The sequence below is a fragment of the Pseudomonas sp. NPDC089741 genome (genome assembly GCF_044748825.1).
GTDB classification, from domain to species: Bacteria; Pseudomonadota; Gammaproteobacteria; order Pseudomonadales; family Pseudomonadaceae; genus Aquipseudomonas; species Aquipseudomonas helmanticensis.
In genome coordinates this window covers 1-45,812 of the sequence record NZ_JBIVGT010000032.1, presented here as the reverse complement: position 1 = coordinate 45,812, position 45,812 = coordinate 1, and the positions used below count along the sequence as shown (strand labels likewise).

Annotated in this window: 44 protein-coding genes; 21 read left to right on the top strand and 23 right to left on the bottom strand. The window is 60.4% G+C overall.

Features of this window, described 5'->3' with window-relative positions:
* Positions 1–52 precede the first annotated feature (52 nt).
* The 3 genes from tag to ACIPZE_RS23510 all read left to right on the top strand — a co-directional run bounded on the left by tag (position 53) and on the right by ACIPZE_RS23510 (position 1,853).
* Positions 53–577, top strand: coding sequence for a DNA-3-methyladenine glycosylase I (gene tag / locus ACIPZE_RS23520; RefSeq protein WP_400775624.1), 525 nt, complete (start codon positions 53–55; stop codon positions 575–577).
* A 40-nt stretch (positions 578–617) separates the two neighbouring features.
* Positions 618–1,505, top strand: coding sequence for a lysophospholipid acyltransferase (locus tag ACIPZE_RS23515; protein ID WP_400775602.1), 888 nt, complete (start codon positions 618–620; stop codon positions 1,503–1,505).
* Between the two features lie 108 nt (positions 1,506–1,613).
* Positions 1,614–1,853: a PilZ domain-containing protein gene (locus tag ACIPZE_RS23510; RefSeq protein WP_201229523.1), complete on the top strand. Its 240-nt coding sequence runs from the start codon at positions 1,614–1,616 to the stop codon at positions 1,851–1,853.
* 4 nt (positions 1,854–1,857) lie between these two features.
* On the opposite strand, the gene ACIPZE_RS23505 is transcribed toward ACIPZE_RS23510, so the two are convergent.
* The 5 genes from ACIPZE_RS23505 to def all read right to left on the bottom strand — a co-directional run bounded on the left by ACIPZE_RS23505 (position 1,858) and on the right by def (position 6,550).
* Entirely contained in the window at positions 1,858–2,172 is a 315-nt protein-coding gene (locus ACIPZE_RS23505) for a tetratricopeptide repeat protein (protein WP_283438223.1), read from the bottom strand.
* A gap of 148 nt (positions 2,173–2,320) precedes the next feature.
* Positions 2,321–3,697 carry a Trk system potassium transporter TrkA gene (gene trkA, locus ACIPZE_RS23500; RefSeq protein WP_064389689.1) on the bottom strand — a complete coding sequence of 459 codons (1,377 nt, stop codon included), beginning with the start codon at positions 3,695–3,697 and terminating at the stop codon, positions 2,321–2,323.
* A gap of 22 nt (positions 3,698–3,719) precedes the next feature.
* On the bottom strand, positions 3,720–5,030 hold the full coding sequence (rsmB, locus tag ACIPZE_RS23495; RefSeq protein ID WP_400775599.1) for a 16S rRNA (cytosine(967)-C(5))-methyltransferase RsmB: 1,311 nt from the start codon (positions 5,028–5,030) through the stop codon (positions 3,720–3,722).
* Positions 5,027–5,986, bottom strand: coding sequence for a methionyl-tRNA formyltransferase (gene fmt, locus ACIPZE_RS23490; protein ID WP_283438221.1), 960 nt, complete (start codon positions 5,984–5,986; stop codon positions 5,027–5,029). The genes rsmB and fmt overlap by 4 nt, the downstream gene beginning before the upstream one ends.
* Before the next feature lie 57 nt (positions 5,987–6,043).
* On the bottom strand, positions 6,044–6,550 hold the full coding sequence (def, locus tag ACIPZE_RS23485) for a peptide deformylase (protein ID WP_129386974.1): 507 nt from the start codon (positions 6,548–6,550) through the stop codon (positions 6,044–6,046).
* A gap of 160 nt (positions 6,551–6,710) precedes the next feature.
* Here def and ACIPZE_RS23480 point away from each other — a divergent pair, with 160 nt between their 5' ends.
* From ACIPZE_RS23480 to ACIPZE_RS23470, 3 genes are all read left to right on the top strand, one after another.
* Positions 6,711–7,736: a LysM peptidoglycan-binding domain-containing protein gene (locus ACIPZE_RS23480; RefSeq protein ID WP_400775596.1), complete on the top strand. Its 1,026-nt coding sequence runs from the start codon at positions 6,711–6,713 to the stop codon at positions 7,734–7,736.
* An 83-nt stretch (positions 7,737–7,819) separates the two neighbouring features.
* The gene (dprA, locus tag ACIPZE_RS23475; RefSeq protein WP_400775594.1) at positions 7,820–8,917 is read left to right on the top strand and encodes a DNA-processing protein DprA; all 1,098 of its coding nucleotides are present in this window, start codon (positions 7,820–7,822) and stop codon (positions 8,915–8,917) included.
* 55 nt (positions 8,918–8,972) lie between these two features.
* Positions 8,973–9,530 carry an L-threonylcarbamoyladenylate synthase gene (locus tag ACIPZE_RS23470; RefSeq protein ID WP_129386983.1) on the top strand — a complete coding sequence of 186 codons (558 nt, stop codon included), beginning with the start codon at positions 8,973–8,975 and terminating at the stop codon, positions 9,528–9,530.
* Between the two features lie 88 nt (positions 9,531–9,618).
* Here the strand turns inward: ACIPZE_RS23470 and ACIPZE_RS23465 are convergent, their stop codons facing one another.
* Entirely contained in the window at positions 9,619–10,596 is a 978-nt protein-coding gene (locus ACIPZE_RS23465; RefSeq protein ID WP_129386986.1) for an NADPH:quinone reductase, read from the bottom strand.
* A gap of 149 nt (positions 10,597–10,745) precedes the next feature.
* Here ACIPZE_RS23465 and hemF point away from each other — a divergent pair, with 149 nt between their 5' ends.
* A complete protein-coding gene (hemF, locus tag ACIPZE_RS23460; RefSeq protein WP_400775591.1) occupies positions 10,746–11,660 on the top strand; it encodes an oxygen-dependent coproporphyrinogen oxidase in 915 nt (304 codons plus the stop codon).
* 9 nt (positions 11,661–11,669) lie between these two features.
* Positions 11,670–12,491: a shikimate dehydrogenase gene (gene aroE, locus ACIPZE_RS23455; protein WP_400775590.1), complete on the top strand. Its 822-nt coding sequence runs from the start codon at positions 11,670–11,672 to the stop codon at positions 12,489–12,491.
* A 114-nt stretch (positions 12,492–12,605) separates the two neighbouring features.
* Here the strand turns inward: aroE and ACIPZE_RS23450 are convergent, their stop codons facing one another.
* The 3 genes from ACIPZE_RS23450 to betC form a co-directional block, all read right to left on the bottom strand.
* Positions 12,606–14,174 (bottom strand): SulP family inorganic anion transporter, encoded by a 1,569-nt coding sequence (locus tag ACIPZE_RS23450; protein ID WP_400775588.1) that lies wholly within the window; start codon positions 14,172–14,174, stop codon positions 12,606–12,608.
* Between the two features lie 171 nt (positions 14,175–14,345).
* A complete protein-coding gene (gene choX, locus ACIPZE_RS23445; RefSeq protein WP_283438214.1) occupies positions 14,346–15,266 on the bottom strand; it encodes a choline ABC transporter substrate-binding protein in 921 nt (306 codons plus the stop codon).
* A gap of 16 nt (positions 15,267–15,282) precedes the next feature.
* A complete protein-coding gene (gene betC, locus ACIPZE_RS23440; protein WP_400775585.1) occupies positions 15,283–16,797 on the bottom strand; it encodes a choline-sulfatase in 1,515 nt (504 codons plus the stop codon).
* 114 nt (positions 16,798–16,911) lie between these two features.
* Between betC and ACIPZE_RS23435 the strand changes: the two genes are divergently transcribed.
* The gene (locus ACIPZE_RS23435) at positions 16,912–17,862 is read left to right on the top strand and encodes a choline sulfate utilization transcriptional regulator (RefSeq protein ID WP_400775584.1); all 951 of its coding nucleotides are present in this window, start codon (positions 16,912–16,914) and stop codon (positions 17,860–17,862) included.
* A gap of 30 nt (positions 17,863–17,892) precedes the next feature.
* Here ACIPZE_RS23435 and ACIPZE_RS23430 read toward each other — a convergent pair whose 3' ends face one another.
* Positions 17,893–18,561 carry an NAD(P)-dependent oxidoreductase gene (locus ACIPZE_RS23430; RefSeq protein ID WP_129387008.1) on the bottom strand — a complete coding sequence of 223 codons (669 nt, stop codon included), beginning with the start codon at positions 18,559–18,561 and terminating at the stop codon, positions 17,893–17,895.
* A gap of 80 nt (positions 18,562–18,641) precedes the next feature.
* Between ACIPZE_RS23430 and ACIPZE_RS23425 the strand changes: the two genes are divergently transcribed.
* Positions 18,642–18,968, top strand: a complete 327-nt coding sequence (locus tag ACIPZE_RS23425; RefSeq protein WP_283438210.1) for a DOPA 4,5-dioxygenase family protein — start codon at positions 18,642–18,644, stop codon at positions 18,966–18,968.
* On the opposite strand, the gene ACIPZE_RS23420 is transcribed toward ACIPZE_RS23425, so the two are convergent.
* Positions 18,969–19,370 (bottom strand): GFA family protein, encoded by a 402-nt coding sequence (locus ACIPZE_RS23420; protein ID WP_283438209.1) that lies wholly within the window; start codon positions 19,368–19,370, stop codon positions 18,969–18,971. It abuts the gene before it with no gap.
* Positions 19,371–19,692: 322 nt separating this feature from the next.
* Between ACIPZE_RS23420 and ACIPZE_RS23415 the strand changes: the two genes are divergently transcribed.
* The 9 genes from ACIPZE_RS23415 (at position 19,693) to ACIPZE_RS23375 (ending at position 30,280) form a co-directional block, all read left to right on the top strand.
* Entirely contained in the window at positions 19,693–21,000 is a 1,308-nt protein-coding gene (locus ACIPZE_RS23415; RefSeq protein WP_007954069.1) for a CitMHS family transporter, read from the top strand.
* Between the two features lie 70 nt (positions 21,001–21,070).
* A complete protein-coding gene (locus ACIPZE_RS23410; protein WP_283438208.1) occupies positions 21,071–21,838 on the top strand; it encodes a TerC family protein in 768 nt (255 codons plus the stop codon).
* A 455-nt stretch (positions 21,839–22,293) separates the two neighbouring features.
* The gene (locus tag ACIPZE_RS23405) at positions 22,294–23,952 is read left to right on the top strand and encodes a Na/Pi cotransporter family protein (RefSeq protein ID WP_283438207.1); all 1,659 of its coding nucleotides are present in this window, start codon (positions 22,294–22,296) and stop codon (positions 23,950–23,952) included.
* A 168-nt stretch (positions 23,953–24,120) separates the two neighbouring features.
* On the top strand, positions 24,121–25,500 hold the full coding sequence (locus ACIPZE_RS23400) for a M16 family metallopeptidase (protein ID WP_400775579.1): 1,380 nt from the start codon (positions 24,121–24,123) through the stop codon (positions 25,498–25,500).
* A 185-nt stretch (positions 25,501–25,685) separates the two neighbouring features.
* Positions 25,686–26,714, top strand: coding sequence for a DUF5924 family protein (locus ACIPZE_RS23395; RefSeq protein ID WP_400775576.1), 1,029 nt, complete (start codon positions 25,686–25,688; stop codon positions 26,712–26,714).
* A 54-nt stretch (positions 26,715–26,768) separates the two neighbouring features.
* Entirely contained in the window at positions 26,769–27,917 is a 1,149-nt protein-coding gene (locus ACIPZE_RS23390) for an MlaE family lipid ABC transporter permease subunit (RefSeq protein ID WP_400775573.1), read from the top strand.
* Positions 27,914–28,717, top strand: a complete 804-nt coding sequence (locus ACIPZE_RS23385) for an ABC transporter ATP-binding protein (protein WP_116254167.1) — start codon at positions 27,914–27,916, stop codon at positions 28,715–28,717. Before ACIPZE_RS23390 ends, ACIPZE_RS23385 begins: the two co-directional genes overlap by 4 nt.
* A 1-nt stretch (position 28,718) precedes the next feature.
* Positions 28,719–29,657 carry an MlaD family protein gene (locus ACIPZE_RS23380; RefSeq protein WP_283438203.1) on the top strand — a complete coding sequence of 313 codons (939 nt, stop codon included), beginning with the start codon at positions 28,719–28,721 and terminating at the stop codon, positions 29,655–29,657.
* Positions 29,654–30,280, top strand: coding sequence for an ABC-type transport auxiliary lipoprotein family protein (locus ACIPZE_RS23375; protein ID WP_283438202.1), 627 nt, complete (start codon positions 29,654–29,656; stop codon positions 30,278–30,280). Before ACIPZE_RS23380 ends, ACIPZE_RS23375 begins: the two co-directional genes overlap by 4 nt.
* 121 nt (positions 30,281–30,401) lie before the next feature.
* On the opposite strand, the gene ACIPZE_RS23370 is transcribed toward ACIPZE_RS23375, so the two are convergent.
* From ACIPZE_RS23370 to ACIPZE_RS23350, 5 genes are all read right to left on the bottom strand, one after another.
* Positions 30,402–31,631: a nucleoside recognition domain-containing protein gene (locus ACIPZE_RS23370; RefSeq protein WP_400775570.1), complete on the bottom strand. Its 1,230-nt coding sequence runs from the start codon at positions 31,629–31,631 to the stop codon at positions 30,402–30,404.
* 214 nt (positions 31,632–31,845) lie between these two features.
* Entirely contained in the window at positions 31,846–33,177 is a 1,332-nt protein-coding gene (gene gltP / locus ACIPZE_RS23365) for a glutamate/aspartate:proton symporter GltP (RefSeq protein WP_129387055.1), read from the bottom strand.
* A 706-nt stretch (positions 33,178–33,883) separates the two neighbouring features.
* The gene (locus ACIPZE_RS23360) at positions 33,884–34,348 is read right to left on the bottom strand and encodes an inhibitor of vertebrate lysozyme family protein (RefSeq protein ID WP_283438200.1); all 465 of its coding nucleotides are present in this window, start codon (positions 34,346–34,348) and stop codon (positions 33,884–33,886) included.
* A gap of 2 nt (positions 34,349–34,350) precedes the next feature.
* On the bottom strand, positions 34,351–34,515 hold the full coding sequence (locus tag ACIPZE_RS23355) for a DUF1328 domain-containing protein (RefSeq protein WP_003177151.1): 165 nt from the start codon (positions 34,513–34,515) through the stop codon (positions 34,351–34,353).
* Positions 34,516–34,591: 76 nt separating this feature from the next.
* Positions 34,592–34,879, bottom strand: a complete 288-nt coding sequence (locus tag ACIPZE_RS23350; protein WP_283438199.1) for a hypothetical protein — start codon at positions 34,877–34,879, stop codon at positions 34,592–34,594.
* A gap of 427 nt (positions 34,880–35,306) precedes the next feature.
* On the opposite strand from ACIPZE_RS23350, the gene algB reads away from it, so the two are divergent.
* On the top strand, positions 35,307–36,653 hold the full coding sequence (gene algB, locus ACIPZE_RS23345) for a sigma-54-dependent response regulator transcription factor AlgB (protein ID WP_129387064.1): 1,347 nt from the start codon (positions 35,307–35,309) through the stop codon (positions 36,651–36,653).
* Positions 36,654–36,663: 10 nt separating this feature from the next.
* The gene (locus ACIPZE_RS23340; RefSeq protein WP_283438198.1) at positions 36,664–38,454 is read left to right on the top strand and encodes a KinB sensor domain-containing domain; all 1,791 of its coding nucleotides are present in this window, start codon (positions 36,664–36,666) and stop codon (positions 38,452–38,454) included.
* Here the strand turns inward: ACIPZE_RS23340 and ACIPZE_RS23335 are convergent.
* The 7 genes from ACIPZE_RS23335 to ACIPZE_RS23305 all read right to left on the bottom strand — a co-directional run.
* On the bottom strand, positions 38,451–40,064 hold the full coding sequence (locus ACIPZE_RS23335; RefSeq protein WP_400775566.1) for an EAL domain-containing protein: 1,614 nt from the start codon (positions 40,062–40,064) through the stop codon (positions 38,451–38,453). The genes ACIPZE_RS23340 and ACIPZE_RS23335 overlap by 4 nt on opposite strands.
* A 76-nt stretch (positions 40,065–40,140) precedes the next feature.
* A complete protein-coding gene (locus tag ACIPZE_RS23330) occupies positions 40,141–40,923 on the bottom strand; it encodes an N-acetylmuramoyl-L-alanine amidase (protein ID WP_400775565.1) in 783 nt (260 codons plus the stop codon).
* 101 nt (positions 40,924–41,024) lie between these two features.
* Complete coding sequence (locus tag ACIPZE_RS23325; protein WP_400775562.1) at positions 41,025–43,112, bottom strand: diguanylate cyclase; 2,088 nt, start codon at positions 43,110–43,112, stop codon at positions 41,025–41,027.
* The gene (locus ACIPZE_RS23320; RefSeq protein ID WP_129387080.1) at positions 43,109–43,987 is read right to left on the bottom strand and encodes an endonuclease/exonuclease/phosphatase family protein; all 879 of its coding nucleotides are present in this window, start codon (positions 43,985–43,987) and stop codon (positions 43,109–43,111) included. The genes ACIPZE_RS23325 and ACIPZE_RS23320 overlap by 4 nt, the downstream gene beginning before the upstream one ends.
* Positions 43,988–44,001: 14 nt before the next feature.
* A complete protein-coding gene (locus tag ACIPZE_RS23315; protein WP_283438195.1) occupies positions 44,002–44,643 on the bottom strand; it encodes a thiol:disulfide interchange protein DsbA/DsbL in 642 nt (213 codons plus the stop codon).
* A 256-nt stretch (positions 44,644–44,899) separates the two neighbouring features.
* A complete protein-coding gene (locus tag ACIPZE_RS23310) occupies positions 44,900–45,511 on the bottom strand; it encodes a cytochrome c (RefSeq protein WP_283438194.1) in 612 nt (203 codons plus the stop codon).
* A gap of 30 nt (positions 45,512–45,541) precedes the next feature.
* A partial coding sequence (locus ACIPZE_RS23305; RefSeq protein WP_400775558.1) for a c-type cytochrome occupies positions 45,542–45,812 on the bottom strand: 271 nt, incomplete at its 5' end.

The window sequence follows — 45,812 nt, the reverse complement described above, 5'->3', positions numbered from 1 at the left end:
CTCCACCCCCTGGAGCCTTCCGCCCCGCTGCGATTGGTGTACCGACGCTCCGCTGTACAGGGCTTATCACGATCAGGAGTGGGGCACGCCGCTACGCGATGCGCAGGGTTTGTTCGAGTTGCTTTTGCTCGAAGGGTTCCAGGCCGGGCTGTCGTGGATCACCGTGTTGCGCAAACGCGAGCGTTATCGCGAGGTGTTGTTCGGCTTCGACGTACAGCGCGTGGCGCAAATGAGCGACGCTGAAATCGACGAGTTGATGCTCGATCCGGGGATCATCCGCAACCGCCTCAAACTCAATGCCGCCCGCCGCAATGCCCAGGCCTGGCTGGCGCTGGAGGATCCAGTGGGGTTCCTCTGGTCGTTCGTCGGCGACCAACCGATCATCAATCATTTCAAGGATCGCAGCGAAGTCCCGGCGATCACCCCCGAAGCGCTGGCGATGAGCAAAGGCCTGAAAAAGGCCGGGTTCACGTTCGTCGGCCCGACCATTTGCTACGCACTGATGCAGGCCTCGGGCATGGTCATGGACCACACCCAAGACTGCGACCGCTACGCGCAGCTCGCCAACGGCGGTTAGAATGGCCGCCTCGCGCACCGCACAAGATCAGGAGTGACCTGTGGAAAAGTTTAAAGGCGCCTTGCTGGTAGGCGCTCTGCGGCTGTTTGCCCTGCTGCCATGGCGGGCCGTACAGGCCGTGGGTTCGGCGATCGGCTGGATCATGTGGAAAACCCCCAACCGCTCCCGCGACGTGGTGCGGATCAACCTCGCCAAATGTTTTCCACAGATGGATGCGACCGAACGTGAGCGTCTGGTCGGCCAAAGCCTGAAAGACATCGGCAAGTCGCTGACTGAAAGCGCCTGCGCGTGGATTTGGCCGGCGCAGCGTTCGATTGATCTGGTGCGCGAAGTCGAAGGCCTCGACGTGCTGAAAGACGCCTTGGCCTCGGGCAAAGGCGTGGTCGGCATCACCAGCCACCTGGGCAACTGGGAAGTGCTCAATCACTTCTATTGCAGCCAGTGCAAACCAATCATTTTCTACCGCCCGCCAAAGCTCAAGGCTGTGGACGATTTGCTACGCAAACAGCGCGTGCAACTGGGCAACAAAGTCGCCGCCTCCACCAAGGAAGGCATCCTCAGCGTCATCAAAGAAGTGCGCAAAGGTGGTGCAGTGGGCATCCCCGCTGACCCGGAACCAGCCGAATCCGCCGGGATCTTCGTGCCGTTCTTCGCCACTCAAGCGCTGACCAGCAAATTCGTGCCGAACATGTTGGCCGGTGGCAAAGCCGTCGGCGTATTCCTGCATGCGCTGCGCTTGCCCGACGGTTCTGGCTACAAAGTGATCCTCGAAGCCGCGCCCGAAGCCATGTACAGCACCGACATCGCCGAGTCTTGCGCAGCGATGAGCAAAGTGGTTGAGCGTTACGTGGCGGCGTATCCGAGCCAGTACATGTGGAGCATGAAACGCTTCAAAAAGCGCCCACCCGGCGAAGAGCGCTGGTATTAACGAAGTTGGCACACTCTGTGGATAACTTGTAGGAGCTGCCGCAGGCTGCGATCTTTTGATCTTGCTCCTTCAGTTATCCACAACTCGTTCAAAAAAGGGCGCACCAAGATGTCCGAACACCGCAAATCCTTCCGCATCAAAATCACCCACGACAGCTTCGGCGAATGCCTCGGGCAAACCCGCAACCTGTCCCCGACTGGCGTGTACGTCCAGCACCCGCGCCTGGCTTCATTGCCCAAAGGCGCGGTGGTTTATGGCCAGGTGCAGGACTTACCCACAGGCGCGCCGCGAGTGCGGATGGAAGTGGTGACGGTCGACGCCGAAGGCATCGGCCTGCGGTATTTGTAAAACCCTACTGCGCCTGTCGATCGAGCTTCTTGAGAAACACGGTCATTTCTTTCTCGGCCTGTTTGTCGCCATGGGCGCGGGCCGCTTCCAGACCTTGCTCCCACGCCTGACGCGCAGCGGCGTGATCGTCCAGCGCGAGTTGCGCCTTTCCTAACAGTTTCCAAGCGGCGGAATACTTCGGATCAAAGCCGACACAACGCTGGAAATGCTCGGCGGCTTTGGCATTTTCGCCCAGATCCAGATAGCCCTTGCCCAAGCCGAAGCGCAGCAGAGAGTTATCCACACCCTTGGCGAGCATTTTTTCCAGGGATTCGAGCATGGGTGGATTCCTTATCGGCGGAGTGTCAGGTATTGATCTTGTTTAGTGAGGCCGCTTTCGCGAGCAGGCTCGCTCCCACATTTTGGAATGCGTTTCCCCTGTGGGAGCGAGCCTGCTCGCGAAGGCGCCAGTGCCGTCAGCGCAAGCCTCAGAAAAAGCTCAACCCCACATGAAACAGCTTCTCCACATCGCGAATATGCTTTTTATCCACAAGGAACAGAATCACATGGTCGCCCGCTTCGATCACCGTGTCGTCGTGGGCGATGATCACTTGTTCGTTGCGGATCACCGCACCGATCGTGGTGCCCGGCGGCAGGCCGATTTTCTCGATCGGCTTGCCAATCACCTTGCTCGATTTCGCATCACCGTGGGCAATCGCCTCGATCGCCTCCGCCGCGCCGCGCCGCAATGAGTGCACGCTGACGATATCGCCACGGCGCACGTGGGCCAGCAAGGTGCCGATGGTCGCCAGTTGCGGGCTGATGGCGATGTCGATGTCGCCGCCCTGAATCAAATCGACGTAGGCCGGGTTGTTGATGATCGTCATGACCTTCTTCGCCCCCAGCCGTTTCGCCAGCAGCGACGACATGATGTTGGCTTCGTCATCGTTGGTCAGCGCGAGGAAGATGTCGGCGTCGGCAATGTTCTCTTCCAGCAGCAAATCGCGGTCGGACGCACTGCCCTGCAACACCACGGTGCTGTCGAGGGTGTCGGAGAGATAACGGCAACGCGCCGGATTCATCTCGATGATCTTCACCTGATAACGGCTTTCGATGGCCTCGGCCAGACGCTCGCCGATCTGCCCGCCGCCCGCAATGACGATGCGTTTGTAGGTTTCATCGAGACGGCGCATTTCACTCATCACCGCGCGAATATTCTCACGCGCGGCGATGAAGAAGACTTCATCGTCGGCCTCGATCACCGTATCGCCCTGCGGCAGGATCGGCCGGTCACGGCGGAAAATCGCCGCGACGCGGGTTTCGACGTTCGGCATGTGCTCGCGCAACTGGCGCAGTTGCTGACCCACCAACGGCCCGCCGTAATAGGCACGCACCGCCACCAGTTGCGCCGCACCTTCGGCGAAATCGATGACCTGCAAGGCACCCGGATGCTGGATCAGGCGCTTGATGTAGTTGGTCACCACTTGCTCGGGGCTGATCAGCACGTCGACCGGGATCGCTTCGTTCTGGAACAGTTGTTCCTCGCGATTGAGGTAGGACGCTTCACGCACCCGGGCGATCTTGGTCGGGGTGTGGAACAGCGTGTGGGCGACCTGGCAGGCGACCATGTTGGTTTCGTCGCTGTTGGTCACCGCCACCAGCATGTCGGCGTCATCGGCACCGGCCTGACGCAACACCGACGGCAGCGAGCCACGGCCCTGCACGGTACGGATGTCGAGGCGATCGCCGAGGTCGCGCAGGCGTTCGCCGTCGGTATCGACCACGGTAATGTCGTTGGCCTCGCTGGCCAGGTGTTCCGCCAGCGAACCGCCGACCTGTCCCGCACCGAGAATGATGATTTTCATCCAGTCACTCCGTTGAATCCGTTTAGCCGCGCGCGGCAGCGATCTTGATCAGCTTGGCGTAGTAGAAACCGTCATGGCCACCCTGCTGGGCCAGCAATTGGCGGCCGTGGGGCTGTTTTATCCCTGCCGTGGTGGCCAGATCCAGTTCGCGGGCGCCAGGCGTGCGCTCAAGGAACGCGGCGATGACTTCGGTGTTTTCGGTCGGCAAGGTCGAGCAGGTCGCGTAGAGCAGGATGCCGCCGACTTCGAGGGTTTTCCACATCGCCTCGAGCAGCTCGCCTTGCAGTTGCGCGAGGGCGACGATGTCGTCGGGCTGACGGGTCAACTTGATGTCCGGATGGCGACGGATCACGCCGGTGGCCGAGCATGGTGCATCGAGGAGGATGCGCTGGAACGGTTTGCCGTCCCACCATTTGTCGATGTCACGGCCATCGGCAGCGATCAGTTCGGCGTCCAGACCCAGGCGTTCAAGGTTTTCTTTGACTCGCACCAGACGCTTGGCTTCCAGATCCACCGCCACCACGCCGGCCAGTGCCGGTTCGGCTTCGAGGATGTGGCAGGTCTTGCCGCCCGGCGCGCAGCAGGCGTCGAGCACGCGTTGGCCCGGCGCCAGGTCGAGCAGGTCAGCGGCCAGTTGCGCGGCTTCGTCCTGCACGCTGATCCAGCCTTCGGCGAAACCCGGCAGGCTGCGCACGTCGGCGGCGGCTTCGAGGATGATGCCGTCGCGGCTGTACAAGCACGGCGTCGCAGCAATGCCGGCCTCAGTCAGCAGACCGAGGTAAGCGTCGCGGCTGTGATGGCGGCGATTGACCCGCAGGATCATCGGCGGATGCGCGTTGTTCGCCTCACAGATGGCTTCCCACTGTTCCGGCCAGAAGGCTTTCAGGGACTTTTGCAACCAGCGCGGGTGAGCAGTGCGCACCACTGGATCGCGCTCCAGTTCGGCGAAAATCGTCTCGCTTTCGCGCTGGGCATTGCGCAGCACGGCGTTGAGCAGGCCCTTCGCCCAAGGCTTTTTCAGCTTGTCGGCGCAACCGACGGTTTCGCCGATGGCGGCGTGGGCCGGCACGCGGGTGTAGAGCAACTGATAGAGACCGACCAGCAGCAGCGCTTCGACATCGGCATCCGCAGCTTTGAACGGTTTCTGCAGCAGCTTCTCGGCCAGCGCCGACAGACGTGGCTGCCAGCGCGCGGTGCCAAAGGCCAGATCCTGAGTGAAACCGCGATCGCGATCCTCGACCTTGTCCAGTTGCGTCGGCAGTGAGCTGTTCAACGAAGCTTTGCCACTGAGGACGGCGGCGAGTGCCTTGGCGGCGGCCAGACGCGGATTCATTGCGCGTCCACCACTGCGCCGAGCACGGTGCCGACGGCGAATTTCTCGCGACGGCTGTTGAACAGATCGCTGAAGTTCAGCGCCTTGCCGCCGGGCAATTGCAGGCGGGTCAGGCTCAGCGCCTGTTCACCGCAGGCGATGATCAGTCCGTCCTTGCTGGCGCTGAGGATTTCACCCGGCGCGCCTTTGCCGTCGGCAATGGTTGCCGCCAGTACTTTCAGCGCTTCACCGTTGAGGGTGCTGTGGGTAATCGGCCATGGATTGAAGGCGCGCACCAAGCGCTCCAACTCAACCGCCGGACGGCTCCAGTCGATGCGTGCTTCGTCTTTGTTGAGTTTGTGCGCGTAAGTGGCGAGTTCATCGTTCTGCACTTCGCCTTCAAGGGTGCCAGCAGCCAGACCGGCAATCGCCTGCACCACGGCCGGCGGGCCCATCTCGGCGAGACGGTCGTGCAGGCTGCCGCCCGTGTCTTCAGCGCTGATCGGGGTGGTGACCTTGAGCAGCATCGGCCCGGTGTCGAGGCCGGCTTCCATGCGCATCACGGTCACGCCGCTTTCGGCATCACCGTGTTCGACGGCGCGCTGAATCGGTGCCGCACCGCGCCAGCGTGGCAGCAACGAGGCGTGGCTGTTGATGCAGCCCAGACGCGGAATATCCAGCACCACTTGCGGCAGGATCAGGCCGTAGGCGACCACCACCAGCAAATCCGGCTTCAGTGCGGCCAGTTCAGCCTGCGCATCGGCGTTGCGCAACGTTGGCGGCTGCAACACCTGGATATTGTTTTCCAGCGCGAGCTGTTTGACCGGGCTCGGCATCAGTTTTTGCCCGCGACCGGCCGGACGATCCGGTTGGGTGTAGACCGCAACGATCTCGTAAGGGCTGCTCAGCAGGGCCTTGAGGTGTTCGGCGGCGAATTCCGGGGTGCCGGCAAAAACGATGCGCAGTGGCTCAGTCATGAAGGGAGTCTCATAAAAAGAAAAAGGCTTGCCGCAGCAAGCCTTTGAAGAGGGGCATCAAGCGTTCTGGCGGTGCTGCTTTTCCAGTTTCTTCTTGATCCGGTCGCGTTTGAGCGTGGACAGGTAATCGACGAACAATTTGCCGTTGAGGTGGTCGCATTCGTGCTGGATGCACACCGCGAGCAGGCCTTCGGCGATCAGTTCATAGGGCTTGCCGTCGCGGTCCAGCGCCTTGATCCTGACCTTCTGCGGGCGATCGACGTTTTCGTAGAAACCCGGGACCGACAGGCAACCTTCCTGGTATTGCTCCATTTCGTCGGTCAGCGATTCGAACTCAGGGTTGATGAACACCCGGGGTTCGGTGCGGTCTTCGGAAAGGTCCATCACGACGATACGTTTGTGCACGTTGACCTGGGTCGCGGCAAGGCCGATGCCCGGCGCTTCATACATTGTTTCAAACATGTCGTCGACCAACTGACGCACTTCGTCGTCCACTACAGCCACTGGTTTGGCGATAGTGCGCAGACGCGGGTCCGGAAATTCGAGGATGTCTAAAATGGCCATAGGCTTTGATTGCTGCACGTATTGAGTAAAGTCGGGCGATGGCCTGGCAGGTCCGAAGATGCAGGCTACCGTTGTGAAGCGTAGCTTGTGCAATTTGCTCAAGCGAGCCACGGGGGCTCTGACGGTTCACGCGAACGCACATGATAAAGGGATTCACTGCATGAGGAAAACACTACTCGCCCTGCTGTGGCTGGCTTCGGCCGGCGTGGCGCAAGGGCAGGTGCAACTCAGGGATGATTTTCCACAGCAATACACGGTGGTTGCGGGTGACACACTCTGGGACATTTCCGGCAAATACCTGCGCGAACCCTGGCAATGGCCGCAGCTGTGGCGGGCCAATCCGCAGATTGAAAACCCCAACCTGATCTACCCTGGCGACACGCTGACGCTCAGTTACGTCAACGGTCAGCCCCGCCTGATGCTCAATCGCGGTGAGTCGCGCGGCACCATCAAGCTTTCGCCACGGATCCGCACCAGCCCGGTGGCCGAGGCGATTCCGAGCATTCCGCTCAAGTCGATCAACAGTTTTCTGCTGAGCAACCGCATCGTCGACAAGGTCGAGGAGTTCGACAAGGCGCCATATATCGTTGCCGGCGATGCCGAACGCGTGCTCAGCGGTACCGGTGACCGTATCTTTGCGCGCGGCCATTTCGACCCGAATCAGCCGGTGTACGGCATCTTCCGTCAGGGCAAGGTCTACACCGATCCGCAGACCAAGGAGTTTCTCGGGATCAACGCCGATGACATCGGCGGTGGCGAAATCGTTGCCACCGAAGGCGACGTCGCTACCCTCGCGCTGCAACGCACCACCCAGGAAGTGCGCCTCGGTGACCGCTTGTTCAGCGGTGAAGAGCGTTCTATTAATTCGACCTTCATGCCCAGCGCGCCGACCAGCGCCATCAACGGCGTGATCATCGACGTGCCGCGCGGCGTCACGCAGATCGGCGTGATGGACGTGGTCACCCTGAACAAGGGCAAGCGTGACGGTCTGGCCGAAGGCAATGTGCTGGTGGTGATGAAAACCGGCGAGACCGTGCGTGACCGCATTACCGGCCAGCCGCTGAAAATTCCCGACGAACGCGCCGGGTTGCTGATGGTGTTCCGCACTTACGACAAGCTCAGCTATGGCCTTGTCCTCAATGCTTCACGCTCGCTGGCGGTGCTCGACAAGGTGCGAAATCCGTAAGCTTGCTTCACAAGTTACCAACAGAGTTATCCACAGCTTGTTCCGAATGGTTCGGGACTTATAACGATCAAGGATGATCCACGATGCTCTCTGTCTGCACGCCGGTTTCGCCGGCGGAACTGGAAGCGCGCCTGCGCCTGCACCGCTTGCCGGAAATCGGTCCGAAGCGCTTTGCCAAATTGCTCGAAGCCTTCGGCTCGGCGTCCAAAGCCATCAGCGCGCCAGCGAGTGCCTGGCGCTCGCTGGGAATGCCGGCGGCCTGCGCCGAAGCGCGGCGCAGTCCTGAGGTGCGCGATGGCGCCAGCCATGCAATGCGCTGGCTAGAGCGCCCGGAGCATCATTTGCTGATGTCCGATCAGGCGGATTATCCGGCGCTGCTGGCGCAGATTCCCGATCCGCCGCCGCTGCTGTTTGTTGCTGGCGACCCACTGATTCTGGAAAAACCACAACTGGCGATGGTCGGCAGCCGTCGTGCCTCACGCCCGGGGATGGATACGGCGGCGGCGTTCTCGCGCAGCCTTGCCGGGGCTGGTTTTGTCATCACCAGTGGTCTCGCACTGGGTATTGATGCCGCCGCGCATCAGGCGGCACTGGATGTCGGTGGCTTGACCGTGGGTGTGTTGGGCACCGGCCTGGAAAATTTTTATCCACAGCGCAATCGGCGCCTGGCTGACGCGATGATTGCGTCTGGCAGCGCGGTGGTTTCGGAGTTTCCGCTGGACGCCGGGCCGACGCCGAGCAACTTCCCGCGGCGTAACCGGATCATCAGCGGCTTGTCGCTCGGTGTGCTGGTGGTCGAGGCCAGCGTCGCCAGTGGTTCATTGATCACTGCGCGGCTGGCGGCGGAACAGGGGCGCGAGGTGTATGCAATCCCCGGCTCGATCCATCACCCCGGTGCGCGCGGTTGTCACCAATTGATTCGCGACGGTGCGGTGCTGGTGGAAACCATCGAACACATTCTCGAAGCGCTGCGCGGCTGGCAGCATTTGCCGTTGTCCACAGACACAGCGAAAGTCGATCACCCGTTGCTCGCCCTACTCCACGCCGCGCCGCATACCAGCGAAGGTCTGGCCGACAGCAGCGGCTGGGCGTTACCGAAAGTGCTGGCAGCCCTGACCGAACTGGAAATGGATGGCCGCGCGGTATGCGAAAACGGCCGCTGGTTTGCGCGGGTGAGCTAGGTTTTACAAGGAAGATCGGTAAACTGCGCGAAACTTGTTTGCGGAGAGTTTTTTCATGGTCAACAGTTGGCGTGTGCAACAAGCCGCACGAGAGATTCGCGCCGGGGCGGTGATTGCCTATCCAACCGAAGCCGTCTGGGGGCTGGGTTGCGACCCGTGGAATGAAGAGGCGGTGGATCGGCTGCTGGCGATCAAGAATCGCTCGGTCGACAAGGGCCTGATTCTGGTGGCCGACAACATTCGCCAGTTCGATTTCCTGTTCGAAGACTTCCCGCAAGAATGGATCGACCGCATGGCCAGTACCTGGCCGGGGCCGAACACCTGGCTGGTGCCGCATCAGGGCTTGTTGCCGGAATGGGTGACGGGCGTGCACGACACTGTGGCGTTGCGCGTTAGTGATCATCCACAAGTGCGCGATTTGTGTTCGATGGTCGGGCCGTTGATTTCGACCTCGGCCAACCCGCAAGGACGCCCGGCGGCGCGCACGCGGTTGCGCGTCGAGCAGTATTTCCGGGGGCAGATTGATCTGGTGCTGGGCGGGGAATTGGGTGGGCGCAAGAACCCGAGCCTGATTCGTGATCTGGCCACGGGCAACGTCGTACGCCCGGCTTAGAACCGAGTTGCTCCCATCGCGAGCAGGCTCACTCCTACATTTGGAATGCGTTCCCCTGTAGGAGTGAGCCTGCTCGCGATGGGGCCGGTCAAGGCAACAGAATGGTTGAACCTGTCGTCCGTCGAGCCGACAGCTCAGTCTGCGCTTTGGCCGCATCCGCCAACGAATAGCGCTGACTGATATCCACCTTGATCTTGCCGCTGATGATCATCTCAAACAGCTCATCCGCCATCCGCTGCAAATTCTCAGCGTTATTGGCATAAGTCGCCAACGTCGGCCGCGTCACGTACAGCGAACCCTTCGCCGAAAGAATCCCCAGATTCACCCCGTCCACCGCACCCGACGCATTGCCGAAGCTCACCACCAGACCACGCGGTGCAACGCTGTCCAGCGAAGTCAGCCAGGTGTCCTTGCCCACACCGTCGTACACCACCGGGACTTTCTTGCCATCGGTCAGCGCCAGCACGCGCTCGGCAACGTTCTCATGGCTGTAATCAATGGTCGCCCACGCACCATTGGCCTTGGCCAGTTCGGCCTTCTCTTTCGAACTGACCGTGCCGATCAGCTTCACGCCCAGGGCCTTGGCCCATTGGCAGGCCAGCGAACCGACACCACCGGCAGCGGCGTGGAACAGAATGGTTTCGCCACCTTTCAGTTCATAAGTCTGACGCAGCAGATACTGCACGGTCAGGCCCTTGAGCATTACCCCAGCGGCCGTTTCGAAGCTGATTTCATCCGGCAGTTTCACCAGATTGGCTTCGGGCAACACGTGCAACTCGCTGTAAGCCCCCAATGGGCCACTGCCATACGCCACACGATCACCGACCTTGAAGCGGGTGACGCCGCTGCCAACCGCGTCAACCACGCCTGCACCTTCCGCACCGAGACCGGACGGCAAGGCTGGCGGCGCGTACAGACCGCTGCGGAAATAGGTGTCGATGAAGTTCAGGCCGATCGCCTTGTTCGCCACGCGCACTTGATTGGGGCCGGGCGCAGCGGGTTCGTAGTCAACAAATTCGAGCACTTCGGGGCCGCCGTGGGCGCGGAACTGGATACGCTTTGCCATCTGCCTGCTCTCCTTGGGTCTGTCGTGAACCCCCTATCCAACTCCCATGCTTGATCTTCGTCAACTGCGGCGCGCCAGTCTGCAGTGGTATGCTACGCGCCCATTTGCGTCGCCCGCCTGCGGGGCGCCGCCCGATTCAAGGTGAAGCCATGACGACCCGCACCGACGCCGTAAAGGCCTATCTGCTCGACCTGCAAGACCGCATCTGCGCTGCACTCGAAACCGAAGACGGCGGCACGCGCTTCGTCGAAGACGCCTGGACCCGGCCGGCGGGCGGTGGCGGTCGCACCCGCGTGATCGAGAACGGCACGCTGATCGAAAAGGGCGGCGTCAACTTTTCCCACGTCTACGGCAACGGTCTGCCACCGTCGGCCAGCGCTCATCGCCCGGAATTGGCCGGTCGCGGTTTTGAAGCCCTCGGCGTGTCGCTGGTGATTCACCCGCACAACCCGCATGTGCCGACGTCCCACGCCAACGTGCGCTTTTTCATCGCCGAGAAGGAAGGTGAAGAGCCGGTCTGGTGGTTCGGTGGTGGCTTCGACCTGACCCCGTATTACGGCAACGAAGAAGACTGCATCCATTGGCATCGCGTTGCTCAACAGGCTTGCGCGCCATTCGGACCGGACATCTACCCGCGCTACAAAGCCTGGTGCGACACCTACTTCCACATCAAGCATCGCCACGAACCGCGCGGCATCGGCGGGCTGTTCTTCGATGATTTGAACGAGTGGGACTTCGACACCAGCTTCGCCTTCATGCGCGCCATTGGCGACGCCTACATCGATGCGTATTTGCCGATCGTGCAGCGCCGGAAAAACGATGCCTTCACCGCCCAGCAGCGTGAATTCCAGGAATTTCGCCGTGGCCGCTACGTCGAATTCAATCTGGTTTACGACCGGGGCACGCTGTTCGGCCTGCAATCGGGCGGGCGTACCGAGTCGATTCTGATGTCGCTGCCGCCGCAAGTGCGCTGGGGCTACGACTGGAAAGCCGAGCCCGGCAGCGAAGAAGCGCGCCTGACCGAATACTTCCTGCAAGACCGCGACTGGCTGGCCCAGGCCTGAGGATTACTGATGGATCGTTACGTCGTTTTCGGTAACCCGATCGGCCACAGCAAATCGCCGATGATTCACAATTTGTTCGCCGAGCAGACCGGACAGCAGATCGACTACAGCACCTTGCTGGCGCCGCTGGACGACTTTTCTGGCTGCGCCAAGGCGTTTTTCGTAGACGGTCGCGGTGCCAACGTGACCGTGCCGTTCAAGGAAGACGCCTACCGTCTGGCCAACAGCCTGACTGCTCGCGCAGAGCGCGCCGGCGCGGTGAACACCTTGAGCAAACTGGCCGACGGTTCGCTGCTCGGCGATAACACCGATGGCGCCGGGCTGGTGCGTGACCTGACGGTGAACGCCGGGTTCAGCCTGAGCGGCAAACGCATCCTGCTGCTCGGTGCTGGCGGCGCGGTGCGTGGGGCGCTGGAGCCATTGCTGGCGGGGAAACCGGCGTCGGTGATCGTCGCCAATCGCACGGTCGACAAGGCTGAGTTGCTGGCGGAGTTGTTCTGCGATCTGGGGCCGGTGTCGGCCAGTGGTTTTGACTGGCTGCGCGAGCCGGTGGACGTGATCATCAACGCTACATCGGCGAGCCTGACCGGCGATGTGCCGCCGATTGCGCCGAGCCTGATCGAGCCGGGCAAGACCCTGTGCTACGACATGATGTACGGCAAGGAACCGACGGCGTTCTGCCGCTGGGCCAGCGAGCATGGCGCGGCGGTGTCGATGGATGGTTTGGGGATGTTGGCGGAGCAAGCCGCTGAGGCGTTCTTTTTGTGGCGGGGTGTGCGGCCTGATACGGCGCCAGTGCTGGCCGAACTGCGCCGCCAACTAGCGCAATAATCCTTGTAGGAGTGAGCCTGCTCGCGATAGCGGAGTGTCAGTTGATAAGGTTTTATCTGACACTCCGCTATCGCGAGCAGGCTCACTCCTACAGTTTTATGCGGTGCTATCAGATCAATCCTCAAACCGGATCGGACATTTCTCCGGCCCTTCAAGCTTCCTCAACTCCTCCACCACCTGCGGCCGCGCCCGGCGCAAGGTCAAACTGCGATTCTGGCTCAACAAGCGCCGCGCCTCCTGATGCAGCATCGCCACCCCCGAATAATCGATGAAGTTGATCTGCTGCGCCTCGATCACCACCCGCGCGCCGTGCATGCGCTGCAGGCGCACTTGCAGGTAATGGCTGGCGCCGAAAAAGATCGAGCCGCCGACGCGTAAAACATCGTCCTCACCGTCGCGCCAATGCTGCACACGTGGTTGCGAAGTGCGCTTGAGGTAGAAAAACAGCGACGCCAGCACGCCAGCATAAATCGCCGTCTGCAACTCCAGCAGCAAGGTCGCGAGACACGTCAGCGCCATTACCACGAATTCGGCACGGCTGACTCGCAGCAACGAGCGAATGCCGCGATGATCCACCAGTCCCCAGGCAATCAGCAGAATGCTGCCCGCCATCGCCGGAATTGGAATGTGTGAAATCAGCCCCGCGCCGAAGATCGCAAACAACCCCACCCAGATCGCTGAAAAAATCCCGGCCAGAGGCGAGCAGGCGCCCGCCTCGTAACTCAAACCCGAGCGGGTAAATGATCCGGCCGACAACGATCCGGAAAAGAACGCCCCGACAATGTTCGATAAACCTTGCGCACGCACTTCCTGATTGGCATCGAGTAATTGCTGCGATCGCGCCGAAATCGACCGCGCGATCGACAGGCTGGTGACCAGCCCGAGCATGCCCACCGCCACGGCGCTCGGCAGCAGGCGCAAAATCAAATCCAGATCCAGCGGCAAGCCACTGAACGGCGGCAAGCGTCCAACGAACGCACTGACCAGGTGCACATGGCCGAACATCGCCGGCCACAACCACACCAGCAGACTGGCCAGGATCAACGTTATCAACAGCGTCGGCCAGCGCGGCAGCAGTTGTTTCAGGACGATGCCGACCACCACCGTGGCCAAGCCGAGCACCAGCGAAGGTTTATCCACAGCCCTAAGGTGTTGCAGCAGATCCATCAGACTCGCCAGCGCCGTGGCTTTAGCCGGCAATTCCAGACCCAGCAGATTCGGCAATTGCCCGATAGCAATCACCACTGCCGCGCCAAGGGTGAAACCCAGCACCACCGAATGCGAGACGAAATTCACCAGCGCGCCGAAGCGCAGCAAACCGAGCAGCCACTGGAAAACCCCGGCGAGGAAGGTCAGCAGCAGGATCAGGGTGATGTAGTCCTGCGACGCCGGCACAGCCAAGGGACTGACGCTGGCGTACAGCACAATCGAAATCGCTGCGGTCGGGCCGCAAATCAGATGCCACGATGAACCCCACAGGCAAGCGATCAATACCGGGATGATCGCGGCATACAGACCGTACTCAGGTGGCAGACCGGCGATCAGCGCGTAGGCAATCGACTGGGGTAACGCGAGAATCGCACCGCTGAGGCCGACGATCAGGTCCCGTCCGACGCTGGCGCGGGTTTGCCGCGGTAGCCAGGTCAGGAAAGGGAAGAGAGAGTGGCGGCTGGGAAAGGCCATGGGTCCTCGCGGTTGGGGTTTTATGCAAGGTTATCAGCCCTTACGCCGATCGTTCCCACGCTCTGCGTGGGAATGCAGCCCGGGACGCTCTGCGTCCCATTCAAAGCCGAACGCGGAGCGTCCGTTGCGGCATTCCCACGCGGAGCGTGGGAACGATCTGTGCGCGCTAAATCAGAGCTTGGCTTTGACCGCCGCCAACGCATCCTTCCCGTCAACCGTCTTCACCCCATCCAGCCACTTATCCAGCACCGCCGGGTTCGCCTTGATCCACGCCTTCGCCGCCTCGGCATTAGTGACCTTCTTGTTCACCACCTCAGCCATGATGCTGTTCTCCATCGCCTGAGTGAACGAAAGATTGGTCAGCAATTTACCCACATTCGGACAGGCCTCGGCGTAACCCTTGCGCGTCAGCGTAAACACGCTGCCGGTGTCGCCGAAGTACTTCTCGCCGCCCTTCAGGTAATGCATCTTCAACTGCACGTTCATCGGGTGCGGGGTCCAGCCGAGGAAGGTGACGAATTTCTGTTTCTTCACCGCCCGCGACACTTCGGCGAGCATCGCCTGTTCGCTGGACTCGATCAGCTTCCACTGGCCCATGTCGAAGTCGTTCTTCTTGATGATTTCCTGCAGCGAGATATTCGCTGGCGCACCCGAACCAATGCCGTAGATCTTGCGCTCGAATTTGTCGGCGTATTTGTTCAGGTCGGCGAAGTTATGCACACCCGCGTCCCACACGTAGTCGGGCACGGCGAGGGTGAACTCGGTGCCGTCGAGGTTCTTCGCCAGTTGCGTGACGTCACCGGTGGCGACGAACTTGTCGTAGAAGCCCTGCTGCGCCGGCATCCAGTTGCCGAGAAACACATCCACCTGGCCATCCTTCAAACCGCCAAAGGTGATCGGCACCGCGAGGGTGTCGACCTTGGCCTTGTAGCCCATGCCGTCCAGCAGAAGCCCGGTGATGGCGTTGGTCGCGGCGATGTCGCTCCAGCCCGGGTCGGCCATTTTCACCGTCTCGCAACTTTGCTCGGCGAAGGCCGAAGCGCTGCTCAGCGCGAGCAGGCCGACCGTCACTACTGTGGATAACTTGCGCATGGACTTCCCCTTAACATTATTGGTTTTGGCAGGGTTGTGGATAACGTGCTTTGCGTTCCAGATCGTCGAGATCGATGTGGTTGCGCATGTACTGCTGACTGGCGTCCACCAGCGGCTGGTGATCCCAGCTCTTCAGCTTGCCGATGGTTAACGCCTCGGCAACAAAACGGCGGCGGCGCTGGCTGGCGAGGACCTCCCGGTGAATCGCCGGAATGTCCCACTTGGCCCGCGCTTCAGCGAGAAAATCGTCGAACAGCGGGCGATATTGCGGCGATTGACTGAGTTCTTCTAGTTCGCGCGGGTCGTTGCTTACATCGAAGAGTAGGCAAGGGTCGCTTTCACTGTAGATAAATTTGTAGGCGCCGCGACGGATCATCATCAGCGGGCTGACGGTGCCTTCGGCCATGTATTCGCCGAACGCTTCGTCATGGCCGCCCTGCCCTTGCAGGTGTGAGACCAGCGAACGGCCATCCAATGGCAGGCCCGGTTCCAGCGTTCCGCCGGCCATTTCCACGAAAGTTGGCAGCAGGTCGGCAGTGGATACGGCAGCACTGACACGACCTGAATTGAACTGCCCTGGCGCACTGATTAACAGCGGCACGCGGGCAGCCATTTCGTACCAATGCATTTTGTACCAGAGGCCTTTCTCGCCGAGCATGTCGCCGTGGTCGCCGGAGAACACGATGATGGTGTCATCGATCAGCCCGGTTTCTTCGAGGGTTTGCAGAAGTTTGCCGACGTTGGCGTCGATATAGCTGCACGCACCGAAGTACGCCCGGCGCGCATCACGGATCTTATCCACAGGCAGCGGTTTATCCCACAGGTCGTAAACCTTGAGCAGGCGCTGCGAGTGCGGATCGAGTTCGTGTTGATCCGGGGACGTAGGCAAAGGGATATCGGCATCGTCGTACAAATCCCAGAACGCCTTGGGAATGGTGTACGGGTCGTGTGGGTGCGTCATTGAAACAGTCAGGCAGAACGGCTGATCGCCATCCTCGCGGATGTGATCAAACAAATACTGCTGCGCTTTGAACACCACCTCTTCATCGAAATCGAGCTGGTTGGTGCGCACGCACGGCCCGGCCTGCAATACCGAGGACATGTTGTGATACCAGCTCGGCCGTACGTCCGGCTCATCCCAGTTCACTGCCCAGCCGTAATCGGCCGGGTAGATGTCGCTGGTCAGGCGCTCTTCGTAACCGTGTAACTGATCGGGGCCGCAGAAATGCATCTTGCCCGACAGCGCGGTGCGGTAGCCGAGACGGCGCAAGTAATGGGCGTAAGTAGGCACATCGGCAGGGAAATCGGCGGCGTTGTCATAGGCGCCGATTTTGCTCGGCAACTGGCCGCTGACCAGGGTAAACCGCGACGGCGCGCACAACGGGCTGTTGCAGTAAGCGGCGTCGAACACCACGCTTTGGGCGGCGAGGCGGGAAAGATTCGGCAGTTTGATCGGCGACGGGCCGTAGAACGGCAACATTGGCGCGGCCATCTGATCGGCCATGATGAAAAGAATATTCTTGCGCTTCATGTGATCGCGGCATTCCATAGTGAATATTTATGCGACATTGCTGCGACCGAGCATGGAGTCCATGCTGTATCGGGTAAAGCCCGCGCCGGGCAATGACTAGGATAAGCAAAGCTTATGTATGAAGCCTTGGGTGATCTGTCCCTCGACCTGTTGCGCGCATTCGAAGCGGCGGCGCGACATCGCAGTTTTACCGCCGCTTCGGTAGAGCTGGGCACTACGCAACCGGCGATCAGCCAGCAGATCAAACGCCTGGAAGAGCAACTCGGCACGCGCTTGTTTGATCGCATTTACCGCGGGATCGAATTGACCGAAGTCGGCGCCATCCTGTTCGAGCAGGTTTCCCTCGGTTTGCAGAATATCGACGCTGGATTGAGCGCAATCAGTGCACAGCAGCAACATGAAGTGCTGCAGGTCGCCACCGATTTCGCTTTCGCTGCGTATTGGCTGATGCCGCGCCTGCACCGCTTCCATGAAGCCAATCCGCATGTCGATGTCAGCTTGGTGACCAGCGAACGCAACCACAACATGCTGCGCACCGATATCGACGTGGCAATCCTGTTCGGCGACGGGCGTTTTAAGCAGGGCGAAAGTCATTGGCTGTTCAGCGAAGAAGTGTTCCCGGTGTGCAGCCCGCAATTGCTCAAGGAGCGCGCCCTGCCCTTGCCCGCTCAGGCGCTGCTGGAGTTGCCGTTGTTGCATCTGCGTGGCGAAAACAGCAGCAACTGGTTTGACTGGAGCGGCTTGTTTCGCGAGTTAGGCATCAACACGCCGCCGGCACCGGGGCAATTGCGCTTCGACAATTACACGCTATTGATCCAGGCGGCGATTGGCGGGCAAGGCGTGGCGATTGGCTGGCGACACCTTGTGGATAACTTGCTGACTCAGGGTTTGTTGTGTCGACCGATTGCTGAAACGACGCTGTCGCGGTTGGGTTATTACGTGGTGTTGCCGCAGCGCAAACGACGTGGGGTGTTGATTCAGCAATTTGTCGATTGGTTGATGGTGGAGCAGGCGAACAGCGCCGAATCGTTGGCCGGGTTGGCGTTGCCTTCGATTGCGGTTTGAGGGGCAAAAGATCGCAGCCTGCGGCAGCTCCTACGAGGGATCTGTGGCGGCGATGAAATTTACGTGTTCGCCCACATGCAGATTCAGCCGCAGCTCATCGGCAATGCCGACCGCCACGCGATTCAGGCGTTCCAGCGGTTCGGCCAGGCCCGGTTCCAGGTTGCCGCCGACCTGACTGAAATGCTCGATGGTCAGTCCGGCCACGCCGTGCGGGGCATTCACCAGCGTCCAGCGCAGCGGGCTGCTTTGCACGGCTTCGCGGATTTCCTCGGCAGCGTGACGTTGCAGGCGATCATCCAGATCCGGCTCGTCGAGTACGGCAAAATCGCCCACCAGAAACAGTCGCGAGACGTTGGCCAGTTGCAGGCCATCGACCAGCGCATCGACAGCCAGCACCTGTTCCACCGGCCCCAGCACCACAGATCTTTCCACGTGATCACTGCTGAACGGCAAACCCGGCGCATCCAGCAGGCAAATCACCGCCGAACTCCCCGCTACGCTTTGATTGACCCGCTCGACATCGAACAGATCGCCGCTTTTGGTACGCAAACCCGGACGCGGCGCAAGTGCGGTCAGATCGTCGAGAATGGCGATGACTTCATGCTGGCGGCGCAGCAATTCAGCCATCAACGCACCGCCCAGGCTGGCCATGGCACCATAGAGCACCACTTTCACCGTCGGGGTTTCGGCATTTTTCATGGCTGATCCCTTTTGTTATCCCTTGTATGGCGTGTGACATACGGGCAACGCCGAGGGTTCGAACCGATTGAGGCTTTCCAATGCAAGTGATCAAGGGCTACCACGCCCACGTCTATTTCGACGCCGTCACCATCAGTCAGGCGCGCGCGTTATGTGAGCAAGCTGCGCAGTTATTCCCGTTGAAGATGGGCCGCGTCCACGAACGCCCGGTCGGCCCGCACCCGGACTGGAGCTGCCAATTGGCCTTCGGCCCCGAGCTGATTGGCGAGGTGCTGCCGTGGCTGGCGCTGAACCGCAAAGGTCTGGTGGTGTTCCTGCACCCGGACACCGGCGATGACTTGCTCGACCATACCGAGCACGCGATCTGGATGGGCGCGATGCGGCCGCTGGACCTGTCTATTTTTTAATCACAGCGTTTCTTCGGCTTCGCCCGGCAGATGCTCATCCAGGTGCAGCCAAGGTAATTGGCTGTCGGTCCAGATGTGTCGTTCAGCCGGCGCCCGCTCCGGGCGATCAAGGGTGGCGATGGTCACGTCGATGCTCTCGGGGCTGAGCATTGTCAGCAACGCCAGTTGCGCGCCGCAGTTCGGGCAGAAGAATCGCGCGCAGCTGCTGGACGAGTCATAGCGCGAAGGCGCCCCCGCCAGCCATTGGAAATTCGCTGCCGCCACGCTGATCCACGTCGTGACGATTCCGCCGCTGACCTTGCGGCAGATCGAACAATGGCAGTGGGCGATGTCCTGCAACGCCCCGCTGAACTGATAACGAATGTGTCCGCAATGACAGCCGCCGCTGTGCAATTGGCTCATGGCCACAGCCCTCCTTCCCGGGTTTATTGACTCTAGCCGTATCCGACGGCCGGTTGACCGTTCATTCAAAGCTTTCTTCAGCGAAAGGTAGCTGAAAGCTTCCGCGATTAGGATCGCCTCCACTTCCGGCAACAGACCGGTTGGCCAACGCGTGTGATGCCTCGCACGAACGGCCCAATTAACAACAACAATGGTGATTCTGATGTCCTCTGTAGCCCGCCTCCCCGCTTCAACTCCGCCCGTACGCCTCGTGCTTCGCGTTCTGCGCTGATCCCGCCCGATCCGCTCACTCAACTAGCCGCGCTACGCCTGGAGTATTCCCATGCTGACTTTCCTTGGCTTCGCCATGGTCATCACGTTCATGTTTTTGATCATGACCAAGCGCCTGTCCGCGCTGATCGCTCTGATCATCATCCCGATTCTGTTCGCGCTGTTCGGTGGTTTCGCACCGAAGATCGGCCCGATGATGCTCGAAGGCATCACCAAGCTCGCGCCGACCGGCGTGATGCTGATGTTCGCCATTCTCTATTTCGCCCTGATGATCGACTCCGGCCTGTTCGACCCGGCCGTGCGCAAGATCCTCAAACTGGTCAAGGGCGACCCTTTGAAAGTTTCGGTCGGTACCGCCGTACTGGCGCTCGTCGTCTCCCTCGATGGTGACGGCGCGACCACTTATATGATCTGCGTGGCCGCGATGCTGCCGCTGTACAGCCGCATCGGCATGAGCCCGCGAATCATGGCCGGCCTGATCATTCTCGCCGGTGGCGTGATGAACATGACCCCGTGGGGCGGCCCGACCGCACGTGCGGCGAGTGCGCTGCATGTCGATCCTTCGGACATTTTCGTACCGATGATTCCAGCGATGGCCGCCGGTGTGGTGGCGATCCTGATCATTGCCTACTTCTACGGCAAACGTGAACGTGCACGCCTGGGTGAATTGCACCTGATCGGCGACGAGATCGATCACAGCGAAATCAGCGTGTCGCAATTCCCGGATGCCCGCCGTCCGAAACTGATCTGGTTCAACGGCCTGCTGACCCTGGCGCTGATGTGCACGCTGATCGCCGGCCTGCTGCCGCTGCCGGTGCTGTTCATGGTCGCGTTCAGTATCGCGATGATCGTCAACTACCCGTGCCTGCAAATGCAGAAGGATCGGGTCGCAGCCCACGCCGGCAGCGTGCTGTCGGTGGTCAGTCTGATTTTCGCCGCAGGTATCTTCACCGGTATCCTGTCCGGAACCGGCATGGTCGACGCCATGTCGAAAAGCCTGTTGGCAGTGATTCCGGACTTCCTCGGCCCGTACCTGGCGGTGATCACGGCGCTGGTGAGCATGCCGTTCACATTCTTCATGTCGAACGACGCGTTTTACTACGGTGTGTTGCCGGTATTGTCCGAAGCGGCCAGCCATTACGGCATCACCGCAGTGGAAATGGCGCGTGCCTCGATCGTCGGTCAGCCCGTCCACTTGCTCAGCCCGCTGGTGCCGTCGACGTACCTGCTGGTGGCGCTGGCCGGTATCGAGTTCGGTGACCATCAACGTTTCACCCTGAAGTGGGCAGTACTGGTCTGCCTGTGCATACTGGTGGCTGCATTGCTGTTGGGGACTTTCCCGCTGTTCAGCACTTTGTAACGGCATCAACTCACCAACACGCCAGCTGCTTGCTGGCGTCTTGGTTTAACACACGCTCAAAGGAATACACATGGAATGGCTGACCAACCCCGAAATCTGGGTTGCCTTCTTCACCCTGACCGCCCTGGAAATCGTCCTCGGCATCGATAACATCATCATGATTTCGATCCTGGTCAGCCGCATGCCCAAACACATGCAGCAGCGCACCCGGATCTTCGGTCTTGGCCTGGCCATGATCACCCGTATCCTGTTGCTGCTGTCGATCACTTGGGTCATGCGCCTCACCGCCGACCTGTTCGAAGTGTTCGGCCAAGGCATTTCCGGCCGCGACCTGATCCTGTTCTTCGGTGGTCTGTTCCTGCTGTGGAAGAGCTCGCAAGAGATGTACCACGCGCTGGAAGGTGAAGACGAAAGCGACGACACCCCCGGCGGCAAGGGCGGCAACTTCCTCTACACGATCATCCAGATCGCGATCATCGACATCGTCTTCTCGCTGGATTCGGTGATCACCGCTGTCGGCATGGTTTCCCACGTGCCAGTGATGGTCGCGGCGATCGTTGTGGCAGTGCTGGTGATGATGCTGGCGTCGGGCAAGATCAGCGAGTTCATCGACAAGCACCCGTCGCTGAAAATGCTCGCGCTGTCGTTCCTGCTGGTGGTCGGTACCGTGCTGATTGCCGAGTCGTTCGATGTGCATGTGCCGAAAGGCTACGTCTACTTCGCCATGGGCTTCTCGCTGGCGGTTGAGGCGATCAACATCAAGCTGCGCGGCGCAATGGCCAAGAAGAAACAGCAACAAGACCCGGTGAAACTGCGCAAGGACGTACCGGGCCAGTAAAACGCAACACCCTACACCCCTGTGGGAGCGAGCCTGCTCGCGAAGACGGAGTGTCAGCCGACAGCAATGTTGGCTGACCCACCGCTTTCGCGAGCAGGCTCGCTCCCACATTTGTTTAGGGCAACATCCAGACTTTTTTGTACCCGCAAAAACCTGTGGCGAGGGGATTTATCCCCGATGGACTGCGCAGCAGTCCCCTGATTTTGGGTTAAACAACGGGGGCCGCTGCGCGACCCATCGGGGATAAATCCCCTCGCCACAGGATCATTGGCGGATTCGAAATCTGAGAGGTGCATGAAGCGCTTTTCATGACACTTTTGTTTCAATCCACACTTTAGCTGTGCAATGCTGGCGCCCAGTCCGTTAGCCAACTACAGCTTAAGTATCAAAAACGTAGAAACCGCGCGGTACCGTCAACTTGCTCCTCTGGGGCGCTGCTAATACAGGGGGTTTGCATGCTCACCCTGCTCAATCTGCTTTCTGCCGTGGCCTTGTTGATCTGGGGCACGCACATCGTTCGAACCGGCATCTTGCGGGTGTACGGCACCAATCTGCGCCATGTGATTGGCCAGAACATGTCCAAGCGCTGGCTCGCGTTCGTGGCTGGCATCGTCGTCACCGCGATGGTGCAAAGCAGCAACGCTACAGCCATGCTCGTCACTTCCTTCGTCGGCCAGGGGCTGATGGCGCTGACCCCGGCGCTGGCGACCATGCTCGGCGCTGACGTCGGTACCGCGCTGATGGCGCGGGTGCTGACGTTTGACTTGTCGTGGCTGTCGCCGCTGCTGATTTTTCTCGGGGTGATTTTCTTTCTGTCGCGCAAACAGACGCGGCTCGGGCAGATGGGCCGCGTGGCCATCGGATTGGGGCTGATCATTCTCGCGCTGCAATTGATTGTCGAGGCCGCCGCGCCGATCACCCACGCCCAAGGGGTGAAGGTGATTTTCGCCTCGCTGACCGGCGACATCCTCCTCGACGCCTTGGTCGGCGCGCTATTCGCGATGATTTCCTACTCCAGCCTCGCCGCCGTGCTGCTCACCGCGACCCTCGCCGGCGCCAGTGTGATCAGTTTGCCGGTAGCGATCGGTCTGGTGATCGGCGCCAATATCGGCAGCGGCATTCTTGCGTTCATGAGCACCAGCATGCAGAACGCCGCCGGCCGGCAAGTGGCGCTGGGCAGTCTGTTGTACAAACTGATCGGCCTGCTGCTGATCATCCCGGTGCTCGACCCGCTGGTGCACTGGATCGACAGCCTCGATTTCAGCCCGCAGGAAATGGTCATCGGCTTCCACCTGCTCTACAACACTGCGCGTTGCCTGATTCTGCTGCCAAGCGTCGGGCCTATGGCGCGCTTGTGTGCGTGGCTGCTGCCGGAGCGCCCGGAGGTCAACGGCACCGCCAAACCACGGCATCTGGACGCTACTGCGCTGGTCACGCCGAGTCTGGCGCTGGCCAACGCCGCGCGGGAAACCCTGCGCATGGGCGATCTGCTCGACAACATGCTCGACGCCACGCTCGATGTGTTGCGCGGCAAGCAGACCGCTGTCACCCAGGAAATGCGCCGGCTCACCGACGACGTCGAAGCGCTGTACAGCGCGATCAAGCTGTACCTGGCGCAGATGCCCCGCGAGGATCTTGGCGAGCAGGACAGTCGGCGCTGGGCCGAGATCATCGAACTGGCGATCAACCTGAAACTGGCCGCCGACCTGATCGAACGCATGCTGCGCAAGATTCAGCAGCAGAAGACTTCGCAGCGCCGCTCGTTTTCCGAGGAAGGTCTGGAAGACCTGGCTGGTTTGCAGCAGCAACTGATTGCCAATTTGCGCTTGGGCTTGTCGGTGTTTCTCAGCGGCGACCGCGAAAGTGCCCGGCAATTGCTGCGCGAGAAACGCCGTTTTCGCGCGCAGGAGCGTCGTTTGGCCCATGCGCATGTCAGCCGTTTGCAACGCAAGATCGTGCAGAGTATTGAAACCAGTTCGCTGCACCTGGAGTTGATTGCCGACATGAAACGGTTGAATTCACTGTTCTGCGGCAGTGCCTATGTGGTGCTGGAGACGGCGGACACCGGGGCGCTGGAGTCGGATGATATTGCCGACATCACGCATTCGCCTTGAACGTCTGTGGTCAGTGTTAGTCAGTTACATTGATTCAGCCTTCAGGTCGCTATCGCGAGCAGGCTCACTCCTACAGGGGAACGCATTCCAAATGTAGGAGTGAGCCTGCTCGCGATGGGGCCCTGACTGACGACACGGATCTCCAAATCAGCCGTATGGAAGCCTGTTATGCGTTGCCTGTTGTTCGCCTGTCTGTTGCTCGGTTCCTTGCCCGCCTTTGCCCTGGATCGTTTTCAGGTCGAAGGCTATGCGCTGCCCAACGGTTTGCAGTTGTTGCTCAAGCCCGGCACCGAGCGCGGGCATGTGGCGATCCGACTGGTGGTTGGCGTCGGCCTCGACGATTTCGACTGCAATGACAAAGAGCTGCCGCACCTGCTCGAACATCTGCTGTTCAGCGGCATCGACGCCACTGGCGAAGGTGGCCTGGAGGAACGCATGCAGGCGCTGGGTGGCGACTGGAATGCCTTTACCAGCAACGCCGACACCACGTTCGTCATCGAAGCCCCGGCGAAAAATCAGCGCAAGGTGCTCGACCTGCTGCTCGACCTGCTCACGCAAACGCGCATCGACGACAACGCCATCAATGCGGCCAAACGCGTGGTCGAGCGCGAGGACGGCGGCCATTACACGCGTCTGCAACGCTTTCTCGACCGTCAGGATCTCGGCCACACCGCAAGCAATCAGCTCGCCGTCGAACTGGGCCTGAAATGCCCGCAGCGCGCCGAGGTCGGCCACCTGACTCAAGAGCAACTGGAGAAGGTGCGCAAGGCCTGGTACGCGCCGAACAACATGACGCTGATCGTCGTCGGTGAACTCGACAAATTGCTGCCGGCTTATCTGGAACGCACCTGGGGCGCCCTCGAAGCGGTGGATCCGAGTGAACATCGGCCGCTGCCGGACATTCGCACCAGCGCTGCGCATGAGCGCACCCTCACCCGTGGTTTTATCGGCGACAGCGCCAAGTTGCACTGGCTGGTGCCGGAACCGGTGCTGGACGATCAGTACGACGAGACCTTCGACATCCTCAAGGATTACCTCGACTGGGCACTATATCGGCAGATCCGCCTCAATCACGGCTTGTCGTACGGGCCGTGGGCCGAGCGCGAAGTGTTTGGTGGCGTCGGCTTCATGAGCCTGAATGCCGATCTGGATCGCGATGACGTCGACGAAGCCATCCAGGTACTCGAAGACCTCAAGGCTGATCTGCTGAAAAACGGCCTCGATGCCGACACCTTCGCGCGGATCAAACAGGCGGCGATCGCCCATCAGGCGTGGGCGGTGCAGGGCAACAGCGCGATGGCCGATTATTACTGGAGTGCGCTGGGCGATTACGAAGATGGCCGCTTTGCCAACCCCGCGCGCGAACTGCAAGGGGTGACGCTGGCGGCGGCGAACAAGGCCATGCGTGAGTTGCTGCTGCAACCGGGGTATTTGCGGATCGAGAAGCCGTTGATCAGTGATGATCAGGTGTTGTGGCTGAGTGCGGGCGGGTTGGGTCTGGTGTTGCTGATCCTGATCGGCTGGCGTTTGCATCGTAAGCGGGGTTGAAGATCAAAAGATCGCAGCCTGCGGCAGCTCCTACAGGGGATTGCGTTCCAAATGTAGGAGCTGCCGCAGGCTGCGATCTTTTGAGGCCCTGAAATACACCGAATAAGTGACCGGCAGCCTCGCCACAGCGCCCGGCGGGCGCTACTCTGTCGAGGTTTTTTCCTACAGCGTTGTGAACCGCCCAAATGCCGAAAATACAGCTCCTGATCCAGCGCATTCTCGAACTGATGAAGCGCTATCCCGGGGTCATTGCGCTCGGCGGTTTCATCTCCGGGGTCGGCAGTTTCATCATGGTCGATCGTCAGCAGGGACTGGCGAGCTGGATCACCGTGATCATGCTGCTCAGCTGGATCTGGCTGATGCTGGAAAACACCCTCACCGGCCTCTTCACCCGTGTGTTCAAACGCGAGATTCCCCAGCCGCTGCTGCGTTACGCGACGCAGATGATCCATCAGGAAAGCCTGTTTTTCGTTCTGCCGTTCTTCTTCATCACCACGACGTGGAACAGCGGCCAGTTGTTCTTCACCGGCCTGCTCAGCGTCGCGGCGCTGATCTCGATCGTCGATCCGCTCTATTACAAATGGCTGGCACCACGGCGCTGGGCATTTCTCGCGCTACACACCCTGACCCTGTTCGCCGCCCTGCTTACCGCGTTGCCGGTGATCATGCACCTGACCACTTCGCAGAGCTTCAAATGGGCGCTGGGGATTGCCGTGCTGTTGTCGTTCCCGAGCCTGGCGTCGATCTTCCCGATCCGCACGCTGCGTAATGCGCTGGCGATCCTGTGCATCACCGTCGGTATCGGCGCTGTCGGCTGGACCCTGCGTTCATGGGTGCCGCCGGCGACGTTGTGGATGACCGACGTGGCGATCAGCACGCAAATGCAGGATCGCACCCCCGGCGCGAGCCTCGACACGGTCAGCGCCGAGCAGATTCGTGGCGATGGCCTGTACGCCTACACCGCGATCAACGCGCCGCGCGGGCTCGATGAGCGGATTTACCACGTCTGGCAGTTCAACGGCAAAGAGGTCGACCGCATCCCTCTCGACATCCACGGCGGGCGCAAGGAAGGCTACCGGGCGTGGACGCACAAGCAGAATTTCCCCGGCAACCCGGCGGGTAAATGGCAAGTGCGGGTGCTGACCGAAGATGGCCAGGTGATCGGCGTGCTGCGCTTCGAAATCACGGACAGCACAGCGATCAAAGAAAAGTAATCCGGTTCGTGCTATTACGTATGCCAGCGTATTTAGCCGAAAAGCACGGAGCTTATGACCAGCAGTTCGATCAGCGGCAACGCCCAACTGGACACGTCGATCAGCCCTGCCCGCCTGCGCGTGACCGGGGACTGGACGCTTGCCCATTACGCCGAGCTCAAGACCCTCAGCGAAAAGCTCCACGGCCAGTACGACGGCAACACTCCGATCGACCTCAACAGCCTCGGCGCCCTCGACACCGCTGGCGCTTCGTTGCTGGTCGAGCTGCTCGGTTCCGAGCGCCTCGGTAAATCTGCCGAGCATCCTGATTGCACGATTTCCACCGCCGACCGCGCGCTGCTGCAAACGGTGTATCGCTCGATGACCGATTTCTGTGTGCCGATCAAGGAGCCGGAAATCAGCGTCAGCGTGCAGTTGCTGACGCGCATCGGCCGCGCCGTCGACACGGTCTGGCAAGACACCCTGCAACTGCTCGGCTTCGTCGGCCTGATCCTCGAAACCATCGCTCGCAGTTTGTTCCGGCCCAAGCGCTGGCGCATCACGCCAATGATTGCGCACATCGAACAGACCGGCCTCGACGCCGCGCCGATCGTGGCCTTGCTGACTTTCCTGGTCGGCGCGGTGGTAGCGTTCCTCGGCGCGACGGTGCTGGCCAGTTTTGGCGCGACGATTTTTACCGTCGATCTGGTCGGTTTCTCGTTTTTGCGTGAATTCGGCGTGCTGCTCACGGCGATCCTGATGGCGGGCCGCACTGCCAGTGCCTTCACCGCACAGATCGGCTCGATGAAGGCCAACGAAGAAATCGACGCGATCCGCACCCTCGGCCTCGACCCGATGGAGCTGCTGGTGGTGCCGCGCGTGCTGGCGATGCTGGTGGCGCTGCCGATGCTGACGTTTCTGGCGATGCTTTGCGGGATCATCGGTGGCGGCGTGGTCTGCGCGGTGTCGCTGGATATCTCGCCGGCGATGTTCCTGACGCTGTTGCAGTCGGACATCGGCGTGCAGCACTTTCTGGTCGGCTTGGTCAAAGCGCCGATCTTCGCCTTCATCATTGCCGCGATTGGCTGCCTGGAAGGCTTCAAGGTCAGCGGCAGTGCCGAATCGGTCGGCGCCCACACGACGTCCGCCGTGGTGCAGTCGATTTTCGTGGTGATCGTGCTCGACGCGGTGGCCGCACTGTTCTTCATGGAGATGGGCTGGTGAGTCGTCTACCCCGCGCGCCCTCGGAGGCGGTGATCGAAGTCCGTGGCCTGTGCAATCGCTTCGGCAGCCAGAGCGTGCACGAGAACCTCGATCTGGATTTGTACAAAGGCGAAATCCTCGCGGTGGTCGGCGGCTCCGGCAGCGGCAAATCGGTGCTGCTGCGCAGCATTGTCGGCTTGCGCCGGCCCAGCGAAGGCATCGTAAAAGTGTTCGGCAAGAACCTGCCGAGCCTGTCCGAGCACGAACGCTCGCTGGTCGAACGACGTTTCGGCGTGCTGTTCCAGAAAGGCGCGCTGTTCTCCTCGCTGACGGTGACCGAGAACGTCGCCCTGCCCCTCATCGAACACGCTGGACTGAGCCGCAACGATGCCGAGCATCTGGCCGCAGTCAAATTGGCGCTGGCCGGGCTGCCGCTGTCGGCGGCGGACAAATACCCGGCGTCGCTGTCCGGCGGCATGATCAAGCGCGCCGCGCTGGCGCGGGCGTTGGCGCTGGATCCGGATATCCTGTTTCTCGACGAACCCACCGCCGGCCTCGATCCGATTGGCGCGGCACAGTTCGATCAATTGATCCTGACCCTGCGCGATGCGCTCGGCCTCAGCGTGTTTCTGGTGACCCACGACCTCGACACGCTCTACACGATCACCGACCGCGTGGCGGTGCTGGCGCAGAAGAAGGTGCTGGTCGCAGGACCTATCGACGTCGTTTCGGAAACCGATGACGCGTGGATTCACGAATACTTCCACGGCCCGCGCGGCCGCTCGGCGCTGGACGCCGCCAAATTGCTTAACGAGGTCTGACATGGAAACCCGAGCGCATCATGTGTTGATCGGCCTGTTCACCGTGATTGTGGTGGCAGGCGCCCTGCTCTTCGGTCTGTTCCTGGCCAAGTCCAGCGTCGACACCGAGTTCAAGGATTACGAGATTGTCTTCAGCGAGGCGGTCAGCGGGCTGTCCAAGGGCAGCCCGGTGCAGTACAGCGGGATCAAGGTCGGCGATGTGATCAATTTGCGCCTTGATCCGAAAGACCCACGGCGGGTGCTGGCGCGGATTCGTCTGGCCGGTGACACGCCGGTCAAGGAAGACACCCAGGCCAAACTGGCGCTGGCCGGGATCACTGGTACGTCGATCATCCAGCTCAGCGGCGGTACCCCCGAGAGCCCGAAACTGACCGGCCATGACGGCAAACTGCCGCTGATTGTCGCCTCGCCCTCGCCTATTTCGCGCCTGCTCAATGACTCCAACGATTTGATGAGCGGGATCACCGCGCTGCTGCAGAACGCCAACCAGATGTTCTCCTCCGAGAACGTCGAGCGCGTCAGCAAGACCCTCGCCCATCTGGAGCAAACCACCGGCACCATCAACGATCAGCGCGGCGACATCAAACAGGCCATGCAACAACTGGCGACTGTCGGCAAACAGGCCGGCAGCATGCTCGAACAGACTTCGCTGCTGATGCGCAACGCCAACGGTCTGATCAACGACCAAGGCAAGCAAGCACTGGGCAGCGCCGAGCAGGCGATGAAGTCGCTGGAGCAAAGCACCACGACGATCAGCACCTTGCTCAGCAAAAATGAAAACTCCCTCGACAACGGCATGCAGGGCCTCAATGGCCTGGCCCCGGCGATCCGCGAATTGCGTGAGACGCTGACTTCGCTGCGGGCCATCTCGCAACGCCTTGAGGCCAACCCCAGCGGCTACCTGCTGGGCCGTGACAAGAACAAGGAATTCACGCCATGAAGCTGACTCGCCTCGCCCTTCTCGCTGCTGGCATTTCGCTGATCAGCGCGTGTTCGATTCTGCCCAAGGCCGAGCCGTCGGATGTCTATCGCCTGCCGACGGCACAGGCGCCCGCCTCGGCCAGTTCGGCGGCAACGCAGCATTGGTCGTTGCGACTTAACAAGTTGCAGGCCAGTGAAGCATTGAACCGGCCGACGATTGCGGTGATTCCTCAGGGGGATGTGATCAGCAGCTACAAAGGCTCGCGCTGGAGCGATCCGGCACCGGTGCTGGTGCGCAATCGCTTGTTGGATGGATTTCAGCGGGATGGTCGGGTGACGTTGCTCAGTACCGATGACAGCAACTTTGCTGCGGATCTGGAATTGGGCGGGAGTTTGCAGGCGTTTCAGACTGAATATCAGGGCACGCAGGCCAGCGTCGTGGTGCGGGTCGATGCGTTGCTGGTGCGCGGTTATGACCAGCGGATTCTGGCCAGCCGGCGCTTTGAAGAACGCCAGCCGCTGAGTGATGTGCAGGTGCCGGCGGTGGTCGCAGGCTTTGGCCAGGCCAGTGATCGCCTGACCGCGAAAGTCGTCGCGTGGGCCGTCGACCAAGGCCAGAAACTCGCTCCCCCAAAACCCTAAGCCCAACACAAAACCCCTGTAGGAGTGAGCCTGCTCGCGATAGCGGTGTATCAGTCATCAATGAAGGCGATTGATAAACCGCTATCGCGAGCAGGCTCACTCCTACAGTTTTGATCTGTGGTTATCCGAAGAACCAGTAGCAGACCGCGATCGCGCCAACTACACCAGCAAACTCCGCCAACAACGCACACCCCACCGCGTGCCGTGCGCGCTGAATACCCACCGCGCCGAAATACACCGCCAACACATAGAACGTCGTCTCGGTACTGCCCTGCACCGTCGCCGCGACCAGCGCCGGGAAGCTGTCGACCCCCGAGGTCTGCATCGTCTCGATCAACATCGCCCTTGCCGCGCTGCCGGAAAACGGTTTAACCATTGCCGTTGGCAAGGCATCGACAAACCGCGTGTCCCAACCGGCCCACTCGACCAGATGACGAATCCCGTCAAGCCCGAAGTCCAGCGCCCCGGAGGCACGCAGTACGCCGACCGCGCAGAGCATCGCTACCAGATACGGCAGCAGATTCTTCGCGACATCGAAGCCTTCCTTCGCGCCTTCGACAAACGCCTCGTAGACCTTCACTTTCTTTAACGCGCCGATGATCAGAAACAGCATGATCAACCCGAACAACGTCAGATTACCGAGGATCGACGACAATCCCGCCAAAGCCGTCGCCGACAGCGTGCCCAACAGCGCCATGAATCCACCAAGGATCAGCGCACCGGGAATCAGATACGCCAACACCACCGGATCCCAGATCCGCAGGCGCTGCATGAACGCCACCGAGAGGAAGCCGACAATCGTCGAGCAACTGGTCGCCAGCAGAATCGGCAGGAACACCAGCGTCGGGTCCGGCGCGCCTTGTTGGGCGCGGTACATGAAGATCGTCACCGGCAGCAAGGTCAGCGAGGAGGCGTTGAGCACCAGGAAGAGGATTTGCGCGTTACTGGCGATGGTGGCGCTGGGATTGAGTTCCTGCAGCGCCTTCATGGCTTTCAGGCCGATTGGCGTCGCGGCGTTGTCGAGACCCAGGCCGTTGGCAGCAAAGTTGAGGGTGATCAGGCCAAGGGCAGGGTGGCCGGCCGGGACTTCCGGCATCAGCCGCAGAAACAGCGGCCCAAGCACCTTCGCCAGCCATTCGACGATCCCGGCCTTCTCGGCAATGCGCAGAAAACCCAGCCACAGAGTGAGGGTGCCGAACAGCAGCACCATGACTTCGACCGAGAGCTTGGCCATGGCGAAAATGCTCTCCACCATCGCCGCAAAGATCCCGGCGTTGCCGCCGATCAGCCACTGCGCCAGCGCCGATACGGCTGCGACGATGAAGAAGCCAAGCCACAGGCCATTAAGCATCAGTCAAATCCCCCGAAGAATGCCGCGAATGATAGCGGGGTCGCCAGAAACGACAAACCCCGGATTTCTCCGGGGTTTGTATGTACCTGCTGCCACCCCATTTCCCGGGTTGACCTCAATCTACTGTAGGAGCTGCCGAAGGCTGCGATCTGTTGATCTTGCCTTTAAAAACAGAATCAACAGATCGCAGCCTGCGGCAGCTCCTACAGGTGTATCAGTTTTTCGAGATTTCGCCTGCTGGCAGTTTTTCCTTGCTGCGCCAGTGTGGCAGGGAATTCCAGTAGCGCTCGCCCTTGGCGTCGTCGTACATGCCTTCCCAGCGCGAGATAACCAGTACGGCCAGCGCGTTACCGATCACGTTCAGTGCGGTACGGGCCATGTCCATGACGCGGTCGACACCGGCAATGAACGCCAGGCCTTCCAACGGAATGCCGACGCTACCCAGAGTGGCCAGCAGCACCACGAAGGACACGCCCGGTACACCGGCGATGCCTTTGGAGGTGACCATCAGGGTCAGCACCAGCAACAGTTGCTGGCTGATCGAAAGGTCAATGCCGTACAGCTGGGCAATGAAGATCGCGGCGATCGACTGGTACAGGGTCGAACCGTCGAGGTTGAACGAATAACCGGTCGGTACCACGAAGCTGCAGATGGCTTTCGGCGCGCCGTAGGCTTCCATCTTCTCGATCACGCGTGGCAGCACGGTTTCCGACGAAGCGGTGGAGTAGGCCAGCACCAGCTCATCCTTGAAGATGCGCATCAGCTTGATCACCGAGAAACCGAACAGCTTGGCGATCAGGCCCAGTACCACGAAGGCGAAGAAGGCGATGGCGACGTACACCAGGATCACCAGTTTGGCCAGCGGCACCAGCGAAGCGAAACCGAAGTTGGCCACGGTCACCGCGATCAGTGCGAACACGCCGATCGGCGCATAGTTCATGATCATGTGGGTGACTTTGAACATGCTTTCCGAGACGCCCTGGAACATCTTCACCAGCGGCTCGCGCAGATCCGATTGCAGGCTCGACAGACCGAGACCGAACAATACGGAGAAGAAGATGATCGGCAGCATTTCGCCGCGGGCCATGGCCGCGAAGATGTTCGACGGGATCAGGTTGAGGATGGTCTCGATGAACGCGTGTTCATGTTGTACTTCGGCGGCGGTCGCCTGGTACTTGGAGATGTCCACGGTGCCGAGGGTGCTCATGTCGATGCCGGCACCCGGATGGAACAGGTTGGCCAGCAACAGACCGACAACGATGGCGATGGTGGTGACGATTTCGAAGTAGATGATCGTCTTCAGGCCGATGCGCCCGAGTTTCTTGGCGTCACCGACACCGGCAATGCCGACGATCAGCGAGGAGATGACGATCGGGATCACGATCATCTTGATCAGACGGATAAAGATATCGCCTGCTGGTTGCAGGACGTTGCTGATCCACCAGGCCTTCTCGGCACTGAAGTGGTTGAGCAACGCACCAATTGCAATACCCAAAACCAGACCGATGAGGATCTGCCAAGCGAGGCTAATTTTTGCCTTCTTCATTATCTTTACCCTTACTTGCGTTTGACTCAGGCACATGCAGGAACTGGAACGCTTTTTAGCGGAAAAGTCTGTGCATCTGCCTCCGTATAAGGTGCCCCGAAGCGCGTGTTTACGGCTCTTCGGCAGGCGAAAAAAGGCGCAACTATTCCGATGCAAGGTTGCGCCGTCTAATGCCGTAAACGCCTACCCTATGCCGAATCGGCATGAGCTTTTTTAAATGAAACTGGCGTCCCAACCGGTTCGATTGTGACATTTCGGCCGGCATAAGTGCCGTGAACCGGCCATCACAGCGTAGATTGATTATTTTTTGAACGAGAAAATTCGTCGAGAATTTTAGGAAAAAGCCTACGCGGGAAGACTAGAAGTCCCACTGTTTAAAAGGTTTTTTTCTCGATATACGGTCGCCATGAAACACCGCGTAATGTTTTCGCGCGCAGTGTCGACGATAAAAAGGAAGGACTGGACGCTCTGGATCAACGTTTTGATCGATTGAAAGCTCAGCGCAAGTCCGTCGAACCACTGTGGGCCGGCGAACCTGCGGCGCAGCTTTTACTTACCCTGACCCGGCCCTTGCGCAGGCACTCCATGTCCCCGTAGGTCACTCCGACCCTGTAACAGTCAGAACGTCCCGGCCCCTTGGTCATGCGCCGGCCCTCCTCGGGTGGGCGCAATGGAAAGCAGCAGGGCTGCTGCCTTCATGTTCAAATCAGTACCACTGCGGATCTTTTTTCAGCGTTTCCATCAACAGATCCTGCATGCCCTGATCGGGTTTGCCGAGGAAGCGGTAGGTGGCATGTCGCGTTGGCGACTTGTCGGCCGGCAGTCCCTCTGGCACATCGACGAGCATGGCGTAGGCATCTTTCTTGTCGAAACTGAACGCGACGATCAAGCGGTGATTCAGGCACTTGTCTGCGGATTCGCAGAGCGGGCCGACCAGATACTTGTCGCCATCTTCAGTCACGGCATTCATTTGCTGGTCCGGCGTGCCGGACAGGTTCATCACCCATTCCGGCAGGCGTTCTTCCTTCTTCACCACGCCTTCCCACGTTTCGCGATATTGCGGGTCGGAACTCAACAGTTCGTTGACCCGCGCCTGGCCATCGTTGGCCGCCATCGCCATGGCACTACCGCCCAGAAGCAGGGCGGCTGCCAGTGTCTTTAAAACAGTCATCGTTAACCTCGGCCGCGACGGCCAAAGAAGAAGGAAGCGATGAACATCACCAGGAACACGACAAAGAGAATCTTGGCGATACCCGTGGCGGTGCCCGCGATACCACCGAAGCCCAGTACTGCGGCGATGATGGCAATGATCAAGAATGTAATTGCCCAGCTCAACATGGTGATTCTCCTTACTTCTCTATTTAGGGGTGTTACGTGTTCCGGCGCATCGCGCCTGAATTCATTTTTCAATCAGTCAGAAAACCCAACGCTCTTCACGTGGCATTTGATCCAGTGGCTGCGCCTGATCGACCGCCATCATGTGCATCGCCGCGTTGTCGTCCTGGGTGCTGCTGACAGCGCTGAAATGACTCTGGGTGCTGTGCTGCATCGAGATCAGCGGTGCCTCTGGCTGCTGGCTGTTTTCCCAGCGCAGGTATTGCTGGCAAGCAATCAGGGTGATAAGCAGCGCAAGTACGCCAAACAGACCTTGCTGGATGTGCAGTGGCGAGATGCGTACTTGGGCGGCGCGTTGGCGAGTCATCCTGGGTTCCTCACTCTTATTCGGTTGGGGCAGTTCTGATCTGCCCGGGCTGAATGAGGTATTGCAGCCTGCGTGCCAATTTTTTAATTGAAAAATAATCAATAAAATCAAAGGCTTATATAGATTTAAAAAATGAATAGCGACGCATCCTGCACGATGGGTCATCTGCGATCGTGCGCAATGCACGATTATTTCGTAGGAGAATTCATTCTTATGGAATTGCGAGCCGGTCGCAGATGTCAGAAAAGGACGCAGGCAACGCCCTGCAAACCGGTGATTGTTTAAAAAACCAACAAAATCAACGTATTGGCCGTAATGGCAGGAGAGAGCTACCCTCCTATGGCTGGCATCGTTCAGAATCAACCATGCAACTTGCCCGATTTTTCCGGGACTAACCCAAGACCAATCACTATGGAGCGTAGGAAAAATGGAATCTGCCACTGAGCATCAAGGCCGCATTCTGCTGGTGGATGATGAATCCGCCATCCTGCGTACCTTCCGTTATTGCCTCGAAGACGAAGGCTATACGGTCGCCACTGCCAACAGCGCGGCCCAGGCCGACGCTTTGCTGCAACGCCAGGTTTTCGACCTGTGCTTCCTTGATTTGCGTCTGGGCGAAGACAACGGTCTCGACGTGCTGGCGCAAATGCGCGTGCAGGCGCCGTGGATGCGCGTGGTGATCGTCACCGCTCACTCGGCAGTCGATACTGCGGTGGATGCGATTCAGGCGGGCGCTGCTGATTATCTGGTGAAACCGTGCAGCCCCGATCAATTGCGTCTGGCGACCGCCAAGCAACTTGAGGTGCGCCAGTTGTCGGCGCGTCTCGAAGCGCTCGAAGGCGAGATGCGCAAACCGAAGGACGGTCTCGATTCCCACAGCCCGGCCATGAAAGTCGTACTGGAGACTGCGCGCCAGGTGGCGAGCACCGATGCCAACATCCTTATCCTCGGTGAGTCCGGTACCGGTAAAGGCGAGCTGGCCCGGGCAATTCACGGCTGGAGCAAGCGTGAGAAAAAATCCTGCGTGACCATCAACTGCCCGTCGCTGACTGCCGAATTGATGGAAAGTGAATTGTTCGGTCACAGTCGCGGGGCATTTACCGGCGCTAGCGAAAGTACGTTGGGTCGAGTCAATCAGGCTGACGGTGGCACGCTGTTTCTCGACGAGATCGGCGATTTTCCCTTGACGTTGCAACCGAAGTTGCTGCGTTTCATTCAGGACAAGGAATACGAGCGGGTAGGGGATCCAGTCACCCGTCGCGCCGATGTGCGTATTCTGGCGGCGACCAACCTTAATCTGGAAGACATGGTCCGCGACGGGCGCTTCCGTGAAGACCTGCTCTACCGCCTCAATGTCATCACCCTGCATCTGCCACCGTTGCGCGAACGTGCCGAGGACATTCTCACCCTCGCTGATCGCTTCCTCGCACGCTTCGTCAAAGAGTACGCACGCCCGGCACGCGGTTTCAGTGATGAGGCCCGTGAAGCGCTGCTCGGCTACCGTTGGCCGGGCAACATTCGTGAGCTGCGCAACGTGGTTGAGCGGGCGAGCATCATCTGCCCACAGGAGCGCGTAGAAATCAGCCACCTCGGCATGGCCGAACAACCCGCCAACAATGCGCCGCGCGTTGGCGCCGCGTTGAGTCTCGATGAATTGGAAAAGGCCCATATCGGCGCCGTCCTCGCCACCGCTGGAACCTTGGATCAAGCGGCAAAAACCCTCGGAATCGACGCCTCGACGCTGTATCGCAAGCGCAAGCAGTACAACTTGTGAGTGTCTGGCGATGAAACTGGCGATGAAGTTGCGGACCCGCTTGTTCCTGAGCATTTCCGCCTTGATCACGGTGGCCTTGCTCGGGTTGTTGCTCGGGCTGGTCAGCGTGATGCAAATGGCCGGATCGCAGGAAGCGCTGGTGCGCAATAACTTCGTCACCCTCGACCTGGGGCTAAAGCTTCGGCAGACGCTCGGTGATCAACTGATCATCATGCTCGCGGAAAAGCCTGACCCGGCGGCCTTTGAAGCCTCCAAACAGCATTACTTCGAGTTACTTGACGAGGGCATCGCCCAAGAGCAGGTGGGCGACGGTCGCCAGTATGGTTTCAGCCAGGCCAAGGCCGATTACCTGAGTTTCCTGCAAGCCTTCGATCTGTCCCGCGACCCCGCCACCGCACTGAGCAGCGACGCCGATTTCCGGGAACGCTTCAATACTTTGCGCAACGGCCTGATCACCGAACACAAGCATGCACTGGACAACATCAATGCGGTGCAGCATGACGCCCGCGACCGCGCGTTGTTGGTCGCCGGCCTGCTCGGGCTGGTCGGGCTGGCGGTGTTGATCATTGGTTTCGTCACGGCTCACGGCATCGCCCGGCGTTTCGGTGCGCCGATCGAGGCGCTGGCGCAGGCGGCGGACAACATCGGCCAAGGCAATTTCGAAGTGACCCTGCCGATTTCCTCGGCCATGGAAATGAACCAGCTGACCAAGCGCTTCGGGCTGATGGCCGAAGCGCTGCGTGAGCATCAGGCGACCAACGTCGACGAACTGCTGGCCGGCCAGCAGCGCTTGCAGGCGGTGCTCGACAGCATCGATGACGGTTTATTGATGATCGACCGCCAGGGCCAGCTGGAGCACCTCAACCCGGTCGCTCAACGCCAATTGGGCTGGGACGATGATCGCCTCGGTCAAGGTTTGGGCTCGGCGCTGCAACGGCCGGAGCTGGATTCGCAGCTGCAACTGGTCTTGCGCGGTGGCACGCTTGAGCGAGCGCCGGAAGATTTGAGCATTGAGGTCGATGGCGAATCACGCCTGCTGACCTACAGCCTGACGCCGGTCAGCCACACCCAGGGTCACATCCTCGGTGCGGTGATGGTGCTGCACGATGTCACCGAGCAGCGCGCGTTCGAGCGGGTCCGTAGCGAGTTCGTTCTGCGCGCCTCCCACGAACTGCGCACACCGGTCACCGGCATGCACATGGCCTTCGGCCTGTTCCGTGAGCGGGCGAAGTTTCCGGCGGATTCACGCGAGGCGGATCTGCTCGATACCGTGAATGAAGAAATGCAGCGCCTGATGCAGTTGATCAACGATCTGCTCAATTTCTCACGCTACCAGAACGGTTTGCAGAAACTGTCGCTGGCGCCGTGCTCCATTGAAGATCTGCTGGAGCAGGCGCAATTGCGGTTTGCCGACTTTGCGGCGGGCAAAGGCATTGCGCTGACTGTCGAAGTGCAGGGACCTTTGCCGCGCTTGCAGGCCGATCAGGCGCAGTTGGATCGGGTGCTCGACAACCTGATCGACAATGCCCTGCGCCATACCGCCCGCGACGGCCAGATCCGTTTGCAGGCGCGGCGCCATGGCGAGCGGGTGATCATCAGTGTCGAAGACAACGGCGAAGGCATTGCCTATGGCCAGCAGGGACGCATTTTCGAGCCGTTCGTGCAGGTCGGACGCAAGAAGGGCGGCGCCGGTCTCGGCCTGGCGCTGTGCAAGGAAATTGTGCAGTTGCACGGCGGGCGCATGGGCGTTTATTCGCGGCCGGGGCAGGGCACGCAGTTCTATATGGCGCTGACGGTTTAAGCTTCGTCGTCCATGCGTCGCGCGGCAAGGCGCCGGCCCCGGGTGATCAGCTCAATGAACTGCACCGCGCTCAGGGCATGGGCGAACAGCCAGCCCTGGCCGAACTTGACGCCTTCGCTGCTGAGCAATTCGGCTTGCGACTCCAGCTCGATGCCTTCGGCAATCACCTTCAGATCCAGTGCCTGCGCCATGTGAATGATGTGCGGGGCGACGCCACTGCTGGCCGCGTCATGGCCGAGCGCGTCGATGAAAGCCTTGTCGATCTTCAGGCAATCCACCGGCAGGGTTTGCAGGTAGGCGAGGCTGCAATAGCCGGTACCGAAGTCGTCGATCAGCACTTGGTGGCCGACATCACGCAACGCTTGCAGGTTCTCCCGCGCCACCACCACATCGATCAGGCCGCGTTCGGTGACTTCGAAAGCAATCTGCCGCGCCGCCACCCGGTGCAACGTCAGCAGCCGTGCCATGACCTGGCCGATGCGCGGCACCATGACGTCGCAAGCGGCGAGGTTCACCGAAATATACAGTTGCGGGTTGGCACGCAGCAGTTGGCCCAGTTGTTCGAGCAGACGCTGGAGGACGAAATCGGTCATCTGGCGAATCTGTCCGGTGTTTTCCGCCATTGGAATGAACAGGTCAGGGCTGGTCAGCGTGCCGTCCGGGCGGCGCCAGCGCAGCAGAGCTTCAGCGCCGACGCAGTTGCGACTGTCGAGGTCGAAGATCGGTTGATAGAGCACCTGCAACTCGCCACGACGGATCGCGCCGTGCAATTCGGCGTCGAGTGACTGGCGTTGGCGCACCAGCAGGAATACCAGAAAGCCCGCCAGTGCGCCGAGCAACAGGCAGGCGGGCACCATCCACCACCAGACGGCAGGAATGTGCATGCCGGTGCGCGGCGAGATCAGCACCAATTGATATTCCGGGTTGTCGGTGGGCATGCGGTAGACAAGGCGCGTTTGTGTGACTTGCAGGGCCTCGCGGCTTTTCGGCGGCCAGTGTTCGGTGGGTGGCCAGGCTTGCTCTGTACCCAGTACCGGGATGGCGCGGGTGCCGTGATCCAGCACGACCAACAGGCTACTGCCGGGCGAGAGGTCGACCATGTCGGTCAGATGCCCGCGAGACGTGGCCACGCGAAAATTGCCGCGTCCGAGCATCAGCGCGGCGCGGTTTTCATCGGGTTCAGTGGTGGTGTTCAGCCAATAACTGTAGGTCGGGCCTTTGATGTCGGGCTGGCGGACGACTGGCAGAGCTTCCTGGCGCGGACGATTGGAGCAGGTTCGCGTGCCATCGCTGTAAGCCGCCTCATAGACGAAGCGGTAATTGAAGGTGACTTGCTGCAGGGTGGCGATCATCTCGTCGTCGCAGCTGCGCAACGGTTGTGCTTCCAGATCATCGAGACTTTCGCGCAACTGGCCGAATAATTGTTCGAGACGGGCGAGGAAGCGTTCGCCCTGCGCGTTCATTTCCTGGCTTTCGTTCTGCTCGACCTGGTGCATCGCAACGAACATTGCGCCGGCGATCAGCAGGCTGGCACTGAGGACAGCCGCGATCATCGCCAAAAAACAGGGGCGATAAAACCAGCTACGCAGCGTCTCTCGGGTAGCAACCATCATGGAATATCCGAAGAATTACCAATGAGTTATAGCTGCTGATTGCAATTTCGCCCTGACCGTCGGGCGGGCGTCATTATTTTGTCTGATTCAGTACGAGCAATAGGGCGGCCGTTTGCGCATCTGGCGTGCCATCGAAACGTGCTGGACGGAAATGCATCTGGAACGCGGCGAGGACATGGCGAGTGGCGACGTCCAGTTCACCGGTCTGCGGTATGTCATAGCCCATGTGCGCCAATTGCGCCTGGAACCAGCTGATGCTCGGTAATTCGCTGCTGCTCAATAGCGCTTGTTGGCGTGCCACCGCTTGCTCGTTGGGCCACAGGCCAAGGCCTTCAGCAGCAAGGCGTTTCCATGGAAACAGCGGCCCCGGATCAAGCTTGCGCAGCGGCGCGATGTCGCTGTGACCGATGATGTGGCGCGGGCTGATGCCATTGCGTTTGCTGATGTCCTTGAGCAGGGCGATCAGCGCTTGAATCTGCGCCTCGCTGTACGGATACCACAGGCGTCCGGTCGGCGTGTCCTTGAAGCCCGGATTGACGATTTCGATGCCGATCGAACTGGAATTGAGCCACGTGCGGCCCTGCCATTGGCTTTCGCCGGCGTGCCAGGCGCGCTGGTTTTCATCCATCAGTTTGTAGACGGTGCCAGCCTTGTCGTCACCGATCAGGTAATGGCTGCTGACTTCGCCGTGGGTCAGCAGTTGCAGCGAGCGCTCCAGCGAGGCCGAGGTGTAATGCACGATCACGAACTGGATGCGGCTGTCGTAATTGGCCGAAGGATGGCTGGTGTCGTAACGCGGGCCGCTGGCACAACCGGCCAGAACGAGCAGCGACGCGAGGAAAGTAAAAAATTTCATGGCAGAAGGCAGTACACGCAAGACAGTAATGCAACAGTGTAACGTACTGCCTTGCGTCCCGACGGTCAGCGGGCGGAATTAAACAAAATGGAGCAATTGGCTCAGCCCAGCTCGACGCGGTTGCGCCCGGCATTTTTCGCCCGGTACAGCGCCTGATCGGCTCTTTTCAGCACCAGATCACTGTGCTCTCCCGGCTTGAATGACGCCAGGCCCATGGAAATGGTGATCGTCACACGCTCGCCCTTGAAGTGGAACGGGCAGGCTTCGATTGCCGCGCGCAGCGTTTCCAGCAGTTTTGCGCCGACCGCTGGCGGAGTGGCGGGTAGCAGCAGGACGAATTCTTCGCCACCAAAACGGGCTATGAAATCCGCGCCGCGCAGGCGTTTGCGCAGCACGCTGGCAATGATTTTCAGGACTTTATCGCCGGCCAGGTGACCGTAGTTGTCGTTGATCCGCTTGAAGTGATCAAGGTCGAGCATGGCCAGGCTCAAGGTATTGCCATGCTGCTGCCACTGCTTGATCTCGTGTTCGAGACGCTCGCTCCACGCGGCGCGGTTGGGCAGGCCGGTGAGCGGGTCGATCAGGGCTTTCTGCCGTTGCACTTCAAGGTGTTCCCGGAAACCCTGGGCTTCCTGCTCCATGTGCGCCACGCGTTCGGACAGGCTTTTAAGCCGCGTCGCGACTTCCTGCTCGCGGGCATCACGCTGTTTCTGGTGTTGATCCATGGTGCCGAGCAGGCCTTCGAGATGGTTCTCCAGCACTTGCTTGAGGTCGTCGAGATCCGCCGCTTCCTGCATGCTGGTCTGCAGGCCGTCGACCTGCTCACGAATCTGCGTGTCCATCGCTCGCGCCGCCGAGCTGTTGTCGGCATGGCCCTCGCTGGCGGCTTGCAGGTTGCTCTGAAACGCCTCGAGGCGTTCGTTGAGCTGCTGCAAGTAGGCTTCGAATTCGTGCTGGCCGCTGTCAGTGATCGCCAGCATCAACGTCGCGAGATCGTCGAGGATCGGGATCAGTTCGTACCAGTTCAGGCCATGTTGCAGTCGCTCACGCATGGCTTCGGCTTGCGGCCGGTGGCGCTCGGGCAGGGTCAGGTCGTCGAGCAGGCCAATCAGGGTTTCTTCGATGTGCTTGGCCACGGAGCTGTAGGACGGCTCGGGAGAATCCGGCAGGGCGAAAAGGATGTCTTGCTCGGATTGCTCCGGGTCGATGGCTGCCAGAGCCTGTGCGATCGGCTCGGGCAGCGGCAGGCTGTCGAGGATCAGCGGGTGCGGATCGCCGGGGTGGATCAGTTCATCGGGATTGAAGGCGTCGATTGTGGCCGAAGCGTGCACGGGCGTGGGCGTGATGACGACTTCGGGTTCGGGCTTGACCGGTTCAGCTGCGACCGGAGCATGCGCCGCTTCGGGGACGACAGTGGGCGGTACGAAGGCAAACACTTCAGGCACTGCCGGCGTCTGCGGCGAGGGCGTTGGTGTTGCGATCACGGGTGCGGGTGCTTTGACCGCAGGAGCGGTAATCGGCGGCTCAGCAGCGACGGTGGGGGCAGTTTGCACTGCCGCTGCCGCTGCCGCTGCCGCTGGCTCCGAGGCGACGGGCGCTTGTACCTGTGGCGCTAGCGGTGCTGACGCATGCGTGTCGGCTGCTGGCGCGAGCGTCTCCTCGTGGTCACGACTGCCGAACAAACGTTGCAGCAACCCCGGGCGTCCCGGCTCGGCAGGCGTTTCCAGCTGGGTCAAGGCCTTGCCTTGCAAACCACTGAGTTCACTCAGCAGCAGCGGCATTTCCCGCGCCGAGCCAACGCGACTATCCAGTTGTTTGGCAAATTTCTTCAGGGGTTGCGCGACTTCTCGCGGCAGCGGCAGCGACTGCAATTGAGTGACCAATGCTGTCAGTGCGGTGCTGACCTGATCGATCCGGGTTTCGCGGCGCTGCTCGGAATCGAGCACGGCTTTTTCCAGGCGTGGCAGGAGGGCAGCGAGGCCGGCGTCCATGTCGTCGGTGCGCACCACGTCGCGCATCTCTTTCATGCACTGATCAACGACCTTGTCGGTGCCTTCAGCCGCCAGCGTGCTGCGCACCAGGCCACGCCGCAGCAGGTCGAGCCTTGCGGCCCAGCGGCGTTCGAGTTTGTCCTGTTGTTCGATGCTTTTGAGGTACTTCTCTTTCCAGCGCTGGGCTTCGTCGCTCATTCAGGGGTTCCGCGAGGGGCAGGACTCAACGCGGGCAATGCATCGGCCGTGAGCGAACCCGGCAGACGAATCTCTACCGCGACCGGCAGGTGATCGGAAATCGGTTGTGCCAGCACTTCGACCTTTTCCAGGGTCAGGGTCGGGCTGAGCAAAATATGATCAAGGCAACGCTGAGGACGCCAGCTGGGGAATGTCGCTTCCACCTGCGGGGCCAGCAGGCCGAGATCGCGTAACGGAGAATGTTGCAGCAGGTCGCTGGCGTGGGTATTCATGTCGCCCATCAATACCTGATGTTTGTAGCCACCGATCAGTTCACGAATATAGGCCAGTTGCAGGCTGCGGGTTCGTGCGCCAAGCGCCAGGTGCATCATCACCACTACCAGCGCTTCCGGGCCTTCGCCGAAACGCAGCAGAATCGCGCCGCGACCTTTCGGGCCGGGCAACGGGTGATCCTCGATCGCCGATGGTTTCAGGCGACTGAGTACGCCATTGCTGTGCTGGGCCAGTCGACCAAGGTTGCGATTGAGTTGTTGATACCAGTAAGGGAAGGCGCCGAGCTGGGCGAGGTGTTCGACCTGATTGACGTAGCCTGAGCGCAGGCTGCCGCCATCGGCTTCCTGCAGGGCGACCAGATCGAAGTCGCCAAGCAGGTCGCCGATCTTTTGCAGATTGCCTGAACGGCCGTTGTGCGGCAGCAGATGCTGCCAGCTGCGCGTCAGGTAATGCCGATAGCGCTCGGTACTTATACCGACCTGAATGTTGAAACTGAGCAGGCGCAGACGCTGGTCCGCGGGCAAGCCCGTGGACGCCAGGTGATGCTCGTTGACCTGCGGGTCATGCAGGCCAACGATGCGTTCAGACTTCCAGCGGCGCATGGCGGTGGCGGCGCTTAGTTGGCAGCAGCCTTGGTTGCCGCTCGCTCTTTGGCGACCAGTTGGTCAGCCAGTTTCAATGCTTCTTCGGCACCACCGGCAGAGCCGATGTCAAAGCGGTACTTGCCGTTGACGATCATGGTTGGCACGCCAGTGATTTCATACTTCTTGGCCAGTTCACGGGCCTTGACGATCTGCCCTTTGATGGCGAACGAGTCGAAGGTGGCGAGGAACTTGTCCTTGTCCACGCCTTGGGTGGCGAGGAAGTCAGCCATGTCGTTCTTGTCGGTCAGTTTCTTGTGTTCTTTCTGGATGGCGTTGAACACGGCGTTATGCACCTTGTGCTCGACACCCATGGCTTCCAGGGTCAGGAACATTTGGCCGTGAGCGTCCCACGGGCCGCCGAACATGGCAGGAATACGCACGAAGTTGACGTCCGATGGCAGCTTCTCGACCCATGGGTTGATCACCGGTTCAAAGGCGTAGCAGTGCGGGCAGCCGTACCAGAACAGCTCGACCACTTCGATCTTGCCAGGCTCTGCAACCGGTACCGGGTTGGCCAGCTCGACGTAAGGGGCGGCTGGGGCTTCGGCGGCTTGAGCGGTCACGCCGAACAGGCTGGCAGCGACGAGAGCGGCGCTGATGATCAGATTACGCATGCTTTACTCCTGGACAATTTTGGTCGCCTCGCGCGACCTGTTTTCAGACAGATCCTGGCGGGCATGAGTTCTGTAGTGTAACGGCAGCGGCCACAAAAAAGGGCGGCCAAAGCCACCCTTTTTATACTTGCTGTGACGGATTAATCGAGCGTTAACATTGCACTCCTGCATTGGGTCACGTAACCCCCCTGTAGGAGCTGCCGAAGGCTGCGATCTTTTGATCTTCGGCCTTCATCCAACGCTCGACCCGGCGCGCTTAGTGCAGACCCTGAATGTAGCTGGAGACCGCAGCGATGTCTTCGTCGCTCAGGCGCTTGGCAATGGTCTGCATGGTCATGGTGTCACCATCGTTGGTGCGCCCACCTTCTTCCTTGCGGAAATCGGTCAGCTGTTTAGTGATGTACTGAGCGTGTTGGCCACCTAGATGCGGGAAGCCGGCAGCCGCGTTACCGGCGCCGTTCGGCGAGTGGCAACCGGTACAGGCGGGCAGGCCCTTGGCGAGGTTGCCGCCACGGAACAGCGCTTCACCGCGTGCGACGATCTTCGGATCGGCTGCGCCGACGCTGCCTTTCTGGCTGGCGAAGTACGCCGCGATGTCGGAAAGATCCTGATCGCTCAGGTTGGTCAGCAGACCAGTCATTTCCAGCACGGTGCGCTTGCCCGACTTGATGTCGTGCAACTGCTTGGTCAGGTAGCGTTCACCTTGACCGGCCAGTTTCGGAAAGTTTGGCGCCATGCTGTTCCCGTCCGGGCCATGGCAGGCTCCGCATACGGCAGCTTTCGCCTGGCCTGCTGCGGCATCACCGGCAGCATGGGCGAAGCCTGAAATTCCCACGGTCAACAGCAGACTCACGATCAATTTGTTCATCAGCTAATCCAACTACGGCTAAGGGTTAAGTTATGGACCGGGCTTACTCGCGCTCATCCAAAGGATGATGGCTTGGTAATCCTCGGCACTGCAGTCCATGCACAAACCACGCGGCGGCATCGCCTTGAAACCCTGGGTCACGTGTTGCACCAGCGTCCCCATACCTTTCGCCAACCTCGGCGTCCAAGCTTCCTGATCGCCTCTTTCGGGCGCCATGGGTAGTTGGCCGGAATGACAGGCACCACAAACACGGTTGTACACGGCTTCCGGATCCTGTGTAGCCTGTGCGCTGTAAAGCGGC

Excerpts from the sequence above, each read along its gene's own strand:
- ACIPZE_RS23510 (WP_201229523.1), top strand. The coding sequence starts at position 1,614 with ATGTCCGAACACCGCAAATCCTTCCGCATCAAAATCACCCACGACAGC.
- ACIPZE_RS23505 (WP_283438223.1), bottom strand. The coding sequence starts at position 2,172 with ATGCTCGAATCCCTGGAAAAAATGCTCGCCAAGGGTGTGGATAACTCT.
- trkA (WP_064389689.1), bottom strand. The coding sequence starts at position 3,697 with ATGAAAATCATCATTCTCGGTGCGGGACAGGTCGGCGGTTCGCTGGCG.
- rsmB (WP_400775599.1), bottom strand. The coding sequence starts at position 5,030 with ATGAATCCGCGTCTGGCCGCCGCCAAGGCACTCGCCGCCGTCCTCAGT.
- fmt (WP_283438221.1), bottom strand. The coding sequence starts at position 5,986 with ATGACTGAGCCACTGCGCATCGTTTTTGCCGGCACCCCGGAATTCGCC.
- def (WP_129386974.1), bottom strand. The coding sequence starts at position 6,550 with ATGGCCATTTTAGACATCCTCGAATTTCCGGACCCGCGTCTGCGCACT.
- ACIPZE_RS23480 (WP_400775596.1), top strand. The coding sequence starts at position 6,711 with ATGAGGAAAACACTACTCGCCCTGCTGTGGCTGGCTTCGGCCGGCGTG.
- dprA (WP_400775594.1), top strand. The coding sequence starts at position 7,820 with ATGCTCTCTGTCTGCACGCCGGTTTCGCCGGCGGAACTGGAAGCGCGC.
- ACIPZE_RS23470 (WP_129386983.1), top strand. The coding sequence starts at position 8,973 with ATGGTCAACAGTTGGCGTGTGCAACAAGCCGCACGAGAGATTCGCGCC.
- ACIPZE_RS23465 (WP_129386986.1), bottom strand. The coding sequence starts at position 10,596 with ATGGCAAAGCGTATCCAGTTCCGCGCCCACGGCGGCCCCGAAGTGCTC.
- hemF (WP_400775591.1), top strand. The coding sequence starts at position 10,746 with ATGACGACCCGCACCGACGCCGTAAAGGCCTATCTGCTCGACCTGCAA.
- aroE (WP_400775590.1), top strand. The coding sequence starts at position 11,670 with ATGGATCGTTACGTCGTTTTCGGTAACCCGATCGGCCACAGCAAATCG.
- ACIPZE_RS23450 (WP_400775588.1), bottom strand. The coding sequence starts at position 14,174 with ATGGCCTTTCCCAGCCGCCACTCTCTCTTCCCTTTCCTGACCTGGCTA.
- choX (WP_283438214.1), bottom strand. The coding sequence starts at position 15,266 with ATGCGCAAGTTATCCACAGTAGTGACGGTCGGCCTGCTCGCGCTGAGC.
- betC (WP_400775585.1), bottom strand. The coding sequence starts at position 16,797 with ATGAAGCGCAAGAATATTCTTTTCATCATGGCCGATCAGATGGCCGCG.
- ACIPZE_RS23435 (WP_400775584.1), top strand. The coding sequence starts at position 16,912 with ATGTATGAAGCCTTGGGTGATCTGTCCCTCGACCTGTTGCGCGCATTC.
- ACIPZE_RS23430 (WP_129387008.1), bottom strand. The coding sequence starts at position 18,561 with ATGAAAAATGCCGAAACCCCGACGGTGAAAGTGGTGCTCTATGGTGCC.
- ACIPZE_RS23425 (WP_283438210.1), top strand. The coding sequence starts at position 18,642 with ATGCAAGTGATCAAGGGCTACCACGCCCACGTCTATTTCGACGCCGTC.
- ACIPZE_RS23420 (WP_283438209.1), bottom strand. The coding sequence starts at position 19,370 with ATGAGCCAATTGCACAGCGGCGGCTGTCATTGCGGACACATTCGTTAT.
- ACIPZE_RS23415 (WP_007954069.1), top strand. The coding sequence starts at position 19,693 with ATGCTGACTTTCCTTGGCTTCGCCATGGTCATCACGTTCATGTTTTTG.
- ACIPZE_RS23410 (WP_283438208.1), top strand. The coding sequence starts at position 21,071 with ATGGAATGGCTGACCAACCCCGAAATCTGGGTTGCCTTCTTCACCCTG.
- ACIPZE_RS23405 (WP_283438207.1), top strand. The coding sequence starts at position 22,294 with ATGCTCACCCTGCTCAATCTGCTTTCTGCCGTGGCCTTGTTGATCTGG.
- ACIPZE_RS23400 (WP_400775579.1), top strand. The coding sequence starts at position 24,121 with ATGCGTTGCCTGTTGTTCGCCTGTCTGTTGCTCGGTTCCTTGCCCGCC.
- ACIPZE_RS23395 (WP_400775576.1), top strand. The coding sequence starts at position 25,686 with ATGCCGAAAATACAGCTCCTGATCCAGCGCATTCTCGAACTGATGAAG.
- ACIPZE_RS23390 (WP_400775573.1), top strand. The coding sequence starts at position 26,769 with ATGACCAGCAGTTCGATCAGCGGCAACGCCCAACTGGACACGTCGATC.
- ACIPZE_RS23380 (WP_283438203.1), top strand. The coding sequence starts at position 28,719 with ATGGAAACCCGAGCGCATCATGTGTTGATCGGCCTGTTCACCGTGATT.
- ACIPZE_RS23375 (WP_283438202.1), top strand. The coding sequence starts at position 29,654 with ATGAAGCTGACTCGCCTCGCCCTTCTCGCTGCTGGCATTTCGCTGATC.
- ACIPZE_RS23370 (WP_400775570.1), bottom strand. The coding sequence starts at position 31,631 with ATGCTTAATGGCCTGTGGCTTGGCTTCTTCATCGTCGCAGCCGTATCG.
- gltP (WP_129387055.1), bottom strand. The coding sequence starts at position 33,177 with ATGAAGAAGGCAAAAATTAGCCTCGCTTGGCAGATCCTCATCGGTCTG.
- ACIPZE_RS23360 (WP_283438200.1), bottom strand. The coding sequence starts at position 34,348 with ATGACTGTTTTAAAGACACTGGCAGCCGCCCTGCTTCTGGGCGGTAGT.
- ACIPZE_RS23355 (WP_003177151.1), bottom strand. The coding sequence starts at position 34,515 with ATGTTGAGCTGGGCAATTACATTCTTGATCATTGCCATCATCGCCGCA.
- ACIPZE_RS23350 (WP_283438199.1), bottom strand. The coding sequence starts at position 34,879 with ATGACTCGCCAACGCGCCGCCCAAGTACGCATCTCGCCACTGCACATC.
- algB (WP_129387064.1), top strand. The coding sequence starts at position 35,307 with ATGGAATCTGCCACTGAGCATCAAGGCCGCATTCTGCTGGTGGATGAT.
- ACIPZE_RS23340 (WP_283438198.1), top strand. The coding sequence starts at position 36,664 with ATGAAACTGGCGATGAAGTTGCGGACCCGCTTGTTCCTGAGCATTTCC.
- ACIPZE_RS23335 (WP_400775566.1), bottom strand. The coding sequence starts at position 40,064 with ATGGTTGCTACCCGAGAGACGCTGCGTAGCTGGTTTTATCGCCCCTGT.
- ACIPZE_RS23330 (WP_400775565.1), bottom strand. The coding sequence starts at position 40,923 with ATGAAATTTTTTACTTTCCTCGCGTCGCTGCTCGTTCTGGCCGGTTGT.
- ACIPZE_RS23325 (WP_400775562.1), bottom strand. The coding sequence starts at position 43,112 with ATGAGCGACGAAGCCCAGCGCTGGAAAGAGAAGTACCTCAAAAGCATC.
- ACIPZE_RS23320 (WP_129387080.1), bottom strand. The coding sequence starts at position 43,987 with ATGCGCCGCTGGAAGTCTGAACGCATCGTTGGCCTGCATGACCCGCAG.
- ACIPZE_RS23315 (WP_283438195.1), bottom strand. The coding sequence starts at position 44,643 with ATGCGTAATCTGATCATCAGCGCCGCTCTCGTCGCTGCCAGCCTGTTC.
- ACIPZE_RS23310 (WP_283438194.1), bottom strand. The coding sequence starts at position 45,511 with ATGAACAAATTGATCGTGAGTCTGCTGTTGACCGTGGGAATTTCAGGC.